Raw genomic sequence first — 57,671 nt, 5'->3', positions numbered from 1 at the left:
TGCACGCAGGCGGCGACCTTAAATGATGCAACATCCTGTATAGCCGCTGGCAAATGGTTTTGCTGGATCAAGTCTAAGTTAGGCCAAGCTGGTGGATTGTGTTTCAACCAGTGATAATCTCCCTTTTCAAGATCGAAAAAGTGCAAATGTGGGTCGATAATCTTCATTAGCGTGCCGTGTAACCACCGTCAATTGTTTGCAAGCTGCCTGTAATAAACGCGGCATCGTTACTGAGTAAAAAAGCCACGAGTGCAGCGACTTCATTAGGCTGTCCTAGTCTACCTAAAGGCTGTAGGGCCGCTTCTTCAGCGACTATCTCAGTTTTGTCAGCCCCACTTTTTGCACAATACTTATCAATGGCATTGTGAAACAGAGGTGTTTCTATGGTGCCTGGACATACAGCATTGGCGCGTATGTTGTACTGTGCGTAGTCTAAAGCTGTGGTTTTCGCCATAGAAGCGAGGGCGTGTTTTGTAAGATTGTAAGCAAAAGAGTTGGGTTTCCCTATATGCGCCTGATCTGATGATATCAGCACAATTTTACCGTCATTTTGCTTTTTCATGACAGGCAACACTGCCTGTATCGCGGCGTAAGCCCCTTTAACATTGAGTGAGAACAAAGCATCCAAAGTTGCTTCATCGGTGTGCTCGATAGTCGCACTAAGGTGCTTTCCTGCATTTGAAACCAAGGCGTCTACACGTCCTGTTTCTGCTACGATAGTCGTTATTGTCTCTTTGACTTGGTCAACTTGGCTGACATCACAGTGACGGTACTCACCAAGGTCGCTGTGGGCGATGTCGAGGTTAAAAACACGATAATTTTGGTTTAGCAGCTTTTCAACAATGGCTTTACCAATGCCAAAGCTGCCACCAGTGATGATGGCAACAGGTTGCATAATTGATCCTTAGTGGTCGTGACCGCAGCCGCCAGCACCATGCACATGGCCATGAGACAGCTCTTCTGCTGTAGCGGCTCTTACATTGATAACTTCCACGTCAAAAGTCAGTGTTTTACCTGCGAATGGGTGGTTTAAATCACAATCTGCATTAAAGCGGCCTACTTTTACGATGGTCACTTGATGACGACCTTGGTTAGAGTCAACAATCGCACTCATACCTGGTTTCCAAACTTTGTTGTTTCCTAGGCCTTGCAAATGTTTGATTGGAATACGTTGCACTAGACCTTCTTGGTATTCACCATAGCTGTCTTTTGGCTCTAATGTCACTGAAAATTTGTCCCCAGCAGTTTTGCCATCTAAGGCGGCTTCTAAGCCCGGAAGCATGCCTTCTTGACCATGCAAGTAGCTCAGCGGTTCGCCATTTGTGCTGGTTTCAATTTGCTCTGAACCTTCAGTTAGCGTGTAATGGAACTCAACCGCTGTGTCTTTTGTAATTTGCATATGTATTCTTCTGTCTCTTGAATGTGGCCTTCTATTCTACGTCAGGGCCTAGTCTAGGGGCAAGTTTGGTTCGGTAGTACTTGGTGCCTCTTTAAGTTGAGTCGCCCCCTCTAGCACATCTAGGTAACTGGGGACGTTCTGCTGTTCATTAGGTTGTGTTTGTTTTGTTGTGGGGAGATGTAAAATCAATACTTTGCCGGGAGATAAAATACTGGCCGATTGTAGATTATTCCAATCCAGTAAGTCTTTTACAGGCACTTGATAGTGCTGGCTTAAATCCCATAAGGAATCACCAGAGACGATTGTGTGATGGTGTTCAATCGTGGCTAGCTTTGGCGTGGCCTGCTGCTCCAAATAGGGGCTGATCTGATAGTCTACGGTTAATGCTCTATTGATATTAGCTTGATTTATCAAAAGCTTTTCACCAACTCGGATCAGGTTATTTTGCTTATTATTAAGCTGTTTGATTTTCTTCACTGAGGTACCAAATTGACGCGCGATACCATAGAGGGTGTCATTGAGCTTGACCTGATAACTACGACTAAACTGCTCGCGATAAAATGGGCTTTGCATTAATGCTTGCTCAGTGAGTGGTACTAATAATTTATACGGGCCTTGCTCTGGACTTTGATGTCTTAAATAGCCAGTGTTGAGATTGTGCAACTGTTGCTTATCGATATCGAGTAGCTGTGCTAAAACGCCAAAGTTAAAAGCTTGTCCAACATCTAATATGGTTGTTGTGGCTTGGTTGGCAAGTGCTGGCCGTTTAAACCCTGTTTCAGGATGCTTGAGTAGATAACTTAATGCCAGTAATTTAGGAATATAATCGGCGGTTTCTTTTGGTAGCTTAAGGTGCCAATAGTGTGTACTTTTACCTGCCTTTTTGTTGCGCTTTATCGCTGCTTTTACACGTCCTTCACCTGTATTGTAGGCTGCTATGGCATGAAGCCAGTCACCATTAAAGGTCTTATGCAAATATGACAGGTAGGAGAGTGCGGCATCAGTGGATGCCAATACATCGCGCCTGCCATCGTACCAGTCGTTGCTTTGCAAGCCAAAATGATAAGCGGTTGCATCTACTAGCTGCCATACACCCACTGCACTTTGCTTTGACACGGCATGAGGGCGAAAATCGCTTTCTACAAAAGGCAACAGAGCTAAGTCTAGGGGCAAGCCGCGCTGCTCTATTTTTTTGACGATATGGTACAAGTAAGCAGAGGAGCGTTGATTGACTGTGAGTAAGTATTCGGGTTGTGATAAATACCAATCTACTCGTGTTTTTACACGTGAATGCGGCGTTTGCTCAAAGCGCAAATTATGGGCAATATGTTCCCATATATCAGATGTTTTATAGGGCTTTGGCTCGGGCCCTGGTTGTATTGGGATTGTCACAGCCTGGGGGGCTGGTGTGGGTTCTTTTTGTGTTAGTAAGTCCTTAAGTACATCTTGAAGATCTGCACTTTGAGTGGGTGTTTGCTTACATCCTAAGGTGCTTAAAAAGGCAATACAACAACAAAAGATGGCATAAAATTTTTTACGATTCATAGGCGCTTAGTACTGGGCAACACTATTGGCTATCGACAGGCGAATTAGCGTAGTTCATGTTAGCTACTATACCTTCTGATGGTTATTTGTTCAAAAGCTAGCGTGCTTTTTTTGTTTTTCAGCTTGCTCAAAGTATGCATCAAACTGCTCGGCTGAGATGCCATTTTGCAGATAGTCTTGACGCAATCTTGCAATCTGCAATTGCTTATCTGGGGCATTTAATAATGATAAAAAGCGCAAAGGCAAATGCAGTTGCGCTCGCTTGTAGGGTTTGCCAAAGCCTGGAAGTATCCATTTAATTTGCGAATCTTTTTCAAGGGTATATAAAGTTTGCTGCCACATTGAGCTGTTGGTTTGTGCAACATAGGGCAAGAGATTCACTGTGTGTCCGCCAAATAGTGCTTGGTTACTTTGGTTGTACACTTGAAGTGCAGGTCCTTTAAAACCTTGGGCCGGGCTTAATAAGAGCGGGTACTTACCTAGGTCGATTGACGTCACTTTGGTTATTTGCTCAATGTTTGGAATAGGCATTGATTGCCAACGAGATAGGCGTTGTTTGGCTTGTTGTAGTTTAGCGCTCCACATGAGCTGATCTGACTCGGGCGCTTTGGCAATGCGTTGTTCGCTGAGTAAAACGCTTTGCTGAAATCCAGTTAATTTTTGCGTTACCTCGTCTTTAATAATGTGACTTAATGGGCGCACACTCGATGAGGTATCTTTAGCGGCATAAATCGTCGATTCTGGAAATGCACTTTTTAATAGCATTATGCCAGACAATTGTTTGGGGTCTAAGTTTGTGACCACAATATAGCAAAGAGGGACGGTTAATTTAGAACGTATTTGTGCAATTAATAATTCCAGAGCAACAAAGTCACCATGGCTATCAATCAGTGCTGCACATTTTTGTCCTTGGATAAGTACTTGGTTAGGCAGAAGGTAACGGGCTTCTTTTACTGGTTCAATAATCGTCGTGTGTTGATCTACTGTGTGCCAATTCGCAGCGTGAGTGAGTGGGGAGAGTAAACTTAAGAGAAAAAGGCCAACAGCGAGCCGAATGGACATGCTATTTAGCCTCAAGGTGTTCGCTAATACGTGCAATGAGCTGCTCCCCTTTAGTCGTCGCAACTTGGTGGTCCTGCTCTAATGCTTGGAAATCATGACATAAATGTAAAGCGGCCATGAGTAAAGCATTTTGGTCAGTGCGAACCGTATCTCTGCGCTTCATTTCATCAACACGAGAATTGAGCAACTCAACTGCATTTATGAGGGCCTGTTCTTGTCCTTCAGCACATGAAAACTGGTGGCTTTTACCGAGTAAGGTAACCGCCACCTGGCTTACTTTATCTGTCATTAGCTCGCCTGATGAGCGCTCTGCAGTTTATCAAGCAAGCTGCTTAGTGTTGTACTTGTCTCTTTTTGCTTTTCTTCACGTTCTAGAAGTTCAAGCTGTAAAGTTTCATTTTCGTCAACTAATTTACCATTTTGCTCTTTAAGTTGAACAATTTGCTGCTCTAGCTGCTCATTTTTACCAATTAGCTGATCGATCAGTTGTTCGAGTTGTGGAAGAATATCGTTCATTTTAAATGCGCTCTTATCACTGTGTTTTGTCATGCAAATGTAAAGCAAAGTGGGCTTTATTACCAGTATTTGCGCAGCTTTATACTGATTTTTGCGCCGTTTTAAGAGATAATTCTGATAACTTCTTATTTTGTTCATTTGTTATTCATTAAAGCGGTCGGATTTTGGCCGTTTTGAATTGAGACGAATTCGCAAAAAGTCACTATAGTCAGCGAATAAGGGCCAATATGCTCAGTTATAGACATTCTTTCCATGCTGGTAATCCAGCGGACGTTATCAAGCACTTAGTTTTAGCAGAGGTGCTGTCCTACATGACGCGTAAAGATAAGCCGTTCGACTATATAGATACGCATTCGGGAGCAGGGCTGTTTGAGCTGGCGTCGAGTGATGCACAAAAGACGCAAGAATTTGAAGACGGTATCGGTCGCCTTATGCAATATGCTGGTGACAACGACGCGATCATGCGTTACATCGAGATGGTGAAAGGGTTTAATGATAAAAAATTGGCTTTCTATCCAGGCTCGCCAAAGGTAGCTGAACAATATTTGCGTAAGCAAGATAAAGGTTGGTTCTTTGAATTGCACCCGCAAGATTTACCGTTACTGCAAAAAAACACGGCACATAAGCGCTCTTTAAGAGTAAAAGGTGAAGATGGCTTCAAGGGATTACTTGGATTAGTGCCGCCTTTATCTCGTCGAGCTGTGGTGCTGATGGATCCGCCTTACGAAATTAAAACTGATTATCAAAAAGCGGTAAAAACAATTTTAAAAGCGCATAAAAGCTTTACTTCCGGTACCTATATGATTTGGTATCCTGTTGTTGATAGAGCACGCATTGACCAAATGGAAGCTGAATTAATCGCGTCTGGTGTGCGCAATATTCAATTATTTGAATTAGCGACCTCAGCGGATACTGAGGAGCGTGGTATGACAGCGTCAGGCATGATAGTGATCAACCCACCGTACGTGCTGAAAAACATCATGGATGCTGTTTTACCAGAGCTGGTCAAAGAGCTCGCCGCTGAAGATGGCTTTTTCCGCAGTATTGAGCTTGTTGCTGAATAATCAAATCTAGACATCAACCTGATCTTCGTTAAGTTCAGGTTGGATTTTATTTGCTCCGCTGGCGAAGTTCTCATATGCTGAAGCTATGGATGCCAGTAATGCGTGCAAGAGTGAAGGATGTTAATGAGTAGTGAAACTGCCAAGGTCAAAAAAAGCGCCGTTCAGTATATCGCCCGCCAAGCTATCTTTAATAGCGAACTGCAAGTACATGCCTATGAGTTGCTATATCGTGACTCACACAATAATGTGTTCCCAAGTGGGGTAAGTGATGGTTTGGCAACCGGGCGTTTGTTCTTTAATTCACTGCTTTTTATTGGTCTCGACAGATTGGCCGCTGGTGCACTGGCATTTGTAAACTTTTCAGATGAAACACTTATTCAAGAACTTCCCAAACTATTAAGCCCGCAGGGGTTAGTGGTTGAAATTGTTGAGCGCTCACAAGACATTGAAAGTCTGACCGCAACAGTTAATAAGCTGCAAAAAGTTGGATATCGATTTGCATTGGATGATTATGACGGTGACTCTAGATGGCAGCCATTGTTAGAGCTGGTTGACTTCGTCAAACTAGAAGTAGAGCGACCCATAATCAAAACGACGATGATGGTGAAAAAGCTTAAACGCCAGTATCCGCACTTACAAATCGTTGTCGAGCGCATAGAAACTCAAGAAGAGTATAATTTCATTCGTGCTGCGGGGGCGGACTATTTTCAGGGCTTTTTCTTTGCAAGACCTGAGATGCTTAATCATGGCAATGTAGAGCCCTCAAAACTTGCTGTCTTCGATTTACTGCGCTGTACGGCAAAGAAATCGCTTTGCTTTAAGGAAGTGCAAGCACGGGTGTCAAAGGATTTAAGTTTGACTGCGCGGGTTCTCAGGCTAGCCAATGCTAAAGCGGGTGAAGATCGCATAGAGATCCGCTCTATTTCACAAGCAGTGGTGTATTTGGGTGAAGACGCGATCCGTCAATTTGTTAAAGTGCTGGCGCTGAGTGAACTTGGGGCTGATAAGCCGACAGAGTTAACTAAACTAGGGCTCAATCGAGCCAAATTTTTAGAGCTATTTTTAGCTCCTGGTGGCGAGGAAATGGCAGAGCAAGGTTATTTAATCGGGTTAATGTCGGTCCTAGATGCCATCTTGGATGTTGAGCTTTCTGTGGTGGTCGATGAGTTCTCACTTGACCCCGATTTAAGTAGCGCATTGTTAAGTTACAAAGGCTTAATTGGCGGCGCCCTGCGTCTGGCGATAGAGGTAGAACGCAACAACTTAACTGAGGCCGAACTGATTTTGAATGCCATTCGCCCAGCTTCCGAAATACAGGTGCTATTTGATTTGATCATCCAAAGCCGAGCCTATGGAGATGAAATGTTTGCGGTGGCACGGGATGACTTCGACGACTAGCACCACCTTTTCATTGTTGTGACATATGGCGTTGCTTGCTCACATACACTCAATATGTTGCGATCTTGAGAGATAATACTAAGTTTTTCCAGTAGGTTTGCTCTTGTTCTAGATCTGCAGCAAACAATGAATGCTGCTCAAACCAAGTTTGCTCAAACATCAGTTCAACGGTTTGGTTGGTCACCACCATGGTATATTCGGGCACAAGGCTTTTTTGTCGCTTTTGGTGGAACAAAATTGCTAAGCGCAATAGTGTGAGTAATTTAGCAAATTGTGGCTGTGATTCAATGTCTATTAGGGCTGTGAGGTCGACTGTTTTGATCTTTTTGCGATGAAAACGGATCAGCGCGCCAAGTAGTGTTTGTTGCTCTTGGGTAAAGCCAGGTAACTGACTATGGCTGACAACATAAGCACTGTGTTTGTGTATGCCTGAGGAGTTAATCGCGATACCCACTTCATGCAATTGCACGGCCCAGCGCAGTATTTCTAGGTCTAGGTTTTCTAGTTGCCAAGGTGCTTTTGCCGCATTAAACAGCCGCTTAACGGTTTGGCATATATTGGCGGCATGTTCGGTATCGACAGCATACTGATCTGCAAATGACGCTATGGTGCGGGCACGAATATCAAACTCATCGTTTTGCGCCAGTTCATGCAACAAGCCTTCTCGTAACGAGTGGTCACAATATGCCATTTCGGTCATATTAAGCTGATTAAACGCACCAATCAGTACAGCTAGTCCACCAGCAATGCTGGACTTTCTCTCCGGTGGCAGTGATTTTAGGTCTATGTGTTCTAACTTTTGTGCAGCAATAAAATGGGCTTGGATCTGCAATAACGTGGACAGCGTGAGTGTTTTACTGGCAAATAATTCTTCATTGATTGCGACTAAGGTTTTAATGGTTCCCGATGTGCCAAGGCAAGTTTGCCAGCCTTCTTTTTGATAGCTTGCGGTGATGGCTTCAATATTTTGCTCAGCTTCAATCGTCGCTTTTTGAAACCGTTTTTCTGTCACTTTACCATCATCAAAGTAGCGTTTGCTCATGGTGACACAGCCAATATCTCGGCTGGTAAGCAGCTTATGGTGATGGTGTTTGCCGATGATCATTTCTGTACTGCCACCGCCGATATCAATCACCAGTCGATTGCCGTCATCATGTATATAATTCGCAACGCCTTGGTATATCAACCTGGCTTCTTCTTGACCAGAAATCACGTTGATTTTATAAGGAAAAACCTGTTTAGCTTGCTTTAAGAAGTGACGCAAATTTTGACATTTTCTGAGAGTATATGTTGCAGCGACTTCGACGTGCTTTTTTTCATAGCCTTTGAGTGTCGCCGCAAATTGGGCAAGTACATGCAGCGCCCGTTCAATGGCGTCATCATCAAGATGGTTATCTTGATCGAGCCCCGCCGCCAAATAAACTCGTTGCTTTTCTTTGTGCAGTATTTGTAATCGACCATCTACCTCCCTTGCAACCACTAAATGAAAACTGTTTGAGCCTAAATCAACGGCTGCAAAAGAAGGGTATGTTGTCATATTAAGTCCTACTGCTTTCCCATTTTTTAATGTGATCATAGATGGCGATTTGTGAGCGGATCTTCTTTTTATTACCGCGATTCACATAGTTATTTTTTTGCTCACTATCAATTAATCGCGCTTTTACACGGTCTCGAAATTGTAGCTCTAACGTGTCAATGATCAACTGTTTCAACGATTCATCATAGATGGGCACGCCGACTTCAACGCGATGATCTAGATTACGGGTCATCCAATCTGCTGATGAAATATACACCTGTGGATTACCGTCATTTTCAAATACCATGACTCGCGGGTGTTCTAAGAATCTATCGACAATGCTGATCACGCGAATGTTGTCACTGAACCCTGCAAGGCCGGGAACCAGAGCACACATACCGCGAATGATCATGCGGATTTTAACGCCTTCCATTGCCGCACTGTAAAGCTTTTCAATTAGCTCTTTATCGACCAGATTATTTACCTTAACGGTGATACGTGCGACCTTGCCTTCACGTACATTTTTGACTTCTTGATCTATGAGCGAATATATTTTTTCCCGCGCATTGAGCGGCGAGATCATGAGATGCTTGAAGGTAAATGGGCGATAGCTCGTTTCGATGAACTTAAAGACATCATCGCATTCATTGCAGATATCGGGGTGCTTTGTAAACAAGCTGAAATCAGTATAGATCCGCGCTGTTTTTTCGTGGAAATTGCCTGTGCCTATGTGCGCATATTTGACAATTTGCCCCTTTTCTTTGCGGTGGATCACACACAGCTTACTATGCACTTTAAGGGCCGGTAACCCGACCATCACTTTGATGCCATACTCGCTGAGCATTTTCGCCCACTCAATGTTGTTTTGCTCGTCAAAGCGTGCTTTGAGTTCAACCATCACAGTGACTTTTTTGCCATTTTTCGCAGCGTTGATAAGTGATGCGATTAGCTGAGAACGACTGGCTACTCGGTAAATATTGATCTTAATCTGAGTGACTTTGGGATCAAATGCGGCTTGGCGAACATACTCCAGCATATGATTGAAAGTGTGGTACGGATAATAAAGCAATATATCTTGATCAGAAATTGCTTTGAAAGCGCTGTCATGTTTATCAAATGCGCTGCTTTTTAAGGGCGGTAAAGGCTTGTTTTCTAAATATCCTCTACCGACATTGGGGAAGGCGATAAAATCTCTAAAGTTACGATAGCTGCCTCCAGGAATAAGTGCGTCTTGATGTGTTACGCCCAAACGTTTTTTCATCACTTTCATGATGGAGTCCGGCATGGCTTCGTCATAGGTAAGACGAACAGGCTCCGCATATAAGCGCTGTTTGAGTCCTTTCGACATTTTGTCCAGCAGACCTTCTTCTAATTCATCGTCTAAGTTGTACTCGGCGTCGCGAGTGAGCTTTATTTCGTACCCCTCGATGTGATCAAACGATAAAAAGTTACTAAACACCTCACGTAAATGATGCCTGACGACATCATCAAGCAACATCAGGGTTTTTTGTCTGCGGGTTTTTTCTGGAGGTAAGATCACAAAGCGATCTAACCTATCTGTTGGCAACTCTAGTAAGGCATGATGATGTTTGTCGTTGTCGTTACGCATTTCTACAAATAAGTAGGTCATGGTATCGTTGATTAAGTCTGAGTAATCTCTATTTTCAGTCAGTAAAATTGGCGAGAGGTGCTGTAAAACCTGATCATTAAAATAATCTCGAAGCCACTGCTTGTGGAATTCTGAGAGCGCTTCAGGCTGCTTGACATGAATGTTATGGGCATTCAAATCATTGAATATTTGCTTATGGATATGATTAAACTTTTTCCCTAAAGAGAGTACTTTTTTTTGTATTTGATTGAGCAGCGCTTCGTTTTCTTCGAAGTGGGCATCAGGTAAGTTACTCAGCAGGATACGGCGTTTCACATCGGCAACACGCACGCGAAAAAACTCATCAAGGTTATTTGAAAAGATCCCTAAAAAACGGATGCGTTCAATGATGGGGTTGTTTTTATCTTTGGCCTCTTGCAAGACTCGCTCATTGAATGACAGCCAGCTAAGCTCTTTTGCAAAAAAGCTGATTGCTTTGGGGTCGCTAGATAGTGCGTGCATTTTACATTCCATAGTAACGATAGCTTATTCTAGAGTATGTCCAGAATGTGACACTTATATGACAGCGGGTACAACCGAGCAAAGAAGAGAAGATATGGCAGTGGTCAAACCTGTCTGCCATATGAGTGTAGAATATATTTGATTTGTTGGTATGTTTAAAATCAAAAATTAGTCGGGTTCAACATCCACAATGAGGTCACTGGTGATGGCTTCTAAAGCGTCCACAACATGCTCTTTATCCATACCTGGAGGTAGGCTGACAGTGGCAAATGCACTGAAAATTGGTAGCCCCCAGTTAGGTGCGCTTTGCTGTCTAGAATTCAGGTGCGTAATGTTTGCGCCTTTGTGACGAATGACGGTAGAAAGCTCTTGGATAATGCCTGGACGATCATTGCCCGTGATAACCAAGTTGAGTTTTTCTATTTGAGTTTCAGGCTTGCTGTGCACGCCGTGTTCAATGCGGACCTCAAGCTCTGGTAATGTATGAAGTGCATCTTGTAATGCTTGTAAATGCTCTTCTGCAACTTCTACGAGTACGATACCTGCGAATTGACCAGCTAAATGGCTTAAGTTACTGGTTGCCCAGTTACCATGGTGCTGTAAAATTGTGGCAGATATTTCTTCTACGAGACCAGGTCGGTCCTTACCTATAAGTGTTAATACTAACTGCTTCATATCACATGTCTCTTATTATTAAATGCCTTTATGGCGGTGGTGGAAAAGCGATTAATCGCCCTTTAAGGCTAGTAAAAGTCAGAGATATTTCCAATCAGATACAGCTTGCTTTGTAAACAAATGCAAATGAAAACGCAATGCATTCAAAAGAGGATTTGCGTGGGCGTAATAAAAGTTAAAAAAAGGAACAAATTCATCATGGCTGATGTAACATAACTGTCATCTTGATGAAATATAATGCGCCGCAACTTGATAATAAAAAGGTGTTTTGATGACTTCCAATCCGCAAAAACCGTCCTTCAAAACGGATAGAAGCCGTCTCTTTAAAGACCGCTTTGCCCAATTTGGCATTACCTCGGGTGGGGTGATGGTATTGGTTGCTTTGCTTCTGATCTTCTTTTATTTACTTTATGTCGTACAGCCGATATTTGAATCGGCAAGTGTGACTAAACGCACGGAATTAGCTCTTCAAAGTAATAAAACGTATTACGGATTAGGCATGGAAGAGCAAACTGAAATTGCTTACTTACTTGATAGTGCAGGGCAAGTTGATTTTTATCAAATCAAAGGCGATAAGTCTGGTGAACAGCTGAGCTCTCTAACTGTTGAGTTAGACGGGCAAGTTAACAGCTTTGCACAGAGCGCACCTTTTTTAGGTATATATGCCTATGGCTTAGATAATGGTCAAGTCCAGTTAGTTAAACCGAGTTTTCTGATCTCATTCCCCGGTAATGAGCGTGTGATGAAGCCGCGCTTGAGTTATCCGCTAGATGGCGTTCAGCTGGTCGTTGATGAGCAAGGTCAAGCTATCAAGCAATTTGCTTTCAGTCATTATGAAGATAAAACCGCCGTGATCGCGCAAACTGAAGATAAGCGCGTTATCTTTGCCTCGTTTAGTGCAGAGGAGAATATGTTCTCTGGCGAAATAGAGTGGGCGGTTGAGCGCAGCTTATTGCCGATTGAAGGGCGTATTGATGAAATGTTGATATCGCCAGACACCACCCGTGTATTAATTCGCTCGGCAAACCAGATTTACGTATTTGATACGCGTTTTGCCGATGAGGTAGAGCAGATTCAGTTGCTTGCAGCGAACGAAGAAAACGCCAATCTGGTTAATATGAGCTTATTGGCTGGTGCCAACTCATTGATGATCAGTAATGACAATGGTGAAGTATCGCAGTGGTTTGAAGTCAATACGGATGACGGGCGTCAGTTTGCCAAGATCCGCGCATTTGAAAGTATCGCAGGTGCACAAGTCGATATCTTCAGTGAGTTTTATCGCCGTACTTTCTTTACCACGACCAATACTGGTGAGTTAGGGCTTTATTATACAACAAGTGAAGCGCACCTTTGGCAAGGTAAAGTCACTGATGGGGCGATTGAGCATTTCGCAGTATCACCTCGTTCCAATGCAGCGTTGTTGTTATCTGACAAGACTTTGAGCGTAGTTGAGCTTCACAATGAGCACCCAGAAGTAACTTGGTCCGCACTGTGGCAAGAAGTGTGGTACGAAGGTTACCCTGAGCCTGCATATACTTGGCAGTCAACCTCAGCAAGTGATGACTTTGAGTCTAAATTCTCCTTGGTGCCAATCTCATTTGGTACGATCAAAGCGGCTATGTATGCGATGTTATTTGCAGTACCAATTGCGCTGTCAGCAGCCATTTATACCGCTTATTTCATGTCGCCGGAGCTGCGTCGAGTGGTCAAGCCTACAGTAGAGATCATGGAAGCTTTACCAACCGTGATCTTGGGTTTCTTAGCTGGCCTTTGGTTAGCGCCATTGATTGAAGCGCATTTACCGGCCATCGTTGCATTGTTGATATTGTTGCCGATTTCTATCCTTGCGACGGCATTTGGCTGGACTAAATTGCCGAAGAAAATCCGTCACTTACTGCCAGATGGCTGGCATTCAATATTACTTATCCCTGTTGTGCTTTTCATCGGTTGGTTGTCTTTTGCAATCAGTGACAGCATTGAAGTTTGGATGTTTGGCGGCAATGTTCGTCAGTATCTAACCAATGAATTAGGCCTCACGTTCGACCAACGTAACTCTTTGGTTGTGGGTATTGCGATGGGTTTTGCGGTGATTCCAACTATTTTCTCTATTGCTGAAGACGCAGTATTCAGTGTGCCAAAGCATTTATCAAACGGTTCCTTGGCATTGGGCGCAACACAGTGGCAGACATTGGTTCGCGTGGTTCTATTGACAGCGAGCCCTGGTATTTTCTCAGCAGTCATGATGGGTTTAGGTCGTGCCGTGGGTGAGACCATGATTGTACTGATGGCAACGGGTAATACGCCAATTATGGATTGGAGTATCTTCCAAGGTATGCGTACGCTTGCCGCAAACATTGCTGTGGAAATGCCGGAGTCAGAAGTGGGTAGTTCTCACTACCGAATTCTATTCTTAGCCGCTTTTGTACTGTTTATTTTTACATTTATCTTTAACACGGTTGCTGAATTTGTTCGCCAGCAGTTACGTGATAAATACAGCTCGATGTAATGGAGTAATGACATGGTAAGACAATGGTTTAAGTCAGGATCTCCGTGGATCTGGATGACAGGTGGTGCAGTCAGCATCAGTTTAATCTCGGTGATTGGCCTATTGGCAATGATCGCGTGGAAAGGGTTGAGCTTCTTTTGGCCAACAGAAGTTGTGCAGTTTGAGCTTGAAGGTTCTGTTGCGAAGCAAACAGTTATCGGTGAAATCTACGACCGTGAAATGGTGCCTAAAGAGCGCTTAGTCGCTGCTGGGTATGATTTATCGGATTATAAAGACGAGTATGTAGAGCGTCTTCTAGTTAAAACCGGTAACCGTGAATTTGTTGAGCTAGATTTTCGTTGGATTTTAACAACGGATATTCAAAGTCAATCAGTGCCTGAAGAGATGGCGGTTTTTGAACGTAGTAAAAACGGTAACTTTTATGGTTATGTCGTTCGCGTCATCGAAGATGGTCAGGTGGTCTCGCAAAACCCAGTTGCGCGTTTAGCAGAGTTAGTCGAGCGCGCCGTAGATTTAAATGAAGAAGCATTAGATCTTCAAAATGGCGATATTGGCCATATTAACTATGAGCTTGAAAGATTGCGCCTAAAGGAGCGTGGTTATCAGCTTGATAATGAATTAACAGCAGAAATTAAAGCGGACCTAGAAGCGCAGCGTGCACAGCTTCGTGAAGACTACAAAGTGTTTGAAATGCGTTTGTTTGAACTGCGTGGTGATGCAAAGCGTGACTATGTCGTCGTACGTGATATGCGCGGCGAAGAAGTGACTTTACCACTTTATCAAGTTCTGGATGTGTGGTTCCCAAACAATATGGGCTTCTTTGCTAAAGTTGGTCATTACTTCTCACAAACGGGTAAATTCATCAGTGATGACCCACGTGAAGCGAATACCGAGGGCGGTGTCTTCCCAGCGATCTTCGGTACTGTTTTCATGGTGATGTTGATGGCAGTGATTGTTACGCCATTTGGTGTGGTAGCAGCAATTTACTTACACGAGTATGCAGCGAAAAACGCCGTGACTAAAATGATCCGTATTGCCGTGATTAACTTGGCAGGTGTCCCCTCTATTGTTTACGGTGTATTTGGCTTAGGTTTCTTTGTATATATGCTTGGTGGCTCTCTTGACCAATTGTTTTACCCAGAAGCTGCGCCAAGTCCAGTATTTGGTACGCCAGGGGTAATTTGGTCAGCGCTGACACTGGCTATTTTGACATTACCTGTTGTAATTGTGTCAACTGAGGAAGGTTTGTCACGTATTCCAAGTTCAGTTCGTCATGGTTCATTAGCACTGGGAGCAACAAAAGCGGAGACGCTATGGCGTATTATCGTGCCAATGGCCAGTCCAGCTATCATGACCGGTTTAATTTTAGCAGTTGCGCGCGCAGCGGGTGAGGTTGCACCTCTGATGTTAGTGGGCGTGGTAAAAATGGCACCAACCTTACCACTTGACGGCAACTTCCCTTATATTCACTTAGATCGTAAGTTTATGCACTTAGGTTTCCATATCTATGATGTTGGTTTCCAAAGTCCAAATGTTGAGGCGGCACGCCCATTGGTCTATGCAACAGCCTTCTTACTTGTTACGGTGATCATTGCGCTAAATATTACAGCAATTGGTATTCGTAACCACTTACGCGAAAAATTCAGAGCTCTAGAGCACTAATAGTACAGATTTGAAATAGGTATCCTTTTATGATTACAGTAGCGCCACAAGTAAATAACGCAGATGCTAATACGAAATTAGATCTTGCCAACTTGAGCCCAGAGCAAACCGCTTTAGAGATCAAAGACCTTGACCTTTACTATGGTGATAAGCAAGCTCTGAGTAAAATCAACATGTTGATCCCAAAGGGTCAAGTAACCGCGTTTATCGGCCCATCAGGTTGTGGTAAGTCAACGTTATTGCGTTGTATCAACCGTATGAATGACTTAGTCGATACATGTCGCATTGAAGGTGAAATTAACCTTCAAGGGCAAAATATCTATGATAAAAGCGTTGATGTTGCAGCACTGCGACGCAACGTGGGTATGGTATTCCAAAGACCAAACCCTTTCCCTAAGTCTATTTATGAAAATGTCGTTTACGGCCTTCGCCTGCAAGGTATTAAAGACAAGCGTAAACTTGATGAAGTTGTAGAGCGTTCATTGCGCGGTGCGGCACTTTGGGATGAAGTGAAAGATCGTTTACATGACAGTGCATTTGGTCTTTCTGGTGGTCAGCAGCAGCGTCTTGTGATTGCGCGCTCTATCGCTATTGAGCCTGAAGTATTACTACTGGACGAGCCAACCTCGGCACTAGACCCGATTTCAACACTGGTTATCGAAGAACTCATCAATGATTTAAAAGATAAGTATACTGTTGTTATTGTTACGCATAACATGCAACAAGCTGCACGTGTATCTGATCAAACTGCTTTCATGTATATGGGCGAGCTCATTGAGTATTCAGATACCAATACACTATTTACAACACCAACGAAGAAGAAGACCGAAGACTACATCACAGGTCGTTACGGTTAATTTATGACAGTGTGGTTGCCCACATACTGGGCAACTTGTTGGAGTTGTTATCAAAGGTAGGGTTTTAGATGGAACATAATATTAATAAGCATATCTCTGGCCGCTTTAATGAAGAGCTAGAAAACGTAAGAAATCATGTATTAAGTATGGGCGGACTGGTTGAGCAGCAACTTAACCTTGCACTGGATGCCGTTAGCACTAGTAATGCGGACAAAGCGCGTAAAGTGAGTGAGAATGACTATCAAGTTAATGCAATGGAAGTGAACATTGATGAAGAGTGTACGCGTATTATTGCTAAAAGACAGCCAGCAGCCAGTGACTTAAGATTAGTTGTCGCCATTGCTAAAACGATTGCGGACTTGGAGCGTATTGGTGACGAAGCGGAACGTATCGCCAAAGTTGCACTTGATTCATTCACCAAAGATCAGCAGCACCTGCTGGTAAATGTAGAAAACATGGGTCGCCTAGTATCTAAAATGTTGCATGATGTGCTGGACTCTTTTGCTCGAATGGATGCACAGCGTGCATTTGAAGTGCATAAAGAAGATGCCAAAGTAGATAGAGAATATGAAGCGCTTACCCGCCAAATTATGACTTATATGATGGAAGACCCGCGTTCTATCCCAAAAATTATGGACTTGGTTTGGTCGGTACGTTCACTTGAGCGTATTGGCGATCGCTGTCAAAACATCGCTGAATATGTCATTTATTTTGTCAACGGTAAAGATATTCGCCATACCTCTCAAGAAGATATCGAAAAGACTTTATAGGTTTACAAGGGATTAGTCGGAATAAATTGGACGATTAATCCCAAGTTCACGATAAAAATCGTTCACAATTTCGGTTAATGCTGTAAACTTGGCCTTTGCACATGCATATAATTATGATTTAAGGGTCAGTTATGCCTAGTAATGCGTTTTTAGGAGTCTTTGCAAAATCTCCTATAAAGCCGATTGAAGAGCACATCAAGATAGTGCATCAAGCCAGTGAAAGCTTGATCCCGTTCTTTGAACATGTCTTCAAAGGGGAGTGGACTGAAGCGGATGCACTTCGCGTTAATATTCGTAACCTAGAACGTGAAGCAGATTCGCTTAAGCGAGAAGTACGTCTTCAGCTGCCTCGCGGCCTATTTATGCCAGTTGAACGGACTGATTTACTGGAACTTATTACCCATCAAGATAAAATTGCCAATAAAGCCAAAGACATCGCTGGTCGAGTCGTTGGTCGTGAAATGGTGATCCCCGAATCGATTCAAAAAGAGTTTGTTGCATACCTATCTCGTTGTGTAGATGCAACCAAACAAGCCTCTAAAGCGATTAACGAGCTGGATGAGCTGTTAGAAACAGGCTTCAGAGGCCGTGAAGTTGTATTAGTCGAGAAAATGTTGAGTGAGCTTGATGCCATTGAACAAGATACCGATGACATGCAAATTAGAATTCGCCAAGAACTTCGTCAAGTTGAAGCTGATCTTAACCCGGTAGATGTGATGTTTTTATACAAGATCATCGAGTGGGTAGGGGAATTAGCCGATATCGCGGAGCGTGTTGGTGCTCGCCTCGAGGTAATGTTAGCACGCTGATTTATCAGCGATAGTTTATAAAGAAGTACACCGTTGTTACTCTCAAAGCCTAGACTAGAGAGCGGCGGTGTTGTGTTTGTTTAATAACTATTTATATGTGTTCTCATAATCAAGAGTGTGACGAGATAAGCGTATAAATACATAATCAGTGTTTAAAAAACACTAAAGGTTTTTCAATGGATATCATTGCTTCTCATGGCTCGATGTTAGTACTCATCGCAGCGGCAGTTGGTTTCTTTATGGCTTATGGTATTGGTGCAAACGATGTTGCAAACGCCATGGGTACTTCAGTGGGGTCAAAAGCCCTTACAATCAAGCAGGCAATCATCATTGCGATGATTTTTGAATTTGCTGGTGCCTACCTAGCAGGTGGTGAAGTAACGTCGACGATCCGTAAAGGGATCATAGATGCAGCCCCGTTTGCTGACATCCCTGAACTAATGGTGTTAGGTATGATCTCGGCACTATTCGCTGCAGGTACTTGGCTGTTATTAGCGTCAGCACTGGGCTGGCCGGTATCAACGACGCATTCAATCATTGGTGCAATCATCGGTTTTGCTTTAGTTGCCGTAGGCAGTGAAGCTATCCAGTGGGGCAAAGTAGCTGGTATCGTAGGTAGCTGGGTTGTAACGCCTGCAATCTCAGGCTTCATTGCTTACCTTATCTTTATGAGTGCGCAAAAGCTGATCTTCGATACAGACAAACCGCTTACTAATGCAAAGCGTTTTGTGCCTTTCTACATGGGTCTAGCTGGCTTCGTAATGTCTTTGGTTACGATCAAAAAGGGTTTAAAGCACATCGGTATTAACCTAGGTACTGTTGAAGGCTATGCGCTTGCGATTGGTATTGCAGTATTGATTGGTCTAATTGGTAAAGTGTTTATTGCACGTATGAAGATGGATCCAAATGCAGATAAGCAGATGCAGTTCAATAATGTTGAGAAAGTATTTGCTGTATTAATGGTTCTAACAGCGTGTTGTATGGCTTTTGCACACGGTTCAAACGATGTAGCAAACGCGATTGGCCCACTAGCAGCGGTTGTAAATATTGTAGAAAACAACGGTGAAATGGCGAAAAAAGCTGAGCTTGCTTGGTGGATCTTACCACTAGGTGGTTTAGGCATCGTAGTTGGTCTTGCTGTATTAGGTAAAAAAGTAATTAAAACCATTGGTGAAGGTATTACTCACCTGACACCAAGTCGTGGCTTTGCAGCTGAACTTGCAGCGGCATCGACGGTTGTTATCGCTTCAGGTACTGGTTTGCCGATTTCGACGACACAAACATTGGTAGGTGCCGTTTTAGGTGTTGGTATGGCACGCGGAATCGCAGCACTTAATATGGGTGTGATCAGAAACATTGTGGTTTCTTGGGTTATCACATTGCCAGTCGGTGCAGCCCTTGCTATTGTTATATTCTATATTTTGAGAAGCGCGTTCGGCGTTTAACAAAAAAACAGACTTTTAGCTTGAAAAGATCTCAGCGCCATTGGTGTTGGGGTCTTTTTATTTATGGGTATACCAGTGAATAACTTACCAAGTATAAAACAATTACAATATCTGATTGCTGTGCATCAGCAGCAGCACTTCGGTCGTGCTGCAGAGGCATGTTTTGTCGGTCAATCTACACTCAGTAGTGCGATTCAAAACCTGGAAGAAACGCTTGGCTGTCAATTGATTGAGCGTGAAAATCGTAGCTTGATGTTTACGGACGTGGGTGAAGAAGTTGTTGCGCGAGCGAAGAAAATCATTGATGATTCAATTAGCGTTGTTGAGTTAACTAAAAGTTTTAAAAATCCATTGTCTGGCAAGCTTGTATTGGGGTTAATCCCGACGATTGCTAGCTTTATTGCTGCGCCTTTGTACCAGTATTGCCAAGAGGTTTTCCCAAATCTTCAACTCGTATTGGTAGAGGACACCAGTGATAGGCTACTAGATAAGTTGGAGCACGGTCAAATTGATATGGGCATATTAGCTCTGCCGTACAGAACCGATAAATTCCATACGCAGATTTTGACTAAGGACCATTTCTCTTTGGTCCATCACCAAGACTATGCGATCCCTGAAGTGCTAGAGGATTTTAATTTGCTGCCTAAAGACAGTGTGTTCTTACTAGAGCGTGAGCACTGTATGACAGGACACGCATTGAGCGCGTGCAATCTGACTCGCAGTGAGTGTATTAACCCATTTGAGGCTGCGAATTTGCATACGTTATTGAGCATGGTTGAATACCAAAATGGCGTGACTTTTCTACCTCAAATGGCGCTCAACGCCGGCATTTTAGAGGGGAAGCCTATGGTAACGCTATCGCCTCAAGCGGATGCATATCGTGAGATAGGTCTTTTGTGGCGCAAGACTACAGGCAGAATTCGTGATTTTAGATTATTCAGTAATGAAGTGGGTGAGTTTATTAAAAAGCAGTGCCAATAGCACTGCTTTTGAATAGCATGAAATCATTGCTTAAGTCGAACTGAGCTTGCTCTGTGACATAATATTGGGTAAAAATAATAAGTATACCCATACAACTAGGTTAAAATACGGCACGAATCCTAATACCGTGAATAGCTTAGTTGGATACCCTTTTTGTTTGGCGCAGCGGTAACATTGTAGTGTGATCAAACAATGCACCAGTGATAGAAACAGAATAAACTGAAACATACTTATCTCCCCGAATTCCATTACGAGATGTGCTCAAATCCATTGCATGTCTTCTACTTATATGTATATAAGTTAAAAAAGAAGACATTCATTGCGAGCTTTTATTATAGTTGAGTTTTTAATCGACTGCAGCGACTTTTTTCCCCGTTTTGATTAGCATGCTGTTTTTAGGGATAAAATAGTTTCTAATTGATGCTTAAGTTGCTCGATAGGGAGTGGCTTTGAAATGAAGTAACCTTGACCATAGTCGACCCCAATTTTGTTTAACTCATCAAAAATTTCTTTAGTTTCAACATATTCTGCAACTGAGCACTTATCTAGCGAATGACTAATATCATTTACAGCTTTGACTAAAGCGAGATCAATGGGGTCGTTTAACATGTCACGCACGAATGAACCATCTATTTTGACGTGCTGTGCTGGCAGTTGTTTTAAGTAACTGAAGGTACTGAAACCGGTACCAAAATCATCAATTGAAAAGTGACATCCGAGTTGGTTAAGTTGCTTGATCATTGACTGAGTTGCACTGAGGTTATTGATACTCGCAGACTCAGTGATCTCGAAAATAATGCAGTGTGCAGGCACCTGAAAGTCGCGCAGGCAAGCCTGTATATGTGGCATGAGTCGTTCATCGAGAAACGATTGCGCAGAGAGGTTGACTGACAGCTGATGTAGTTCAGGGTAATTGGCAACCGCGCGAATACTCTCTCTAATCACAGACTGATCCATTAAAAATGTATCATTGAGTAGCTCAAGTGCGGGTATAAATTGATTTGGATAAACCAAATTACCATCAATCTCAAGGCGAAGTAGTGCCTCGAAATACGCGATCTGATTGTTTTTAAAATCCCAGATAGGCTGATAGTGAAGTTCAAACTGATTGTTTTTAAGTGCCTCTCGAACACTATGTCCCCACTCTAAGCCTGTTTGTAGGGTACTATTTTTAGCATCTTCTTTGGTATAGCAGTGAACCAGATTTCGCCCAAGATTTTTCGCGATATAAAGAGCGATGTCAGATTGCTTTAGGCATTCGCTTGGATCGCAATTGCTTGGTGAAATTAAAGTTAAACCAATTGAGCAACTGATTGTGTAGCTGGCTTCTTCAGAGTGAAATTGGTGACTTTCAATGGCGCTACAAATACCCTCTGCGATCATATGGGCATCAAGTAAGCGGGTATTTTTGAGCAGAATCGCAAACTCATCGCCGCCTATACGGAAAATAAGATGCTCTTGGGCAATATGAGCGCGAAATAGTTGAGCCACCTCTTGGAGCACAATATCACCTTGCTGGTGGCCTTTACTGTCATTAATGATCTTAAAGTGGTCTAAATCAATGTAGATTAATGCATGTTCTGTATTGAGATTTTGCGCGGCCTCTTTGCAGAAATGGTTCAGCTGTTGGTCAAAGTAATAACGGTTATGAAGGCCTGTGAGCGTATCGTGTAATGCTAAGTGGCGTAACTGTAATTCAGCTTCCTTTCGTTCATGTATGTTATCAATTGTTGCCGTGATCGATGCGCTATTTGTCTGATTTTTAATGAGTTGAAAACGACACTCTACCCAAATTGCAGCGCCTGATTGGTGTGTTAATTGTAATTCGACGTTGGATGCGTGTGGACCGTTGAGTACATCTGTTATGGCCGTATTTAAAGCAAGAAGATGATCTGGGTGCACATATTCTCTCAGCTTTGTGGCCAAAGTCGATTTAAGTTTGTGCCCAGTGAGGTGCTCCCAAGCCGGATTAATAAAGCGTATGCAGCCAGTGGCGTCTAATTCAAGCACAACGGTATTTAGATGTAAAAGAATGCGTTGGTGCGCAGAGAAGAGTTCTTTATAGCTTTGCTCTCTGCGACTGAGTTGTTCTACTTTATTGGCAAACTCAGCATAGCTCACCATAAAGTCTTCACGTCTTGCGGCATGATCACAGACTTTGCTTAACAAAGATAAATTATAGGGGGCCCTAATAAAATCAGTTACGCCTAGCAGCAGCAGTTGCTCTGCATAATCGGCATTTCGACTATCTATGATAGTTACGATTGCTTGGCTAGGCTTATGTTGGAGAATATTGGCCACCAGCTCTTTGGTGCTTTCTGCCCGGGTAGATGTTGCATCGAGTAACACAATGGAGTAATCGTTTTGTAAAAACTCGGAGAGTGCAGCATTTTCGGTTGATACCGTATTACAGCTAAAACTTAAAGCAAGATGATCGCTGATACTCGCAGCTTTTTTACTATTAGGTTCTAACAGAAGTAAATTCAGTCTGCTGCTTTTTTCGAGATGAGTCGACAGAACATTGGCCAGAACTTGCGGCAGTACGTCATGCCTTTCTAAAGGCAGCACGGCATCGATGCTGTAACTTCTAGCCGTGGTCTCAGCTATGCGTTCACAATAGGTAGGTGGGATCAGAACAATAGGTGTGTTTTTTGGGGTCTTGAGTAGCCCTGAACGGATCATACGCGAGAACCGCCAGCCATCAATTTTACCTACGTTCAGTCCACTGATGACCAGATCAACAGCTTGCTTTTTTAATAGCTGTAGAGCGGCTTGTGTGTCGCTTTGCTCTATTATTTGAAATACATTGAGCTTTTGTAACGTTCTTATTACGGTTTGACGCTCACCATGTTCGGCATTGACAAGTAGTAGAGTAAGCTGTTTAGCCATGGCGTTACGACCCCAAACCCATGTTTTAAGTTTTTAAATGTTGCCCATTAATACTTATTTGCATGTTTTATATTGCTTTTTTAGCAACATAAAAAGCGGACACCGGATATCTTGAAAAGAACTAATACATGCAAAACAGTCAGTAGAGTAAAGCTATTTATCACAACTGACAAGAGGTGAAAAAGTATGAATAGATCATGCTTGTTGCTTGATTTCATCATCTCGCAGCACTAGACTTGCCGCCTAATTGCACGATATGAGGTTTTATATGCGCGTTGCTGACTTTAACTTTGAACTTCCTGATGAATTAATTGCCCGTCACCCTAAGGCGGAGCGTACCAGTAGTCGCCTGCTAGCACTTAATGGAAATAACGGCGAATTAGAACATAAGATCTTTAAAGATATTATTGATCTGTTTGAGCCTGAAGACTTAATTATTTTCAATAATACCAAGGTGATCCCTGCTCGTATGTTTGGGCAAAAGTCCACAGGTGGCAAGGTAGAAGTTTTGGTTGAGCGCATTGTAGATGAACATCGAGTACTTGCGCATGTTCGTTCAAGTAAATCGCCCAAGCCAGGCGCAGAGTTGATTTTAGAAGGCAAAGCGCATGCAACTATGGTTGCACGCCATGGTGAGCTTTTTGAATTAGAGTTTAAAGGCGAGCACTCAGTACTGACAATTCTAGATGAAATTGGCCACATGCCATTACCGCCTTATATCGACCGTCCAGATGAAGAAGGTGACAAAGAGCGCTATCAGACCGTGTATGGAGAAAAGCCAGGCGCGGTTGCTGCTCCAACAGCGGGTTTGCACTTTGACGATAACTTAATGGCGCAGCTTAAAGACAAAGGTGTTGAAATGGCCTTTGTGACCTTGCATGTTGGTGCCGGTACTTTCCAGCCTGTCCGTGTTGATGACGTCAATGATCACCACATGCACTCTGAATATATTGAAGTACCTGATGAAGTTGTGGATGCCGTGGCTAAGTGTAAAAGCCGTGGTGGCCGTGTTATCGCCGTTGGTACAACGTCGGTACGTTCTTTAGAGTCGGCAGCAAAGGTACACGGTGGAGAGTTAAAGACTTTCTATGGCGACACGGACATTTTTATTTATCCTGGCTACCAGTTCAATGTGGTCGATGTGATGATCACTAACTTTCACCTGCCAGAATCGACCTTGATTATGCTGGTGAGTGCCTTTTCAGGGCAAGAGCATATCATGAATGCGTATCATGAGGCGATTGCACAAAAATATCGCTTCTTTAGTTATGGCGATGCTATGTTTTTGACTAAAAAACAGTAATATAGAATTTACAAACCGGCCAAGTGCCGGTTTTTTTATATTTACAACCAACGCTTTTTGATTTGTGACTTTATTTATCCCTTTTTAGCCCCAATATTAGAATTGCTCGGGCTTTATTGGTAGAATCTGACAGTTTACATGGCCTGTTTATTAGTAGGGGCCATTGGTTGAGTTTTGTTGGACTGTTTTTCCGACGCGAGGTAGTTATGAAATTTGAATTAGATTGTACGCATGGCAAGGCACGTCGCGGACGCTTAGTATTTGATCGTGGTGTAGTTGAAACACCTGCATTTATGCCTGTAGGCACTTACGGCACAGTAAAAGGTATGACACCAGACGAGCTAAAAGACACTGGTGCACATATTTGTTTAGGTAACACTTTTCACTTGATGCTGCGCCCTGGTACTGAAATCATTAAGCAGCACGGTGATTTGCATGATTTCATGAATTGGGATAAGCCAATTTTGACTGATTCAGGTGGTTTCCAGGTATTCAGCCTAGGTGCAATGCGTAAGATTTCTGAAGAAGGCGTGCTGTTTAAGTCTCCTGTGAACGGTGAGAAGATCATGTTGTCTCCAGAAAAAGCAATGGAAGTACAGCGTGACTTGGGCTCAGATATCGTCATGATTTTTGACGAGTGTACCCCATACCCTGCAACGGAAAAAGAAGCGAAAGATTCAATGGAGCTATCACTTCGTTGGGCAAAACGTTCTAAAGAAGCGCATGGTGATAACCCATCTGCTTTGTTTGGTATTATTCAAGGTGGTATGTACCCTGAATTGCGTGCTGAATCGCAAAAAGGGCTAGAAGACATCGGCTTTGATGGCTATGCCTTAGGTGGTTTATCAGTGGGTGAGCCAAAAGAAGAGATGGTTAAGATCCTTGACCACTGTGCATATAAAATGCCAGAACAGAAGCCACGTTACTTAATGGGCGTGGGTAAACCAGAAGACTTAGTTGAAGCTGTTCGTCGTGGTATTGATATGTTTGACTGTGTTATGCCAACGCGTAACGCGCGAAATGGACACTTGTTTGTTACCGATGGTGTGATTAAAATCCGTAACGCTGTTCATAAAACAGATACAAGCCCGCTTGATGCGGAGTGTGATTGCCACACATGTAAAAATTACTCACGTGCGTACCTGCATCATTTAGATAAGTGTAATGAAATTTTAGGTGCGCGTTTAAATACTATCCACAACTTGCGTTACTATCAGCGTTTGATGGAAGGTATGAGAAATGCCCTGACTGAAGGGACATTTGATGAGTTTGTCGCTGACTTTTATGAGCGTAGAGGGCTGCCAGTGCCGCCACTTGCTGATGTAGAAGCAGAATAAAGTTTTATATAAAAATTAAATGAGGAAGAGCAATGAGCTTATTTATTTCTAGCGCCCACGCAAGCACAGCGGCAGCCGCGCCAGCTGGTGGCGGTATGGAAATGCTTATCATGTTGGCTATTTTCGGTTTGGTATTTTATTTCTTAATTTACCGTCCGCAGGCCAAACGTGTTAAAGAGCACAAAGATCTAATGGGTGCACTTGGTAAAGGCGATGAAGTCTTAACGTCAGGTGGTCTAGTTGGTAAAGTTTCGAAGGTTGCAGAAGACAAAGATTTCGTGGTAATTGCCCTGAATGATCAAGTTGAAGTAACTGTACAGAAGTCAGCAGTGGCAGCCGTTTTACCTAAGGGTACAATGAAGTCGCTATAACAATAACAAAGGGATAATCCAGTGCTAAACAAGTATCCAATGTGGAAATACTTGCTTGTGCTCGCTGTTTTGGCCGTTGGCATTCTTTATGCCACCCCTAATATGTATGGTCGGGATCCGGCCATACAGATTTCAGGTAAGAAAGGGGCCAGCGCCGATTTAAGCGTACTTGATCAAGCAAATAAAACACTTCAAGACAATAATCTACCTATCAAATCTGCTGTCCTAGAAGAAGGGCAAGTTCTCATTCGCTTCAAGAATGTAGAAGATCAGCTTAAAGCACAGGATATCCTGCGTGGCGCACTGAGCGAAGACTACATTTCGGCTATTAACATGTCTCCAGCACAACCAGACTGGCTCAAGAGCATTGGTGCAAATCCAATGAAGTTGGGTTTGGATCTCAGTGGTGGTGTTCACTTCACAATGGAAGTAGACATGGCAACGGCATTAGGCAAAGCCCGAGAGCAAATGGAGCAAGATTATAAGAGCGATTTGCGCGGCGAAAAACTTCGTTATCGTACTATCCGTGAAGTTGCAAATAGCGACCGCGTTCAGGTTGTTATGCGCTCTGTGGAAGACAAAAAGGCCGCTGAACGCTTTTTGAAAAAGCGCTACCCCGGCAATGTTTTTGTTAACGACAGCAGTAACGAACTGGCGTTTTTCTCTAGTTTAAGTGATTTGAAAGTTCGTGAGCTTCGCGACTATGCTATCAAGCAAAATGAAACCATTATTCGTAACCGTATTAACCAGCTAGGTGTAGCTGAGCCAAACGTACAAAGGCAGGGGTCTGAGCGTATTATCGTGCAACTACCTGGTGTACAAGATACGGCGCGCGCTAAAGAGATCCTAGGTGCAACCGCGACACTCGAGTTCCGTGAAGTCGATGACAGAGCAGATACACGTACTGCTGCACAGGGCCGAGTGCCGGCTGGCAGTGAAGTGCTATATCACAAAGACGGTTACCCTGTTGTACTGAAAAAGCGAGTGGTCCTTGAAGGTGTTCACATTACCGGTGCGCAGTCAGGTATGGATGAATATCAACGTCCTCAGGTAAGTATTAACCTTGATAGCAAAGGTGGCGCGAAGATGAATGCCTTTACCAAACGTGCGATTGGTAAGAGCATGGCCACGGTATTTATCGAATATAAGCCGTCTGGCAAAAAAGATGAGAATGGTAAAGCGCTACCGCCTATTAAGGTGGAAGAAGTCATTAACGTCGCGACGATCCAATCTCGTTTAAACAACTCATTCCGTATTACTGGTATTGATAATCCAGCTGAAGCCCACAATTTGAGCCTACTACTCAGAGCGGGTGCATTGGTTGCGCCAATTCAAATCGTAGAAGAGCGTACTGTTGGACCAAGTTTAGGCCAAGAGAACATTGAGGCGGGTATGACAGCTGTGGTATTAGGCTTTGCGTTTGTGCTTGGCTTCATGCTGATGTATTACAAAGGCTTCGGTATCGTTGCGAATTTAGCACTTGCGGCTAACTTGGTGATGATCGTCGGTGTGATGTCTATGATCAGTGGTGCAACCCTAACCTTACCTGGTATTGCAGGTATCGTATTAACCGTCGGTATGGCCGTTGATGCGAACGTACTCATCTTTGAACGTATTCGCGAAGAGCTAGCGGATGGCAGAAGTCCACAGCAGGCTGTTCATTATGGCTATGACAGCGCATTTAGCACGATTTTTGATGCCAATATTACCACGTTAATTGCAGCCGTTATCTTGTTCTCAGTGGGTACAGGTCCGATTGCTGGTTTCGCAGTGACACTTGCGATTGGTATTTTGACGTCAATGTTTACAGCGATCATTGGTACTCGTGCCGTGATCAATGCCTTCATCGGCGGTAAACGCATCACGAAACTGTCGATATAGGAGCGAGCATGCAATTATTAAAATTATCGAGCACAATTCGCTTTATGTCGGCAAGAAAGTTGTCGATGGCATTTTCAGCGGTGTTGATTTTGGCTTCTATCGCGTCATTTATGGTGAAAGGTCTAAACTTTGGTTTGGACTTTACTGGCGGTACAGCGGTTGAAGTGGGCTTCTCACAACCAGCAGACTTACCTAAAATCCGTAAAGTGTTGGCTGAAAATGGCTTTGCAGATGCGGCTGTGACCTTATTTGGCTCGAGCCAAGAGGTATTGGTTCGCATTGCACCACGTGAAGATGTCAAAGCAGAAACCATTGGTAACGAACTTATCGATGCACTCAAGCTGGCAGATAGCAGTGTTGAAATGCGCCGAATTGAGTTTGTTGGCCCAAGTGTTGGTGAAGACTTAAAAGAGCAGGGCGGTCTTGCGATGCTGACGGCACTTTTATGTATCTTGGTGTATGTGGCATTTCGATTTGAATGGCGCTTTGCTGTGGGCGCGGTTGCGGCACTTTTCCACGATGTGATCTTAACAATGGGCTTGTTCTCGCTACTTGGACTTGAGTTTGACTTAACGATTTTAGCGGCGATCTTAGCGGTAATAGGTTACTCACTGAATGACACCATTGTTGTATCTGATAGGATCCGTGAAAACTTCCGTAAAGTGCGTATTGATGACACCTTAGAAATTATCAATATCTCATTGACGCAAACGATGAACCGTACACTTGTTACCTCAATTACAACCATACTTGTATTGATCGCTCTGTTTGTATGGGGTGGCCAAACAATTCATGGCTTTGCGACGGCGTTGTTATTTGGTGTATTCATTGGTACCTATTCATCAGTGTATGTTGCGAGCTCTGTTGCGGTGGCAATGGGTGTGAGCAAAGAAGATCTGATCCCAGTTGAAGTTGAAAAAGAAGGTGCGGATTTAGACGCAATGCCTTAATAAATGCCTATGCAGTGACGCTTGTTAGCTGACTGTTAGGCTAAAATTCAATTTTCGATCTGAATCAAGAAGGCCACATTTATTGTGGCCTTTTCTGTTTCAAAATGATGACAAGACTGTATAATGAGAATTGTTATCAATAATAATGAATTTGAGGATTATATGTATAAACAGCTAGGAATTGCATGCGCAGCTTTAGCGCTATTTGCATGTTCAGAACAACCAAGCACACAAGCGGCCAAGACTGAAGTACAAGCACCTGCAAGCGACAATGCACTAGGCCAATATAAAACTCAGGCAACTTCACTGTTAGCAAACATCAGAGAGCACAAATCTGCGACAGATCTTGAACAGGAGTCTGCAAATTTAGTCGCTACCTCGCGCGATTTATTAGCTGATTTTGTGACTAAGTATCCTCAGTGTAAAGATTATCTTGATGCGCTTGATAAAGCTGCTGATATTATTCCTACGCTGCCTCTAGAAGAGATAGAATCTGGTTACCATGAAGATGGTAAATTACCTGAGTACAGCGAGCCTGTTTGTTATCATGCGAAAGACCTATTAGTGCACCCAGCAACAGTGCAGGCGATTGCCAAACTTGGTTTCACTGAGAAAACGCACTATGAAGATGCCGAACTTGAAATTGTTGAAGTTATTGCGCATTTTGGCCAAGTTGAGATGGCATTAAAATAACCTCATCAGGAGATGAAAACGTTGTTTTCATCTCACTCTTCTTATTTTTGGTCTACTTACTCTCTTCATATTTATCCCCAATATTGGTAAATTCCATTGGATTGCAATCTAACTGTCATAAATCTTTGATATTTTGCTCGATTATTAAACACTTGAATTGAGTTTGGTTGTTTCAGTGGACCCTTTAAACGTCATATTGGATGACATTTTGCGAAATGAAGCTGTATATCCAATGTTTCAACCCATTTTTGATATTGCAAAAGAGCAGATACTTGGCTTTGAAGCATTGAGTCGCGGTAGTGTAAACAATGAGTTAGCACAACCTGATAAGATGTTTGCGGCGGCCAGTAAGTATGACCGACTATCTGAACTTGAGCTGCTTTGTCGTAAAAAAGCCATCGCCCAGTTTGCTGCATTAAACTTGCCGGGCAAACTATTTTTAAATGTGAGCCCTAAAGCCTTGCTCGACCCGCATCACCCAAAAGGGGAGACATTGCACCTGATTGAAGAAGCAGGCTTAAATAGCAGCCGTGTGGTAATTGAGGTGACAGAGCAAGATAAAGTGGGTGACGGTTTTCTGTTGCTAAAAACCATATCGCATTATCGCCAGTTGGGCTTTCAAATTGCGATTGATGATTTAGGCGCGGGTTACTCTGGGCTAAAGCAATGGTCGGAACTTTGCCCTGATTTTGTCAAAGTAGATCGTTACTTTATCGATTATTGCGACCAAAGCATCGTGAAAAGAGAGTTTCTCAAATCCATCATTGAGCTTGCTAAAGCAACCAATACAGCCGTCATTGCTGAAGGCATTGAGCGTGATGAAGAATTAAAATTGCTCAAAAAAATGGGGATAGTGAATGCACAAGGGTTTTTATTGGCAAGACCTAGTGCGGAGTCTAACGATTTAGCGATTGACCCCCGTGATGTTCTCAATGCGCAGATTCAATCAGAACCAGCAACGAGTCAATTCGAGCAATCCATGGCTATTGGCTGGCTTGCTCACGATGTGCCAGCCATTCATATGAGTACGCAGTGCATAGATGCTCATCGTCGTTTTGAACAGAATAAAGGCCTGACAAGTCTTGCTGTGCTCAATGATGCGCGGCAGCCTGTCGGGCTATTGCACAGAGATCAGCTTACAGAGGTATTTGCTGCTCCTTATGGTCATGCATTATTTGATAAAAAGCCAGTCGTTAAATTGATGGATAAACAGCCTTTGATCGTTGATGAGCAACAGCAGTTAGATTTTGTCAGTCAGCTCATTACTGAAAATGAATTTGATATTAGGCGACATATTGTTATCACTAAAGAAGGTCAGTATATAGGTTTGGCGCCTCTACGGGATATTTTAAAGCATATTACTGAAGATAAAATCCGCCATGCGCAGCATGCAAACCCGCTCACTATGCTACCGGGTAATGTCGCCATTAATGAAGCCATTGAACAGCGCCTTCGTGCTAAGCACAGTTTTTCATTGGCTTATATTGATTTAAACCATTTTAAGCAGTTTAACGACTTGTATGGCTATGCCAGTGGAGACAGTGTCATTAAATTGTTAGCGGATGTTACTCTGCAGGTATGTCAGCATAGTCAGTGCTTTGTCGGGCACATTGGTGGGGATGATTTTATGGTGGTGTTTGATCAAGCTGATGCGGAATCGCTTTGCCATCAGATCATTGAACAGTTTGAAGCACGCTCTAAATCCCTATTTACACCTGAACATGTTGCAGCTGGCGGCTACTGGGCTACTAATCGTGAAGGTCAAAAGCAATTTGTTCCGTTACTTACTCTATCTATTGGGCTCGTAAGCCCTGATGTAGAGTCCTGTAAAAATAGTCATCAGGTAGCTGCTTTGGCGACTGATGCTAAAAAAGAAGCGAAACGCTATCGTAATAGCTATTTGTTTGTGTGTAATCGAAGAAAACCGAGTGCACCTATGGTGAGGCTTGAAACGGCGGTTAATCATCTTTAACGCAATTACGCATTACTATATTTTTGAGATTCTAATAAAGGAGTGGAATAATCTGTGCGTATGGTACGGTGAATTTTGTTTTTTTGAACAAACTTATTGCTTCGAGACGATATATTATGAAATATATATACTTAAGGCGAAGGGAAATTCTCGCGCAGTTTATATATAGTAAATTATACCGTCGTAGTTACCGAGTAGCTTAATAGGTTTGGGGAACATGATGATCAGACAGTTTATTGGTTTTTGCTTACTATCTTTAGCGTTTACGAGTACGGCACAGGATATAAAGGAAACAATTTACGTCGCCAAAGAGCAGCGTCCACTTTACGACCGAGACCTATTTCTGTATGAGTTGTTGCAAAAGGCTTTAAAAGCGGCTGAATACGATGTCAATATTGAGCATGTCAAAGTACACCCTCATCAACAGCGTACTCTGATGGCGTTAAGTAAAGGGCAAGTTGATTTGCACTGGAGCATGACAAGCCCGGCAAGAGAAAAGCTGGCCATAGCAGTCAAGTTTCCTTTATTTGATGGTTTGATCGGCAAGCGCGTTCTTATTATTCATAAAGCGCAATACGAGCGTTTTAAACGCATTACAGAGTTAGCGCAGCTGGGTCGGTTCACTGCGGTACAAGGGCATGATTGGCCAGATACAAAAATCCTTTCAAGCAATGGCTTGAGTGTTAAGCCCATTGTAAATTATCAAGCCATGTTTGATATGGTATTACACAAGAAGGCGGATTATTTCCCTCGCTCTATCGTAGAGGCACAATCTGAGTTACTGAATCAAAACAACCCCGCACTCATGATAGTACCAGACTACTACCTGTCTTATCCTGCTCGTTTTTACTTTTTTGTAAATAAGGACAAAGCAGTGCTTGCTCAAAAGCTTGAAATAGGTTTGAAAAAGTTGAAGCACAGTGGTGCTTACAATGTATTGCTGCAGCGTTACTTTGACTTAAACATGCTATCTAACAGTCATATGCTGCCTTTAACAAACCCTTTTCATTAATATATCAACGCCTAATAGAAGGCACTTTAAAGTCATAGGCCTCTTTGTAGGTCAAAAACGTGAGTACCACGAGTACACCGCAAAATATTGAATAATTTAGGTAACCTGTTACATCAAACGCATAGTAAAAGAAAGTCATATCGTAGCCTTTACCATTGCGTATATAATTTTCAATTAATGCGAAAAAGCTAATTGCAGCGCTGATCAAGCATAACCAAGGTAAAATGCTATCAGCAAAGGTATAGCGTATTTTGTGCTTTGGAAATAATCGCTTCGAAATCTCAACTCGGTATGTTAAAGGGACTAAAATAATGAGCTCCTTAAACAAATGCACACCATAGATAAGGCTATTTTGTATTAGCCTGTCACCAGGTGTAGATACTAAGCTAATTAACCCAGTTGTAAAAATAATGTTCTCGAATAACACTGGGATCATCGCGATGAATGAAATTGAACATATGTTAACATCTCTTAGTCTATGTCCTATCAAAAACACTAAAGAAATAATCGATATATAGGCCAAGAAGAAGAAGTAGGTCGCGTCTTGAATAATAAAGATCACTACTACCATAACCACATAAGGCAGTAGTAGATCTTTGAATGCAAACTGTTTTGCCATAAATAATGCTTAACTTAAAACTAATTAAGAGTTTTTGGCGGGCGATGCTGCCCTATGGTTTGAATGCACAACAAGCTTCTCTTGTCGAGTCTTTCGCCCTTCTGAAAAAGGGTCCGCTGGACCTAATAAACCTGAACCGCCCGCAATTAAACGGCATTGTTTGTTAGCAATCATCTTCATAGTGATTATCCTTATTTCATTATCGTCTAGTCAGCTAAATGAATGTTAAACATTCTTTAGTTTCCAATGGCAACAGGCACAACGCAAGCCTTACTGCTTTACCAGAAGAAGCATCACCGGAACTAGTAAAAAAGAATTGTTTTATGGCCATTCTTTCGTACTTAATGTTCGATTAAATATGGGTGACTCATTGAATTTAACACCAAATAATTTGGAGTTAAACATTTTTTTACAAAAAAATAAGATGCTAAATTCAGGCCAGTTTGTGTAAAAAATTACCCAAAATAGAGAAGGTAGAATGTACCTATTCTATTTTGCAAAATTGATTAATGATAATCTTGTGATATTACAGCTTAAATTTTGCCATTTCGCTTTCTAACTGCGTAGCTTGCGCTTTAATACTGTCGGTTGCGGTATGTGCTTGTTGCGAGACGCTGGCTGTTTGAGACGCAGTATCAGAGATGATCACGACTCTTTTGGCTGTATCTTCACCTGCGGTTAGCTGTTCTTTTGCTGCTAATGCTATTTGATCACTCATTTGAGAAATGGCGCTTAAAGAAGATGCGACGCTGCGTAATGCTTCGCTTGCTTCCGATGACATGGTCACGGTTTTTTCACTGGTGGCGATACTCAGCGCTACGGATGACTTAGCTTCTTGAGTGGCTGATTGTAAATTACCTATCATGGTATGAATTTCTTCGGTGCTCGACTGAGTTCTTTGTGCCAGTTGGCGCACTTCATCAGCTACGACGGCAAAACCTCGACCTTGTTCTCCTGCTCGAGCGGCTTCAATGGCGGCGTTTAGAGCAAGTAGATTGGTTTGCTCTGCAATACTTTGTATCACACTCAGTACGTTTGCAATGTTGTTGACCTCTTCATCGAGCGCTTGAATATTGTTTCCAGCACTGTCTATCTGTTGCTCTAAAAGGGCGATTGCTTCAGTGGCATTGGAAGTCAGTCTATCAGCATTTTGTCCTTGGCTTTCGGCTTCCTGAACTGAGAATGCGGCTTGTTCGGCATGTTCTACGACAGTTTGGGCTGACGCGGTGAGCTCGGTAATAGCCGAAGCGACCATCTGTGTTTCTTCACTGAGACTTAAAGTTAAGCTTTCTAAATCATTGGAGCGTGCCTCACCATCAAAGCTCTGCTCTTTCAGTTTGTCACTGACAACCATTAGCCCGCTAACCACGCCTTTTAAGCCATCTTGCATATAGTGCATGGCTGCCATGATGCTGTAATCTTTGGCATTTGAGGTGTCAATACGAGAAGTTAGATTGCCGTGAGATACCTGTCTTACAATATCGAGCACATCATTGAGTTCTGCGCCAAGTTTGTTAGATAGAGATAGGCCATAACGTGCGACGGTGAAGGTGAGCGCAACAGCAATGATCAACGAGAGGGTTAGCAACCAGCTTGCTGTTTCCCAATATCTTTCATCTACTTCTTTGTAGCTGATCCCAGTGCCAACGTACCAGCCAAATAAAGACGTTTTCTGTACAACAGAGGTAAGATCCACAACTTCGCCATTTCGCTCAGAGTTCCAGTGGTATGTAATGATTCTATTGGTATTATTTCCTACTTTGCGCTCTACCAGTCTGCCAATGCTATTACCGCTGGCGTCTTTAAAATCATTGAAGCTTGTGCCATGTAATTGAGGGTCATGCGGTGCGGCAACAAAGTTAAGCTGCTCATCAACAACATAGACATATTCAGAGTCGTGATACTTGTTTTCTCTTAATATTTGAGCTGCAAGTTTTTTTGCTTCTTTCTCGGTTAAGTCACCCGACCTGACAAAGCTCTCAAATTGCTCAACGATGTTAACTGTACTTTTCATCAATTGATTAATACGTGCAATGTTATCTGTTTCGCTAGCATGGCGAAGTGATTGAAGCCCGAGCACAGCAACGGTAATTAAGGCGATAAAAATTGCTGCTGCAAAAAAGATTATTTTTAGTCGTAAAGTCAGGGTCGAAAACACAATATGCACCTTAGCAGAGTCAGTTAAAAAGTTGATGGCACTCTATACCTTTATGATTTATCATGTTTGAGCGCGCTATGTAAGTAGGACTTAACCGTATATAAGTAAAAATTAGATGATTTTTACTCATATGACGACTTTATTGCGCTCTACTTTGCATTGATTATGTCAACTTCTTGCTGAGTCAATGGGCGATATTCACCCTGTGCTAGGTTGCCGTCTAGTGTGATATCACTTATTTTTTCTCTATGTAATTCAACTACATGGTTTTCAACAGCTGCGAGCATACGCTTAACTTGGTGGTATTTTCCTTCACAGATCGACAGCCTCAACGCGTATTTATCAATCGCTTCTGCCTGTGCTGGGCGGGTCAGTTGCTTTTCATTATGTAAAGCGACACCTTGGCGTAAATTCTCTAAAGACTCTTCAGTAATTATTTCTTTTGTTTCAACAAGGTATGTCTTAAATTTTTGTTTTTTTGGGGAAGTGATTTGATGTGACCAGTCGCCATCATTGGTGATTAATACTAGCCCCGTTGTATCTATGTCTAGCCTCCCCGCGACATGAAAATCTTTTAAGTTCGGCTCATCAAGCAAGTCAAAAACAGTGGGGTGCAATTCATCGTGATTAGCACACACATAACCTTGAGGTTTATTGAGCATGAAATATCTTTTACCTAGATACTTCAGTTGCTTACCACTTACTTCGATTAGGTCATCAGCACTTATTTGCACGTCACTTTTTTTTGTCACAATGCCATTTATTGTTACTTCTCCTTTTTTAATGAGTATTTTTACTTTGCTGCGAGGAAGTTCATTTATGTGACTGACAAATTTATCTATACGGCATGGAAATTTCATTTATTTACTCTTACTAGACGGGACCAGATACTTACGTATTATGAATGATTTAATTTTTGCGATAAATAGCAGGATCTAAATCATACGGATGAACGCTTAAACTGACCGATTCAGGTAATAAACTTTCTAGTGTGCTAAGTAACTTTTCACTGAGTATTTGTTTTTGCGCTTGTGTTCTACCGACCAATAAGTGGACTTGAATGTGAACAAAGTCCAGCTTGCCACTGCCAAGAATACATTCAGCAAATGCAATTCGACGTGTCTTTATGGTTTGCTCATCAAACAAGTTAGTTTCTATGGTGCTTTGATGTATAGATTGGGTTAAATGTGTAAGGTCACACTGCAGCGAAGCTGAGTGTTCGATAATGATATGTGGCATAGTCTGTTTTAATCGCTTATGGAGGGTGACTATAATAAGTGGCTTCTACAGCTTATCCAAGTCAGAAATGAAATCTAAACAAAGCTTATGGTTAAAGTCAGACAAGGTTTAATGCTATTTAATCATCTGCTTACCTTGCCTTAACTTAATGTGACTTGGTATGGTGTTGGGTAATCATTATCTGGTCGTGTCGATTGAATATATGTTATCAATTTTTAAATCTAAACTATTATTAGAGTCTGAAGAGTCACAATCTTTGGTCGAGCTGTTTCTATGGGCGGCTGAGCATTTTGATAGTGAGTATTTTTTAAAAAATACTCAGATTGTGCAGCCAACAGAGCAGTATTTTCCCGATCGTGTCACAAGTGTAGAAGAAATGGCCCAGTCTGTTTTTCAGCGAGTCAGAAGCTACGCAGGTTTAACGCAGTGGCCGATAGCGTTAACGTCACCGCAAATGATGTCAATGCAGCAGACATTTCCTCATTTTTCGTTGTCCGATGGGTTGCGAGGAGAAGATGTGGTATTAACCAATAAACCAAGTTTACCGGTGCATGTCTCATATAATCCAAACCAAATCAATCAACCGCAAGATCTGGTGGCAAGCATGGCGGGGAGTATGGCATTAATGCTCATTCATCATGTTGGTAAATTACCACCGGGCGGTCAGCAAAATTTACCGGTAGCAGCGGATGTACTGGCGATATTTATGGGATTTGGCACCATGATATGTAATACCGCCTATCATTTTAGAGGCGGTTGTGGGTCGTGTTATAACCCGTATGCCAACCGTCAGGCAGCGCTCAATGAACAAGAGAGTATATTTTTGCATGCGTTAGTGTGCCACTTTAAAGGCGACGAACAGGGTGGAAAGCACCTGAAGCCTCATTTAAAGGGCATGTACAAAAAAGCGCAAAAACAACTAAAAAAAATATTACAGACCTCTGCGGATCCTATGCTGTTAGCCCTAGAGGATCGCAGTCGTGCTTGAGTATCTAGATGAGTTTTTAATTATTGCCGTCGCACACTTTTTTGCAGTGGCAAGTCCTGGGCCTGATTTTGCGATAGTATTAAAGCAGAGTGTACAGCAAGGGCGAAGAAATGCGCTTTATACCAGTGCTGGCGTCGGTTTAGGGATTTTTGTGCATGTTTCATACTGCTTGTTGGGCGTGGCACTTGTGCTGTCAAAATCTCCAGACTTATTTAATTTATTCAAGTATGCTGCGGGTGCCTATTTAGCGTACATGGGAGTGCAAGCCCTTAGAGCACAAAAAAACCTTGAGCCAATGGAGTCTATTCAAGGAGCGAAAGATAGTGAGTCTGATTTTAAAGCTCTCAGACGAGGCTTTTTAGTGAACGCGCTTAACCCAAAAGCAACACTATTCTTCCTTTCATTATTTACACTCATGATTGATCCAGAAACACCGCAGGCTGTACAAATTTTTTACGGTTTATATATGGCTTTGGCAACTTGGGTTTGGTTTTCGTTATTGTCCGTGTTTTTATCCAAATCTCGAGTAAGAAGTTTCTTCCATCGTGCTGGACACTGGTTTGATCGTGGGATTGGTGTTGTTTTAATCTTGCTGGCTATGCGTGTTGTTTTATAGGGGGAGTAATGGGTAGTGACGAGTATTTATATTTTGCATACGGCTCAAATTTGTCGTCTCTAAGACTCAAGCAGAGGCTACCTCACGTTAAGCTAAAAGGAATTGCCACACTACAAGGGTATCAGCTTACCTTTGATATGCTCAGTACTGATGGTTCCGCGAAGTGTAATATCATCAAAAGCACTGAGCAGAGCGTGGTTTATGGCGCTGTATATGTCTTGAGCCATGCGCAAATATCTCACTTAGATGATATTGAAGGGACGCGTTATGACCGTGTTCAATTCAACGTATTGATGGGAGAGGGTAGCCATGCCCGCGTGCATTGTTACGTTGCCAATACATTCATAAATAAAGAACTTCCTTTCGATTGGTATATGCATCACGTCGTTGTCGGGGCGAATGAACACGGGTTTCCAACCGACTATATTGAAATGATTAAAACGCAAAAAATCACCGCAGATGCGGATAAAAAGAAACAAGCATTAGAATTAAATATATATAAATAAGGCAATACGGATATGAGAAAAGCTCTTTGGCGCACATTATGCTGTGCAACGACCTTGATAATGAGTAGCAACGTCGTTGCTTTGACGGCGCCTCAGTTGTCTGAGATTGAAAAATCAGTTCAACAGGCTATGGATAGTTTTGAAATTCCTGGGCTTGCAATTGGGATAGTGCACAACGGCAAAGTGGTATTAGCAAAGGGATATGGGATCAGACAGTACGGTAAAAGTGACAGCGTTGATGAACATACCCTTTTTGGGATTGCATCCAACAGTAAAGCGTTCACGGCCACCGCACTTGGGATGCTGGTCGAGGAAGGTAAATTGAATTGGGACGACCCAGTAAAAAAGCATTTGCCGGAATTTCAGCTTTACAGTCAAGAGTTGACAGAGCAAATGACGATCCGTGATTTATTGAGTCATCGCAGCGGTCTTGCTTTGGGAGCTGGTGATCTAATGATCTGGCCCGACACAGATAAGTCAACAAAAGAAATTCTTGCAGGGCTAAAACATATTAAACCTGTCGCGCCTTTGCGCACTGAGTATCACTATAACAATTTGATGTTTGTGGTCGCCGGAGAAGTTGTTGCCAGAGTCAGTGGTGTCAGCTGGCAAGCATTTATTGAAACACGGATTTTCCCACAAGTGGGCATTAAAAACTCTTATGCGTCTTTCTCTCGCATTGATAAAGGCAATACAAACTTTGCAACTGGAACAATTAAGTATGATGGACAGTTAGAAGAGTTTGTCGGTGACTATCTGGAGGATTTTCGCGGTGCAGGCGCCATCGCTTCTAATGTCACAGACATGACAAAATGGTTGCAAACACAGGTAAACAAAGGAAAAACCCCGACGGGTAAGCAATTAATAACCCCTGAAACACACCAGTACTTGTGGCATCCGCAGATTATGAGAATACCTAAAGAAGCGGACCGTGTTGCCTTTAAGCAAGATTTTAAAGGATATGCTCTAGGCTGGGCGGTGGAAAGCTATTTTGGTTATAAGCGCGTTGGTCATATGGGTGGAATTTTAGGTATGGGCTCGCAAGTTGCTATGATCCCAGAAAAAGGCTTGGGTGTGGTTATACTTTCTAACCAGCATGCTTACCCTGCAATTAGAGCTATCACGAATGAAGTGTTTGAACAGGCACTTGATTTGGAGCCCAGAGAGTGGGTTTTAGATAGTTATCAGGAATTTAAGCAAAAGCGAGCATCATTATACGCTAATATGGGCCCGAAAAAGGTGGCGACGAAAACAGCGAGCCTGCCACTTAGCGACTACACAGGTACTCTTCGTAGTCCGTGGTATGGTGATGTGATTGTGGAGGAAATTGCAGGTCAGCTTCATATCGATTTTACCCATACAAAACTTTTGAAAGGGACACTGTATCATCACGATGGCAATACATTTGTGGTTAAGTGGCATGAGAAGCTACTTGAGGCAGATGCCTATATCCATTTTAAGTTGAATGACAAGCAGCAGGTACAAAGTGTAGAAATGGAGTGGGTGAACCCAAAAATTACTGACTTTAGCTTTGATTTTCATAATTTAGACTTAAGTGCGGTTGCGCAACCGTATTAAGATAAATTAGAGGCGTTAAATATCACACCAAAGTATCAAGGCACGCTAATGCGTGCTTTGATACACTGTCAATTCAAGATTTTTAAGGACAGCGATATGCGTACAGCGATTATATCTCACCCACTTTGCCGCAGACATAAAATGACGGCAGAACACCCTGAGTGCGCAGAGCGTTTAGATGCCATTGCTGATCGCATTTTAGCGTCTGGGTTGGATATTGCTGTCACGCATTTAATGGCCCCTAAAGCAGAGCTGTCTCATTATGCTTTAGCACATAATGAAGAACATGTTGAGCGTGTTTTGAATTCTATCCCAGAGCAAGGACTGGTGGATTTAGATGGTGATACTTGGCTATGCAAAGACTCGTTAAAAGCCATAGAGCGAGCTGTAGGGGCAGGAATAATGGCTGTTGATGAAGTACTTGGTGGCCGCCATGATGCAGCTTTTTGCTCAGTGAGACCGCCAGGCCATCATGCATATGAAGATCAGTCTGCGGGGTTTTGTGTCTTTAATAATGTCGCGATAGCCACTAAATATGCACAAAGTAAAGGTGTTAAACGCATCGCTATTTTGGACATTGATGTACATCATGGAGATGGCACTCAGGCAATCGTTAAATCAGATCCCAATGTGCTCTTTTGTTCGCTATTTCAATATCCGTTTTACCCTAATACTGAAATAGAAAATACGGATACAGTTGTCAACTCTCCTCTACCAGTTGCCAGCGATGGTACCGATCTGCGTGCGTTATACACTCAGCAGTGGCAGCCTAAACTGCGTGACTTTCAACCTGAGCTCATTATTATAAGCGCAGGCTTTGATGCGCATTTAGAAGATGATATGGGCGGGCTTAAATTTGTTGAAAACGATTATGCTTGGCTTACTTTGCAGATTGCGCAATTGAGTAAAGAGCTTGACTGCCTCGGTATCATCTCTTATTTAGAAGGGGGATATGAGCTGTCCTCACTCGGTCGCAGTGTTGAAACACATGTGAGAACCCTTGCCGAATACTAGCGGTCTACACAGTTTCTCTCATTAAACTAAATACCTGTTCTAGCTCTGTAATTTGTATTTTTGCAGTGCAGCACTGTCCTTCCTCAGCCAATTTTTGTTGCACTAATAGCGTTAAAAACTCATAACTAAGCGAGGCTTTTTCCTGTCCATTTAACCCTGTAAAACGGCCCTCGGAATCTATACATGTTGCTGTTTTAGTTTGGGTTTCAGACAGGTAAAAGAGGCTTTCTTGTAAATCTTCTTCGCACTCAATGTACTCTATACTTTGGTCGAATATCAGCACTAATGGGTATGATTTAATCGTCATTATTTGTTCTCAGTCAAAGTTAGCGAAAGACAGCTTAGTATACTCAAGATGGTAGTTAGAATGCGAGGAAAGTGCTTATGATAGGTGACTCACGTCAGCTGAAAATTAAAGACGTGTTTTCGACTAGCTTATTATCATGTGATGAATCAACCAGTTTATATGATGCATTAGTAAAAATGCGTCAGTACAATGTCAGCTCGATCTTTGTTACGCATCAGGGTTGCATTGTGGGCATATGGACTGAGTCTGATTGCGTGAAACTAGATCTAAAGCATATTCATCTTTCTCAGCTGCCAATTAGGCAGGTCATGACCTCTCCCGTGCATGATATTTTGCTTGATATGACACTTAGCGAAGCAACCATCAAATTACATCAACTTGGGATCAGACATTTACTGGTTAAAGACTACAATAATGAGCCTTCGGGCGTTGTCTCTTTATCCGATATTGTTCGTAACCAAGGCTTAGATCATTATCTGCATTTTCGTCCTATAGAAGATCACTTTGACAATGATGTGAGTGTGCTAGACAGTCGTCAGTGTGTTAGTGAGGCGATTGAAGTCATGCGACATAAACGAGCAACAGCAGTATTGGTTTATCACGAACAATTGAAAGAGTATGGCATTATTACCCAACGTGATATTGCGTACGCGATTCTAGAGCCACAATGGCAAAAGCCATGTTGGGAGTTAGCAAGCTATCCTATGTTGTCTATGACGCCGGACGAAAGTCTATTTGATGCATATCGAAAGATGACTGCCAAATCGATACGCCACCTTGTTGTACGTGACAAATCTACCACCCAAGTTGTTGGTTTATTGGCATTAAAAAATGTCCTCACTGAAATAGAAACAGCTTACTGTAGCGAGTTAGAGAATGTGTTGGCGCAGCGAGACATTGCCCTTCGTAAATCTGAGAAAAACCTCTACCTTGCCAATAGAATAATCGATGCTTCATTGGATGGTATCATGATCACCCGCAGTAGTGGTGAAATCATTCAAATCAACCCCGCATTTAGTGCATTAACCGGCTATCAGGATTACGAGGTGATAGGTAAAAAGCCCAGTATTCTGAGTTCAGGTATGCATGATGAGGACTACTACAACACAATGTGGGCGGCCTTAAAAGAAAAAGGGGTTTGGCAAGGCGAGATCTGCAATAAGAAAAAAACAGGTGATATTTATGTTGAGTGGCTCACAATTATAGAAATTAACGACCCCTATAGTGATGAAATTCTTTATGCAGCAATATTCAGTGATATTACGGAGCGCAAAAATGCAGAAGAAAAAATTGCGCGTTTAGCCTACTTTGATGAACTAACTGGACTACCAAATCGTCGATTATTTTATGACAGGCTATCCATGGCATTGGCATCGGCACATCGCGATCAGCATAAGATCAGTGTTATGTTTATTGATTTAGACCGCTTCAAAGAAGTGAATGATACGCTAGGACACAGTGCTGGAGATAAACTGCTAATGCAAGTCAGTGAGCGGATCAAAAGTATTTTAAAAGAGGGAGATACCCTTGCTCGACTCGGTGGGGATGAGTTTGTCGTACTTCTGACTGAAGTGGCTGATATGGACTCTGTGGTATCCTTTGCAGATAAGTTATTACTGCAATTTAATAAGTCTTTTAATCTGGGCAATATTTCAGTTGCTGCGACAGCATCACTGGGGGCATCTATGTATCCAGACGATGGCTCAGACAGTGAAAGCTTACTGAAGCACGCTGATGTAGCCATGTATCGTTCTAAAGAGTTGGGGCGGAATTCATTTCAAATGTATAAAGCGTCTATGAATGCACGTTCGCTTGAGCGCTTATCCATGCAGAGCCGCTTTCAAAGTGCACTCGAAAACGGTGAATTTGAGCTCTATTTTCAACCGTTAAAGTGTCTTGTTAGCGGCCGTGTAACGAGCTTGGAGTGCTTATTGAGATGGCATGATCCTAACCTTGGCATGATTTCCCCTGCACAGTTCATCCCATTGGCAGAGGAGCTGGGTTTAATTGTTAAGTTAGATGAGTGGGTTATCGATAGGGCGTGTGCTCAGCTGGCTCATTGGCGAAAGATGAATATTGATGTTAGGCATTTAGCGATTAATGTCTCTGCGCAGCATTTAACACAGGGCGATCTTGTTACTACATTGCACAATGCCTTGAGTAAATATGAGTTAGAGGGTAATCAAATTGAGCTGGAGCTCACTGAAGGCTGCTTTATTAGTAATTTCCAATGTGCCAAGGACGTGCTTAGCAGTGTAAAAAAAATGGGAGTGAGCATTGCTCTGGATGATTTTGGCACGGGTTATTCGGCGTTAAGTTATCTTACTAAGTTACCGATAGATATCTTGAAAATAGATCCCAGCTTTATCGCAAAAATACCTGACGAGTATGGCAATAGTGAAATTGTCAGTGCGATTGTGGCAATGGCCAAAGCATTGAAGTTACATGTGGTGGCAGAAGGGGTCGAGAAGCAAGAGCAAATGCGCTTTTTACAAAAGTTAGGCTGCCATGCTATGCAGGGATATTTGTATTGTAAGCCGCTTTCGCAAGCGGCTTGGTGTGAGTTCTATCAAGCAGAGAAATTGATTTCGTAAGAAGTAAACTTACGAATATTAATAACGCCTTTTTCAAAAATGAGATATTGCCCTTTAATGCCTTTTAATACACCACTTACGGTCGGCTCTTTATCAAAGTTGAAGGAACTAATTTTTGTCGGGTAGTCTTCAACAGGGAAGGTTAGGTCTACAACCTCTTCATCTAGACGTTCAATGGCCGTTGCGCCAAATAGCTCAGCCAGCTCGTCGAGCTTTTCTTGGATCTGAGGAATTAATTCTTGTGCACTTTGCTTTAGGTCTAATTCAGGATTAATGCCTTTTAGCATGTTTCGCCAATTAGTTTTATCTGCAATGAAGTTGGCCAGTGCAACCTCTACCAGTCCAGATTGGAGGCGTGTTTGTACTTTAAAAATGGGTAATGCTTGGGTCGCGCCTTGATCGATCCAGCGAGTTGGGATCTGTGTATGGCGTGTGATACCGACTTTGAGACCTGATGTATTGGCTAAATAAACATAGTGCGGGATCATACAATTGGCTTCTCCCCACTCTGGCTCTCGGCATGTGCCTTGATCATAGTGACACGTTTCTGGCTTCATGATGCACATATCGCAGCTAGCAAGCTTTTTCATACACACAAAGCAGTGGCCCTGAGAGTAGCTTTTTTTGGTTTTTTTACCGCAACTGCAGCAATAAATATTACCCGTAAAAGTTAAGGTAATTTCTTTGTCAAAATAGTCATTGAGATTAACCAGCTCGTCGCCAATTGGCAGCTGATATTGAATTGGATTGGTAAGGCTGGCTTTTAGTTTACTTAACGTGCCCTGCATCTTTACGCCCCTAAAGATGATACAAAAGGAGATCCTAGCAAGTCAGTTGGAAAATACCAATGCTAAATTGGAAAAAATTAGATATTTCAAAGGTTTGAAATTGATATTGGTTTTTGTTTTTATTTGCGTTTTGGTATCGTAAATAAAAAAACGGCTCATACAGAGCCGTTTTAGCATATTTATCTAATTAAAGATCACTGCTCACGAGCAATAGCACGATAAGCGATGTCTGTGCGGTACTCAACACCGTCCCAGTTAATGTCTTTAACCAGTGCATAAGCTCGTTTTTGTGCTTCTGTCACAGTATGCCCTAGCGCTGTAGCACATAAAACACGTCCACCCGCTGTCACGACGTCATCCCCTTGCTGCTTAGTGCCTGCATGGAATACTTTTTCACCTTCAGAGTAATTAACCTGAAGACCTGAAATTGCATCGCCTTTTGGATAGCTTGCAGGGTAGCCTTTTGCTGCTAATACAACACCAACAGCAGCTCTAGGATCAAATTGAATTTCAGTTTGATCTAGCTCTTGACGGTTTGCCGCCTCAATCAATGACACAAGGTCTGATTGTAGACGCAGCATGATTGGCTGTGTTTCAGGATCACCAAAACGGCAGTTATATTCAATAACCTTAGGTGTACCGTCTGCTGTGATCATCAAGCCCGCATACAAGAAGCCAGTGTAAGGGTGGCCTTCAGCTGCCATACCTTCTACTGTTGGATAAATCACTTCATTCATAATGCGGTCGTGAATGTCTTTTGTCACAACTGGAGCAGGAGAGTATGCACCCATACCGCCTGTATTTGGACCTTGGTCGCCATTATATGCACGTTTGTGGTCTTGGCTGGTGGCAAAAGGTAACACGTTTTTACCGTCAACCATGACGATAAATGACGCTTCTTCACCTTCTAAAAACTCTTCGATCACCACACGGCTGCCTGCCTCGCCAAATGCGTTACCTGCAAGCATGTCACGGATTGCTTCTTCCGCTTCAGCTTCGGTCATTGCGACGATAACGCCTTTACCCGCTGCTAACCCATCGGCTTTAACAACAATCGGTGCGCCTTGCTCTTTGACATAAGCAATCGCAGGCTCAATCTCAGTAAACGTTTGGTAAGCCGCTGTTGGGATCTGATGTCTTGCTAAAAAATCTTTGGTAAATGACTTTGAGCCTTCTAGCTGCGCAGCAGCTTGAGTCGGGCCAAAAATAGCCAAACCTTCAGAGCGAAAGCGATCCACAACGCCTATCACTAGCGGTGCTTCAGGGCCAACGATAGTGAGCTCAACTTTGTTTTCTTTAGCAAATGCAACTAATGCATCTAAATCTTCAACGCCAATTGAAACGTTTTCTAACTTTGGTTCTAAAGCCGTACCAGCGTTACCTGGGGCTACAAATACTGTTTTTACTGATGGGTTTTGAGCGGCTTTGAACGCAAGCGCGTGTTCACGGCCGCCGCTGCCAATGACAAGTACATTCATGGCAAAGTATCCTATTAAATCTTTTTAAACTTTAAAGTCATACGGTCGCTTTCCCCAATCGCCTTGTACTGCGCTGACTTTTCGTCACCTAGCGCAAGTCTTGGCGGCAGTGTCCACACACCGCGCGGGTGGTTTGCACTGTCTAATGGGTTAGCGTTGATTTCACTACTTGCTACCAATTCAAAGCCAGCTTTTTTTGCCATTTCGATGACATAGCTTTGCTTCATATAACCTGAACGTTTCTGATCTTCAGTATCGCGGTGCTCTGGCAAACGGTGCTCTACTATACCTAAAATGCCACCAGGCTTAAGTGCGGTATGGAATGCTTTGAAAGATTTAAGCACGCCTTCATCACCTGGGCGCATATACCAGTTATGAACATTACGGAACGTTAATACCATATCTGCAGAGCCTGCAGGTGCGATATCATGATGCGTTAATGCTGAAAACTCAGTCATTTTAATTTCGCTATAACGTGCGTCATTTGAAATTTTGTCTTTAAACGCAGCTAAAGATCTTTTGTAATATTCAACGTCAGAATCTGCTGGAAAGTGTGCTGCATACAAAGTACCTTGGCCCTTTACTGCTGGTGCTAGGATTTCAGTATACCAACCGCCACCAGGTGCGATTTCAACAACGGTCATATTTGGTTTTAGACCAAAAAACTCCAATGTCTGGACTGGATTACGGTATTTATCACGGGCACGATTACTCTCTGCGCGTTCGCTGCTTTGCGCCGCTTTGGCAATGTTTGCATTTGAGCTGCTAGCGCCTGTTGTGCTGCTACACCCTGCGATTGCAGTGACGATACCTGCTGTGATTAATGCTTTAATACCTAGTTTCATTATTCAGTTCCTTCAAGGTTATTGTGATTGTCTTTTGGTCAGAATACTTGAATTTGGTGCAAACAAAAAGCGCGAAACGTTAAACGTTTCGCGCTAATCGATTAGTGACGGAAATGGCGCATTCCGGTAAAGACCATTGCCATGCCTGCTTCATCAGCAGCGGCAATGACTTCTTCATCGCGCATTGAGCCACCTGGCTGAATAACCGCTGTGATACCAGCTTCAGCGGCCGCGTCGATACCGTCACGGAACGGGAAGAATGCATCAGAGGCCATGACAGAGCCTTTAACTTCAAGGTTTTCGTCTGCAGCTTTGATACCGGCGATTTTCGCTGAGTATACGCGGCTCATTTGGCCTGCGCCTACACCAATAGTCATGCCATCACGAGCATACACAATCGCATTTGATTTAACGAACTTAGCGACTTTCCAGCAGAACAATAGGTCTTTTAGCTCTTGTTCAGTAGGCTGGCGCTTAGAGACAACCGTTAAGTCGCCAAGTGTGACCATACCTTGGTCGCGGTCTTGGATAAGCACGCCACCATTTACACGTTTAATATCAACGCCAGTAGATTTCGTTTCCCACTGACCACACTCAAGAAGACGTACGTTTTTCTTTTCAGAGACAATGTCAGCCGCTTCTGCTGAAATGCTTGGCGCAATGATGACTTCCACAAATTGACGTTCAATGATAGCTTTTGCCGTTTCAACATCTAGTTCGCGGTTGAAAGCAATGATGCCACCAAACGCAGAAGTTGGGTCCGTTTTAAATGCTCTGTCATAAGCGCTTAAAATGTCTTTGTCTTCTGCCACACCACACGGGTTTGCATGTTTAACGATAACACATGCCGGTGCTTCAAAGCTTTTCACACACTCAAGGGCTGCATCAGTATCAGCGATATTGTTGTATGAAAGTGCTTTACCTTGTAATTGCTTCGCAGTTGCAACAGAGGCTTCTTCAATGTCGTTTTCTACATAAAAAGCGGCGTCTTGGTGTGAATTTTCACCGTAGCGCATATCTTGCTTTTTCGTAAACTGCATATTAATTGTGCGTGGGAACTTAGTTTCTTCCGCCGCTTCTTCGGTGTAATCAGCGACTAACTTACCGAAGTAGTTTGCGATCATGCCGTCATATTGTGCTGTGTGCTCATAGGCTGCAATCGCAAGATCAAAACGTGTTTTATACGTTGTTGAACCATCGTTGTCTTTAATCTCTGAAAGTACGCGGTTATAGTCACTGGCATTAACTACAATAGTGACGTCTTTGTGGTTTTTAGCCGCTGCGCGAACCATAGTTGGGCCACCGATGTCGATATTTTCAATCGCATCTTCTAGGCTGCAGTCAGCTTTTGCAACAGTTTGTGCAAAGGGGTATAAGTTAACTACAACCATATCAATAGCAGAGATGTTGTTGTCTGCCATAACGTTTTCATCTTGGCCACGACGCCCCAAGATCCCACCGTGTACTTTCGGGTGGAGAGTTTTCACGCGACCATCCATGATCTCTGGGTGGCCTGTGTAGTCAGATACTTCCGTTACCTGAATGCCGTTGTCGGCTAGGAGTTTACAAGTACCGCCTGTAGAAAGAAGTTCAACGCCTGACTCAGCAAGAGCACGGGCAAACTCAACGATACCAGTTTTATCTGACACGCTTAAAAGTGCGCGACGAATAGGACGATGTATATCCATGATGGTTTTGATTTCCTCAATGATTAGTTAAGGGCTAGCTTAGAAAGGCTGTATTTTAGCTCAACTAGGATGAGAAAACGATGGAAATGATGTTAACGAGATTGAGAAATACTGAACTTTATGCGCCAATTTGGCTTTTAGAGGACATTATGCCTTAATTTGTGTGTTTAGATGGGGTAGGTGATTGGTTACTGAGAAAGTGAAGGTGGATGAAAACGTCCTAAAAAAGGACGCTTTCAAAATCAGTACAGATTAGTTCATGCCGTACTTTTTAAGCTTCTTACGAAGAGTACCACGGTTGATACCTAGTAAGATCGCAGCGCGAGTCTGGTTGCCGCGTGTGTACGTCATTACTTCTTCTAGTAAAGGTGCTTCAAGCTCTGATAATACTAGCTCATATACATCTTGCACGTCTTGACCATTTAACTGCTTTAAGTAGTGGTGGACAGCTTTTTTAACTGCATCGCGTAGTGGTTGCGGTTTCTCTTGTGACTGAACATGAGCGTTAGTGATAAAAGGAGAAGTCACATTTTGTTCAAACATCTTTATGTCTCTTTCTTAGTTAGCTGCTAGTGTTTCAAAATAGTTTTCTAATGCCTCGATTTGCGCCTCTGGCTCCTCAAGTGCATTGAATACTCGCCTAAATTGACCTTCTTGGTCGTGGGACTGCAAATACCAAGATACATGTTTGCGTGCGATGCGCGCACCCATTGGTTCACCGTAAAACTGATGAAGGTTCACAAGGTGTTCCATCAAAATACCACGCACTTCAGAAACCTCTGGTGCTGGTAAGTGTTTTCCAGTTCGCAAATAATAGTCTATCTCTCGGAAAATCCAAGGACGACCTTGGGCGGCTCGACCAATCATGATGGCATCTGCGCCCGTATAATCCAAAACCTGCTTTGCTTTCTCTGGTGATGTAATGTCACCATTCGCTACAACAGGAATAGAAACCGATTGCTTTATCGCTTTGATAGTGTCGTATTCTGCTTCACCTTTATACATGCATGCACGCGTTCTCCCGTGCACAGCCAGTGATGCAATACGATTGCGCTCGGCTATTTTCGCAATTTCAACACCATTGCGGTTATCAGGATCCCATCCTGTCCGGATTTTTAAGGTAACAGGTACATCTACCGCGCCAACCACAGCTTGTACTATTTCCTCAACTAAATCCGGGTACTGCAAAAGTGCAGAACCTGCGAGTTTCTTGTTCACTTTTTTGGCTGGGCAACCCATATTGATATCTATGATTTGCGCGCCATTTTTGACATTGAATTGTGCAGCGTGTGCCATAAGTTCAGGATCAGCTCCTGCAATTTGCACTGAACGTATACCTGATTCACCAGAGTGATCCATGCGGTTCATTGATTTATCAGTTTTCCAAACCTTTGGATTTGATGACAACATTTCTGAAACCGCCAGCCCTGCGCCAAGGCGTCGACATAACTGTCTAAATGGTCGGTCGGTTATACCAGCCATTGGAGCTACGATTACATTGTTATCAAGTTGGTAAGGACCAATACGCACTACTATTCATCTGCCTCATTTCAAGGGGCGCTAAGTTTACGGTTTTTTTCGCAAAAATCAAAGGCTATAAATTGAACATAAGTGTTTTTTTTTTGAACTTTTTGGGTTGACTTTTGGTAACAATATGAAGGGCTACATAAATTGCTGTAATTTTACTCAAAAAAAATTTATAAGGTAGGTTTGGGCTTGATTATCGAGCTGTAAAAAAAGCGTAAAGCCTGTTAAGTACAGGCTTTACGCGTAATAGAATACTAACTCAGAAGATAGTCGTTACACTTGTTATGGTTTTGTAATGCCGCTCACTCGTGTCCATTCACCCTCTTGTTTTATTGCATCTAACTCAACATGAGGTGCGTACACATCAGCAACCGATTGAGCTTGTTCTTCTAAGATCCCAGACATGGCAATTGCACCCTGCGGTTTTAAGAATCCAAGGATAATTTCATGCAATTCTCTAAGTGGTTGAGCGAGGATATTTGCGACAACGATATCGGCTTTAAATTCAGGTTGGTTCTCTGGTAAATACACTTCTAGCTGATCAGCGACGCCATTACGCTCAGCATTATCTCTGCTCGCAATAAGGGCTTGAGGGTCGATGTCGATACCGATTACACGCTCAGCACCTAGCTTTATGGCTGCTATGCCCAAAATGCCAGAGCCACAACCAAAGTCGACCACAGTTTTACCGCTTAAGTCTTGTGCTTCTAACCATTGCAAGCACAGTGAAGTGGTTGCGTGTGTACCTGTGCCAAATGCAAGACCAGGATCCAGTAGTACGTTCACTGCATCCGGATCTGGGATATCGCGCCAACTTGGACAGATCCACAAGCGCTCACCAAACTTAATCGGGTGGAAGTTATCCATCCATTCTCTTTCCCAGTCTTTGTCTTCCAACTGTTCGACTTTGTATTTAGGCGCCTCAGGCATCTGCTCTGTGAGGTAATCAACAACTGATTGCATATCATGGGTTGCTTCAAATAGGCCTATCACGGTTGTCTCTGGCCACAAAATGACTTCACCTGGCTTAGGTTCATATACAGGCGTATTTTGGCCATCAATAAATGTCACCGAAGGACAGCCAATATCCATTAATAAATCACTGATCAGGTCGGCTGTTTCTTTGTTAGCATCAATGCGGATTTGGATCCAAGCCATAATGTTGTTCCTATTAAATATCTTTTTGTCTTCATTGCGCGATAAGTGACACATCAGCTTAGAGTGGCTACAACTGCTGCTGACTGTGCTCACCTACTTGATTATGTATACAATCCGCACATATTTAATTGCAAATAAAAAGGCCGCATGATGCGGCCTTTTTTGGTATTTTTTACTCTTAGCCTTTGACGTCTAAGAAGCTCTTCAGTAGATCAGAGCGAGAAGGGTGACGTAGTTTACGCAGTGCCTTCGCTTCAATCTGACGTATACGTTCACGTGTTACGTCAAACTGCTTACCAACTTCTTCTAGTGTATGGTCCGTATTCATATCGATACCAAAACGCATACGCAGTACTTTAGCTTCTCTGGCTGTTAGGCCTGCAAGTACTTCGTTGGTTGCACCGCGCAAGCTTTCCATAGTTGCTGAGTCAATCGGAGATTCAATCGTTGTATCCTCGATGAAATCACCAAGATGTGAATCTTCATCATCACCAATCGGTGTCTCCATAGAGATTGGCTCTTTAGCAATTTTAAGCACCTTACGGATCTTGTCTTCAGGCATCATCATGCGCTCAGCCAACTCTTCGGGGCTAGGCTCACGACCCATTTCCTGTAGCATCTGACGAGAAATACGATTAAGTTTATTAATCGTTTCAATCATATGTACTGGAATACGGATTGTTCTTGCTTGGTCAGCAATTGAACGTGTGATTGCTTGTCGGATCCACCAAGTTGCATAAGTTGAGAACTTATAACCACGGCGATATTCGAATTTATCAACTGCTTTCATTAGACCAATGTTACCTTCTTGGATCAGATCCAAGAACTGCAGACCACGGTTGGTATATTTTTTAGCGATTGAAATTACAAGACGTAAGTTTGCTTCAACCATTTCTTTCTTCGCGCGGCGTGCTTTTGCTTCACCGATGCTCATACGACGGTTGATGTCTTTAATACGCTCTACACTTAGGCCTGTGCTTTCTTCAATTGCTTTGAGTTTGTTAATACAACGCTCTATTTCAGGCTTAACTTCACGAAGTTTGTCTGAATGTTTGTCGCCAGATGCGATTTCAGCGTCGATCCAAGCAACGTCTGTTTCATTGTTAGCAAAATGCTTAACGAATGTTTTCTTTGGTAATTTTGCAATCTGAACAGCTTGCTTCATGATGATACGTTCTTGAACACGAACTTTATCCATCATTTCGCGCATGTTATTTACCATGCGGTCAAACTGCTTAGGAACTAGTTTAAACTTGCGGAACAACTCACCAATTTCTTTGATTGCGGCTTGTGCATCAGGATGGCTGCGGCCTTTATCTTCAAAGCATTTGCGTGCATTGGTGTATAGTGTACGAAGCTCTTCGAAGTGTTCACGAGCAACTTCAGGATCTGGACCTGACTCGCCTTCTTCAGAATCGTCGTCATCATCGCCATCATCGTCTTCATCATCTAAGTCTTCTTCACTTAGTTCTGAACCAATGTGCGTTGCAGAGATAGTCGCTTCATCGTCTTCTAATGAGTCGAAGAAACCAGTGACGATGTCACTTAAACGCATCTCTTCGGCTTCGTATTTGTCCCACTGTTCTAGCAAATACGTGATTGCTTCTGGGTATTCAGCAACAGAAATCTGTACCTGATTGATACCTTCTTCAATACGTTTTGCAATAAGAATCTCGCCTTCCCGAGTCAGTAGCTCAACGGTGCCCATTTCACGCATATACATGCGCACTGGATCTGTTGTTCTGCCAATTTCTTTTTCTACCGTTGCTAGCGCAGCTGCTGCTGCTTCTGCCGCATCCTCGTCGGTGGTTGTTTCTTGCATCATCAACTCATCGGCATCTGGGGCAGCTTCAGAAACCTGAATGCCCATATCATTGATCATGCTAATGATATCTTCGACTTGATCTGAATCTATGATGTCTTGTGGAAGGTGATCGTTAACTTCTGCAAAAGTTAAGTAACCTTGCTCTTTACCTTTCTGAATCAGAAGTTTGAGTTGTGACTGAGGAGATTGATCCATAGAGATTATTGCTTCCACTCTGATAAAGTTTATACAACGGGCGCCAGCTAAAAACAGCGTTATTTTGGTTGACGCAGTGAATAGAACATTATAACACCAAAAATTAATTTTGACCAGTTCTACGAGAGCCTAAAGCTTGTGTTAATAACGCACACTCCAGTCGTTCGTCGCTATTTAAGCCCTCTGTTTTGTCCTTAATAAGTAAGGTCTCTAATCGCAGATTTAAACACTGGTCTTCAATAAACTTGAAAGTGTGTTTAAATTCCTCTTCTAAAGCCTCTTCATGGATATTGTGTTGCCAAGTTGCGAGCTTTTTTAAAGGCTCATAATCTTGAGTATCTCTAAACGACTCTAAGATATGTGCGGTGGTGTACTGTGCGTTTTCTAAGCATGTATACTGCAACCTTAAAAATAACGCCATGCCGGGTAATTGCATGTGAGCGAGATCGGGCAGATAGTCAACACAGTGAGCTAACTGTGGGTGCTGTAACAATAAGCCTATTGCGCGGCGCATTGGGGTGACTTTAAACTTTCTTTCTATATTATGCTGTTTTTTCGGACTTGAGAGTTTAGCTGTCAACTGCTCCCGAGTTCTGCCAATGAGTCTTGCCAATGTCGTCAGTAGGGATTCTTGATAAAATTCGCTGGGAATTTTACTGATCAGTGGCACCGCTTCCGCCAGTAACTTTGCTTTTCCTGCATCGGTGGTAAGATCACACTGCTCAGAAAGTCGGCTGAATAGTACTTTACTGTAGTCATCTGCCGTAGCAAGCCTTTTTTCAAAGCGCTCTTTTCCCTCTTTTTGTACCAAAGAATCAGGATCTTCACCGTCCGGTAAAAATACAAATCCGAGTGATTTACCATCTTTTAGATTTGGTAATGCATGTTCCAGTGCACGCCAAGCAGCATCGCGACCGGCTCGGTCTCCATCATAGCAACATATTACCTTATCTGTATTTCGAAACAGGGTTTGCATATGCTCTAGTGTGGTTGCGGTACCCAGGGCAGCAACGGCATAATCAATACCATACTCAGATAAGGCAACGACATCCATATAGCCTTCAACAATCAGCACTTGTTCTAATTTTTTATGTGCCTGCTTGGCTTCGTAGAAACCATAGAGTTCAAAGCTTTTGTGGAAAATACGTGTTTCCGGGGAATTTAAATACTTTGGACCTTGATCTTGGCCCATCACGCGACCACCAAAGGCGATAACCCGTCCGCGTTTGTCGCGAATAGGGAACATTAATCGGTCACGGAAAAAGTCAAACTGCCTACCAGGTGTTTTTTCACTGGCGAGTTTTAATTCTACTAATTGTTGCTTTTGTGCTGGGTTTCGAGCAAGTTTACCAAGTAATGCGTCCCATTCAGGCGGAGCATATCCAATTTGAAATTTACTGACTGTTTGCTCTGACAGTCCACGCCCTTTTACATAAGCCTGTACTTGCGTAGCATTATTATGCGTATTTAATTGCTGTTGGTAAAAACGTGCGGTATGCATCATTAAGTCATAATCTGACTTTTTTTCTTCAAAGCTTCGTTGCGGGCCACCTAGACCTTGCTCTCTTGGGATCTCAAGGTTAAACATACCGGCAAGTTCTTCAATGGCGTCGACAAACTCAAGTTTGTCATATTCCATTAAAAAGGAGATGGCATTACCGTTGGCACCACAACCGAAGCAATGATAAAACTGTTTATCTCTAGAAACCGTAAAAGAAGGAGACTTTTCATTGTGAAAAGGACAGCAGGCTTGATAGTCTTTTCCTGCTTTTTTTAGACCAACACGGCCATCAATAAGCTCGACGATGTCAGTTCTTGCTAATAAATCATCGATAAACTGTCTTGGAATTTTGCCAGCCATAGTTTTCCTAACGCTTATACGAAGAAACCGAGCGCAAGGCTCGGTTTACTAATTTCATACATTTGTATGTGGGTAGTTATGCGCTTAATCTTTGCTTAATTAAACCAGAGATTTTGCCCATGTCAGCGCGACCTTCAGCTTGTGCTTTAATCACACCCATTACTTTACCCATGTCTTGCATACCAGCTGCGCCTGTGTCAGCGATAGCAGCATCGATCATCTCAAGAACTTCTTCCTCAGATAAAGGCTGAGGTAAGAAAGACTCAAGTACTGATATTTCACCAGCCTCGATCTGTGCTAAGTCTTCTCTTCCTGCATCAGTATACTGAGTGAAAGAGTCTTTACGCTGTTTAACCAGTTTAACCAACACTGAGGTGATACCAGCATCGTCTAGCGTTGTCTGGTTATCAATTTCACGTTGCTTGACTTCAGCTAGAGCTGCTCTGATTGCCGTAAGACGTGGTTTGTCTTTGGCTTTCATTGCTTCCTTTTGGGCGTCTTTTAGCGTCGCTAATAAGCTCATATGTACAAGACCAAATGTTAATTAGTATAGTTTAACGCGACGTGCGTTTTCACGAGAAAGCTTTTTCATGTGACGCTTTACAGCTGCTGCTTTCTTACGCTTACGCTCTGCAGTTGGCTTTTCATAGTGCTCGCGACGACGAACTTCAGAAAGGATACCTGCTTTTTCACATGAACGCTTGAAACGACGAAGTGCTACGTCAAACGGTTCGTTTTCTCTTACTTTAATTACTGGCATTAAAAATTCACCTACCTAAATAATGAGCTTGGCTCAAATTGACCGTTAAATGGTCAATTGGTTCAAAAATGGTGCGGTATTGTAAGCCGAAGCGAGACCGCGTGTAAAGATCAAATTATAGCGGATCTGAATAATTGTGTCATGCGTTAATCTCGGTGTGCTTTTTATACGCTTTCTACTGGGCCTCGATTAAAAAGCATGCAAATCACTTGGCCTGCTTTTTTCTCTTTTAACAACTGCCAGTTAGCAGGGAAATTAGGCTGTGCTTCTTTTTCAAATTCAACATAAATTAATGAATCATCATGAAGCCATCCTGCGCTTTCAAGTAGTTCACAGCAAGGAAAAAGTAAGTCTTTTCTAAATGGGGGATCTAGATAAACAATGTCAAAAGTGTGTTGTTCATCATTATTACGCAAGTAATCTAGTGCACTTGTATGGATCACTCGTGCATTATCGAGCGCGAGTGTTTGTATATTTTGTGTAATTTGCGTCGCAGCTGTTTTATCTAATTCTATGAATGTTGCATGCTTAGCAAAACGAGATAATGACTCTAGTCCCAAGCTACCGGAGCCGGCAAAGCAATCTAGTACATTGGCGTCTCGTGTATCAGCCATCAGCCAATTAAATACTGTTTCTTTTACACGATCCGTTGTCGGTCTAAGGCCTTCAACATCTTTTACTGGTAGCTTACGACCTTTAAATTTACCACTGATAATTCGAATATGACCGTCAGTTCGGGCTTGAGGCTTTCTTTTTTTCATATATTTTCGCTATCGAGTATGTTGCACTCGATTATAAATTTTTCATCTACTTGGAACATGATACACTAAGCGCATATTATGGCGTTAACTTAGTGATTATAACAATTATCACAAAGTCTTTTGTGTGATTATTAAGGTCTTTGTACTAACCCCAAAGTTTTGGCATGCACAGCTCAATGACGATGCGCGCGATCGCAACGTGGGAAGCTTTGCGCTTAATGGTGGTGATCATAGATACGGTTATGGCTACTAAATCACAATACAAACTTTAATGGTATTAGTTGGTTATGGGAAAGAAAAACAAATTTTTATCTTGGTTGGGGTTTGGTAAATCCGACAAAGAACAGGCAGAACGCGAGGAAGCAGAGCGTTTAGCCAAAGAACAGGCAGAGCGTGAAGAAGCTGAGCGTTTAGCCAAAGAACAGGCAGAACGTGAAGAAGCA

General features: G+C 42.8%; 54 protein-coding genes (1 of these 54 running past the window's edge). 24 read left to right on the top strand and 30 right to left on the bottom strand.

Annotation, left to right across the window (positions count from 1 at the left end):
- From N477_RS22665 to N477_RS22635, 7 genes are all read right to left on the bottom strand, one after another.
- Window positions 1-167 carry the start of an amidohydrolase family protein gene (locus N477_RS22665; protein WP_063361491.1) on the bottom strand. 673 nt of this gene lie to the left of the window's left edge, so only the first 167 of its 840 coding nucleotides appear in the window; its start codon is at window positions 165-167; its stop codon lies beyond the left edge, outside the window.
- The gene (locus N477_RS22660; protein WP_063361492.1) at window positions 167-895 is read right to left on the bottom strand and encodes an SDR family NAD(P)-dependent oxidoreductase; all 729 of its coding nucleotides are present in this window, start codon (window positions 893-895) and stop codon (window positions 167-169) included. Before N477_RS22660 ends, N477_RS22665 begins: the two co-directional genes overlap by 1 nt.
- A 9-nt stretch (window positions 896-904) precedes the next feature.
- Window positions 905-1,399, bottom strand: a complete 495-nt coding sequence (locus N477_RS22655) for an FKBP-type peptidyl-prolyl cis-trans isomerase (protein ID WP_063361493.1) — start codon at window positions 1,397-1,399, stop codon at window positions 905-907.
- A gap of 48 nt (window positions 1,400-1,447) precedes the next feature.
- Window positions 1,448-2,944, bottom strand: a complete 1,497-nt coding sequence (locus N477_RS22650) for a transglycosylase SLT domain-containing protein (RefSeq protein WP_063361494.1) — start codon at window positions 2,942-2,944, stop codon at window positions 1,448-1,450.
- Between the two features lie 90 nt (window positions 2,945-3,034).
- A complete protein-coding gene (locus N477_RS22645) occupies window positions 3,035-4,006 on the bottom strand; it encodes a hypothetical protein (protein ID WP_063361495.1) in 972 nt (323 codons plus the stop codon).
- 1 nt (window position 4,007) lies between these two features.
- Window positions 4,008-4,295 (bottom strand): cell division protein ZapA, encoded by a 288-nt coding sequence (locus N477_RS22640; protein ID WP_063361496.1) that lies wholly within the window; start codon window positions 4,293-4,295, stop codon window positions 4,008-4,010.
- On the bottom strand, window positions 4,295-4,522 hold the full coding sequence (locus tag N477_RS22635) for a hypothetical protein (RefSeq protein ID WP_063361545.1): 228 nt from the start codon (window positions 4,520-4,522) through the stop codon (window positions 4,295-4,297). The genes N477_RS22640 and N477_RS22635 overlap by 1 nt, the downstream gene beginning before the upstream one ends.
- A gap of 227 nt (window positions 4,523-4,749) precedes the next feature.
- Here N477_RS22635 and N477_RS22630 point away from each other — a divergent pair, with 227 nt between their 5' ends.
- Both N477_RS22630 and N477_RS22625 read left to right on the top strand, forming a co-directional pair.
- Window positions 4,750-5,586, top strand: a complete 837-nt coding sequence (locus N477_RS22630) for a 23S rRNA (adenine(2030)-N(6))-methyltransferase RlmJ (RefSeq protein ID WP_063361497.1) — start codon at window positions 4,750-4,752, stop codon at window positions 5,584-5,586.
- 117 nt (window positions 5,587-5,703) lie between these two features.
- Window positions 5,704-6,984, top strand: coding sequence for an EAL and HDOD domain-containing protein (locus N477_RS22625; protein WP_063361498.1), 1,281 nt, complete (start codon window positions 5,704-5,706; stop codon window positions 6,982-6,984).
- Between the two features lie 49 nt (window positions 6,985-7,033).
- Here the strand turns inward: N477_RS22625 and N477_RS22620 are convergent, their stop codons facing one another.
- The 3 genes from N477_RS22620 to N477_RS22610 all read right to left on the bottom strand — a co-directional run bounded on the left by N477_RS22620 (window position 7,034) and on the right by N477_RS22610 (window position 11,285).
- On the bottom strand, window positions 7,034-8,521 hold the full coding sequence (locus N477_RS22620) for a hypothetical protein (RefSeq protein WP_063361499.1): 1,488 nt from the start codon (window positions 8,519-8,521) through the stop codon (window positions 7,034-7,036).
- Window position 8,522: 1 nt separating this feature from the next.
- Window positions 8,523-10,610, bottom strand: a complete 2,088-nt coding sequence (gene ppk1, locus N477_RS22615; RefSeq protein ID WP_063361500.1) for a polyphosphate kinase 1 — start codon at window positions 10,608-10,610, stop codon at window positions 8,523-8,525.
- 168 nt (window positions 10,611-10,778) lie between these two features.
- A complete protein-coding gene (locus N477_RS22610; RefSeq protein WP_063361501.1) occupies window positions 10,779-11,285 on the bottom strand; it encodes a glycine cleavage system protein R in 507 nt (168 codons plus the stop codon).
- Window positions 11,286-11,556: 271 nt separating this feature from the next.
- On the opposite strand from N477_RS22610, the gene N477_RS22605 reads away from it, so the two are divergent.
- The 7 genes from N477_RS22605 (at window position 11,557) to N477_RS22575 (ending at window position 20,315) form a co-directional block, all read left to right on the top strand.
- The gene (locus N477_RS22605) at window positions 11,557-13,791 is read left to right on the top strand and encodes an ABC transporter permease subunit (RefSeq protein ID WP_063361502.1); all 2,235 of its coding nucleotides are present in this window, start codon (window positions 11,557-11,559) and stop codon (window positions 13,789-13,791) included.
- 12 nt (window positions 13,792-13,803) lie between these two features.
- The gene (gene pstA / locus N477_RS22600; protein ID WP_063361503.1) at window positions 13,804-15,453 is read left to right on the top strand and encodes a phosphate ABC transporter permease PstA; all 1,650 of its coding nucleotides are present in this window, start codon (window positions 13,804-13,806) and stop codon (window positions 15,451-15,453) included.
- Window positions 15,454-15,482: 29 nt separating this feature from the next.
- Window positions 15,483-16,310 (top strand): phosphate ABC transporter ATP-binding protein PstB, encoded by an 828-nt coding sequence (pstB, locus tag N477_RS22595; protein WP_039608306.1) that lies wholly within the window; start codon window positions 15,483-15,485, stop codon window positions 16,308-16,310.
- A 68-nt stretch (window positions 16,311-16,378) separates the two neighbouring features.
- Window positions 16,379-17,080, top strand: a complete 702-nt coding sequence (phoU, locus tag N477_RS22590) for a phosphate signaling complex protein PhoU (protein WP_063361504.1) — start codon at window positions 16,379-16,381, stop codon at window positions 17,078-17,080.
- Window positions 17,081-17,211: 131 nt separating this feature from the next.
- Window positions 17,212-17,889 carry a TIGR00153 family protein gene (locus tag N477_RS22585; protein ID WP_063361505.1) on the top strand — a complete coding sequence of 226 codons (678 nt, stop codon included), beginning with the start codon at window positions 17,212-17,214 and terminating at the stop codon, window positions 17,887-17,889.
- Window positions 17,890-18,065: 176 nt separating this feature from the next.
- Window positions 18,066-19,334 (top strand): inorganic phosphate transporter, encoded by a 1,269-nt coding sequence (locus N477_RS22580; protein WP_063361506.1) that lies wholly within the window; start codon window positions 18,066-18,068, stop codon window positions 19,332-19,334.
- 75 nt (window positions 19,335-19,409) lie between these two features.
- On the top strand, window positions 19,410-20,315 hold the full coding sequence (locus tag N477_RS22575; RefSeq protein ID WP_063361546.1) for a hydrogen peroxide-inducible genes activator: 906 nt from the start codon (window positions 19,410-19,412) through the stop codon (window positions 20,313-20,315).
- Between the two features lie 30 nt (window positions 20,316-20,345).
- Here the strand turns inward: N477_RS22575 and N477_RS26525 are convergent, their stop codons facing one another.
- Both N477_RS26525 and N477_RS22570 read right to left on the bottom strand, forming a co-directional pair.
- Window positions 20,346-20,543 carry a hypothetical protein gene (locus N477_RS26525; RefSeq protein ID WP_080928335.1) on the bottom strand — a complete coding sequence of 66 codons (198 nt, stop codon included), beginning with the start codon at window positions 20,541-20,543 and terminating at the stop codon, window positions 20,346-20,348.
- Between the two features lie 153 nt (window positions 20,544-20,696).
- The gene (locus N477_RS22570) at window positions 20,697-23,204 is read right to left on the bottom strand and encodes an EAL domain-containing protein (RefSeq protein WP_063361507.1); all 2,508 of its coding nucleotides are present in this window, start codon (window positions 23,202-23,204) and stop codon (window positions 20,697-20,699) included.
- A gap of 268 nt (window positions 23,205-23,472) precedes the next feature.
- Here N477_RS22570 and queA point away from each other — a divergent pair, with 268 nt between their 5' ends.
- The 8 genes from queA (at window position 23,473) to N477_RS22530 (ending at window position 32,723) form a co-directional block, all read left to right on the top strand.
- On the top strand, window positions 23,473-24,507 hold the full coding sequence (queA, locus tag N477_RS22565; RefSeq protein ID WP_063361508.1) for a tRNA preQ1(34) S-adenosylmethionine ribosyltransferase-isomerase QueA: 1,035 nt from the start codon (window positions 23,473-23,475) through the stop codon (window positions 24,505-24,507).
- 206 nt (window positions 24,508-24,713) lie between these two features.
- Entirely contained in the window at window positions 24,714-25,844 is a 1,131-nt protein-coding gene (gene tgt / locus N477_RS22560; RefSeq protein WP_063361509.1) for a tRNA guanosine(34) transglycosylase Tgt, read from the top strand.
- A gap of 32 nt (window positions 25,845-25,876) precedes the next feature.
- Window positions 25,877-26,215: a preprotein translocase subunit YajC gene (yajC, locus tag N477_RS22555; protein WP_023397444.1), complete on the top strand. Its 339-nt coding sequence runs from the start codon at window positions 25,877-25,879 to the stop codon at window positions 26,213-26,215.
- Between the two features lie 21 nt (window positions 26,216-26,236).
- Complete coding sequence (gene secD, locus N477_RS22550; RefSeq protein ID WP_063361510.1) at window positions 26,237-28,096, top strand: protein translocase subunit SecD; 1,860 nt, start codon at window positions 26,237-26,239, stop codon at window positions 28,094-28,096.
- Between the two features lie 8 nt (window positions 28,097-28,104).
- Window positions 28,105-29,046, top strand: a complete 942-nt coding sequence (gene secF, locus N477_RS22545) for a protein translocase subunit SecF (protein WP_063361511.1) — start codon at window positions 28,105-28,107, stop codon at window positions 29,044-29,046.
- A gap of 162 nt (window positions 29,047-29,208) precedes the next feature.
- Complete coding sequence (locus N477_RS22540) at window positions 29,209-29,739, top strand: hypothetical protein (RefSeq protein WP_063361547.1); 531 nt, start codon at window positions 29,209-29,211, stop codon at window positions 29,737-29,739.
- A 232-nt stretch (window positions 29,740-29,971) separates the two neighbouring features.
- The gene (locus N477_RS22535) at window positions 29,972-31,711 is read left to right on the top strand and encodes a bifunctional diguanylate cyclase/phosphodiesterase (protein WP_231098086.1); all 1,740 of its coding nucleotides are present in this window, start codon (window positions 29,972-29,974) and stop codon (window positions 31,709-31,711) included.
- Window positions 31,712-31,928: 217 nt separating this feature from the next.
- Window positions 31,929-32,723, top strand: coding sequence for a substrate-binding periplasmic protein (locus tag N477_RS22530; RefSeq protein ID WP_063361513.1), 795 nt, complete (start codon window positions 31,929-31,931; stop codon window positions 32,721-32,723).
- Window positions 32,724-32,727: 4 nt separating this feature from the next.
- On the opposite strand, the gene N477_RS22525 is transcribed toward N477_RS22530, so the two are convergent.
- The 5 genes from N477_RS22525 to N477_RS22510 form a co-directional block, all read right to left on the bottom strand.
- Window positions 32,728-33,342: a hypothetical protein gene (locus tag N477_RS22525; protein ID WP_196760683.1), complete on the bottom strand. Its 615-nt coding sequence runs from the start codon at window positions 33,340-33,342 to the stop codon at window positions 32,728-32,730.
- Between the two features lie 24 nt (window positions 33,343-33,366).
- Window positions 33,367-33,522: a hypothetical protein gene (locus tag N477_RS26200; RefSeq protein ID WP_155732004.1), complete on the bottom strand. Its 156-nt coding sequence runs from the start codon at window positions 33,520-33,522 to the stop codon at window positions 33,367-33,369.
- A gap of 346 nt (window positions 33,523-33,868) precedes the next feature.
- A complete protein-coding gene (locus N477_RS22520; RefSeq protein WP_063361514.1) occupies window positions 33,869-35,500 on the bottom strand; it encodes a methyl-accepting chemotaxis protein in 1,632 nt (543 codons plus the stop codon).
- Between the two features lie 149 nt (window positions 35,501-35,649).
- Window positions 35,650-36,360: a 16S rRNA pseudouridine(516) synthase RsuA gene (gene rsuA / locus N477_RS22515; RefSeq protein WP_063361515.1), complete on the bottom strand. Its 711-nt coding sequence runs from the start codon at window positions 36,358-36,360 to the stop codon at window positions 35,650-35,652.
- 49 nt (window positions 36,361-36,409) lie between these two features.
- On the bottom strand, window positions 36,410-36,739 hold the full coding sequence (locus tag N477_RS22510; protein WP_063361516.1) for a 5-carboxymethyl-2-hydroxymuconate Delta-isomerase: 330 nt from the start codon (window positions 36,737-36,739) through the stop codon (window positions 36,410-36,412).
- Window positions 36,740-36,941: 202 nt separating this feature from the next.
- Here N477_RS22510 and N477_RS22505 point away from each other — a divergent pair, with 202 nt between their 5' ends.
- From N477_RS22505 to N477_RS22485, 5 genes are all read left to right on the top strand, one after another.
- On the top strand, window positions 36,942-37,727 hold the full coding sequence (locus N477_RS22505; protein ID WP_063361549.1) for a hypothetical protein: 786 nt from the start codon (window positions 36,942-36,944) through the stop codon (window positions 37,725-37,727).
- Window positions 37,720-38,343, top strand: coding sequence for a LysE family translocator (locus tag N477_RS22500; protein ID WP_063361517.1), 624 nt, complete (start codon window positions 37,720-37,722; stop codon window positions 38,341-38,343). Before N477_RS22505 ends, N477_RS22500 begins: the two co-directional genes overlap by 8 nt.
- Before the next feature lie 8 nt (window positions 38,344-38,351).
- The gene (locus N477_RS22495; protein ID WP_063361518.1) at window positions 38,352-38,849 is read left to right on the top strand and encodes a gamma-glutamylcyclotransferase family protein; all 498 of its coding nucleotides are present in this window, start codon (window positions 38,352-38,354) and stop codon (window positions 38,847-38,849) included.
- A gap of 12 nt (window positions 38,850-38,861) precedes the next feature.
- Window positions 38,862-40,427 carry a serine hydrolase gene (locus N477_RS22490; protein ID WP_063361519.1) on the top strand — a complete coding sequence of 522 codons (1,566 nt, stop codon included), beginning with the start codon at window positions 38,862-38,864 and terminating at the stop codon, window positions 40,425-40,427.
- Window positions 40,428-40,523: 96 nt separating this feature from the next.
- On the top strand, window positions 40,524-41,441 hold the full coding sequence (locus N477_RS22485; RefSeq protein ID WP_063361550.1) for a histone deacetylase family protein: 918 nt from the start codon (window positions 40,524-40,526) through the stop codon (window positions 41,439-41,441).
- A 4-nt stretch (window positions 41,442-41,445) separates the two neighbouring features.
- On the opposite strand, the gene N477_RS22480 is transcribed toward N477_RS22485, so the two are convergent.
- Entirely contained in the window at window positions 41,446-41,748 is a 303-nt protein-coding gene (locus N477_RS22480) for a DUF4144 family protein (protein ID WP_063361520.1), read from the bottom strand.
- Window positions 41,749-41,825: 77 nt separating this feature from the next.
- On the opposite strand from N477_RS22480, the gene N477_RS22475 reads away from it, so the two are divergent.
- Entirely contained in the window at window positions 41,826-44,342 is a 2,517-nt protein-coding gene (locus tag N477_RS22475) for an EAL domain-containing protein (RefSeq protein WP_063361521.1), read from the top strand.
- Here the strand turns inward: N477_RS22475 and N477_RS22470 are convergent.
- The 12 genes from N477_RS22470 to rsmD form a co-directional block, all read right to left on the bottom strand.
- Entirely contained in the window at window positions 44,318-45,130 is an 813-nt protein-coding gene (locus tag N477_RS22470; protein WP_063361522.1) for a DUF2797 domain-containing protein, read from the bottom strand. The two genes, N477_RS22475 and N477_RS22470, sit on opposite strands and share 25 nt — an antisense overlap.
- Before the next feature lie 194 nt (window positions 45,131-45,324).
- Complete coding sequence (gene purD / locus N477_RS22465) at window positions 45,325-46,608, bottom strand: phosphoribosylamine--glycine ligase (RefSeq protein ID WP_063361523.1); 1,284 nt, start codon at window positions 46,606-46,608, stop codon at window positions 45,325-45,327.
- A 14-nt stretch (window positions 46,609-46,622) separates the two neighbouring features.
- Entirely contained in the window at window positions 46,623-47,453 is an 831-nt protein-coding gene (locus N477_RS22460) for a class I SAM-dependent methyltransferase (RefSeq protein ID WP_063361524.1), read from the bottom strand.
- Window positions 47,454-47,554: 101 nt separating this feature from the next.
- Window positions 47,555-49,141, bottom strand: coding sequence for a bifunctional phosphoribosylaminoimidazolecarboxamide formyltransferase/IMP cyclohydrolase (gene purH, locus N477_RS22455; RefSeq protein ID WP_063361525.1), 1,587 nt, complete (start codon window positions 49,139-49,141; stop codon window positions 47,555-47,557).
- 252 nt (window positions 49,142-49,393) lie between these two features.
- Window positions 49,394-49,684, bottom strand: coding sequence for a DNA-binding transcriptional regulator Fis (fis, locus tag N477_RS22450; protein WP_010374122.1), 291 nt, complete (start codon window positions 49,682-49,684; stop codon window positions 49,394-49,396).
- Window positions 49,685-49,699: 15 nt separating this feature from the next.
- Window positions 49,700-50,671, bottom strand: a complete 972-nt coding sequence (dusB, locus tag N477_RS22445; protein WP_063361526.1) for a tRNA dihydrouridine synthase DusB — start codon at window positions 50,669-50,671, stop codon at window positions 49,700-49,702.
- Between the two features lie 279 nt (window positions 50,672-50,950).
- Window positions 50,951-51,826: a 50S ribosomal protein L11 methyltransferase gene (prmA, locus tag N477_RS22440; protein ID WP_063361527.1), complete on the bottom strand. Its 876-nt coding sequence runs from the start codon at window positions 51,824-51,826 to the stop codon at window positions 50,951-50,953.
- A gap of 178 nt (window positions 51,827-52,004) precedes the next feature.
- Window positions 52,005-53,846, bottom strand: a complete 1,842-nt coding sequence (gene rpoD, locus N477_RS22435; protein ID WP_063361528.1) for an RNA polymerase sigma factor RpoD — start codon at window positions 53,844-53,846, stop codon at window positions 52,005-52,007.
- A gap of 103 nt (window positions 53,847-53,949) precedes the next feature.
- Window positions 53,950-55,707, bottom strand: coding sequence for a DNA primase (gene dnaG / locus N477_RS22430; protein WP_063361529.1), 1,758 nt, complete (start codon window positions 55,705-55,707; stop codon window positions 53,950-53,952).
- A gap of 76 nt (window positions 55,708-55,783) precedes the next feature.
- The gene (locus N477_RS22425; protein WP_063361530.1) at window positions 55,784-56,230 is read right to left on the bottom strand and encodes a GatB/YqeY domain-containing protein; all 447 of its coding nucleotides are present in this window, start codon (window positions 56,228-56,230) and stop codon (window positions 55,784-55,786) included.
- A gap of 21 nt (window positions 56,231-56,251) precedes the next feature.
- Window positions 56,252-56,467, bottom strand: a complete 216-nt coding sequence (gene rpsU / locus N477_RS22420) for a 30S ribosomal protein S21 (protein WP_010362466.1) — start codon at window positions 56,465-56,467, stop codon at window positions 56,252-56,254.
- A 164-nt stretch (window positions 56,468-56,631) separates the two neighbouring features.
- Complete coding sequence (rsmD, locus tag N477_RS22415; RefSeq protein ID WP_063361531.1) at window positions 56,632-57,228, bottom strand: 16S rRNA (guanine(966)-N(2))-methyltransferase RsmD; 597 nt, start codon at window positions 57,226-57,228, stop codon at window positions 56,632-56,634.
- 124 nt (window positions 57,229-57,352) lie between these two features.
- Between rsmD and N477_RS26625 the strand changes: the two genes are divergently transcribed.
- A complete protein-coding gene (locus N477_RS26625; RefSeq protein ID WP_269200115.1) occupies window positions 57,353-57,481 on the top strand; it encodes a hypothetical protein in 129 nt (42 codons plus the stop codon).
- Window positions 57,482-57,671: the final 190 nt, after the last annotated feature.

It is taken from the genome of Pseudoalteromonas luteoviolacea H33-S, from assembly GCF_001625695.1.
GTDB lineage: Bacteria > Pseudomonadota > Gammaproteobacteria > Enterobacterales > Alteromonadaceae > Pseudoalteromonas > Pseudoalteromonas luteoviolacea_B.
Note: the sequence above shows the minus strand (reverse complement) of the source record. Positions and strands in the feature narration are given on the sequence as shown.

Coding starts and splice junctions, on each gene's coding strand:
- N477_RS22660 (WP_063361492.1), bottom strand. CDS start 895: ATGCAACCTGTTGCCATCATCACTGGTGGCAGCTTTGGCATTGGTAAA.
- N477_RS22655 (WP_063361493.1), bottom strand. CDS start 1,399: ATGCAAATTACAAAAGACACAGCGGTTGAGTTCCATTACACGCTAACT.
- N477_RS22650 (WP_063361494.1), bottom strand. CDS start 2,944: ATGAATCGTAAAAAATTTTATGCCATCTTTTGTTGTTGTATTGCCTTT.
- N477_RS22645 (WP_063361495.1), bottom strand. CDS start 4,006: ATGTCCATTCGGCTCGCTGTTGGCCTTTTTCTCTTAAGTTTACTCTCC.
- N477_RS22640 (WP_063361496.1), bottom strand. CDS start 4,295: ATGACAGATAAAGTAAGCCAGGTGGCGGTTACCTTACTCGGTAAAAGC.
- N477_RS22635 (WP_063361545.1), bottom strand. CDS start 4,522: ATGAACGATATTCTTCCACAACTCGAACAACTGATCGATCAGCTAATT.
- N477_RS22630 (WP_063361497.1), top strand. CDS start 4,750: ATGCTCAGTTATAGACATTCTTTCCATGCTGGTAATCCAGCGGACGTT.
- N477_RS22625 (WP_063361498.1), top strand. CDS start 5,704: ATGTTAATGAGTAGTGAAACTGCCAAGGTCAAAAAAAGCGCCGTTCAG.
- N477_RS22620 (WP_063361499.1), bottom strand. CDS start 8,521: ATGACAACATACCCTTCTTTTGCAGCCGTTGATTTAGGCTCAAACAGT.
- ppk1 (WP_063361500.1), bottom strand. CDS start 10,610: ATGCACGCACTATCTAGCGACCCCAAAGCAATCAGCTTTTTTGCAAAA.
- N477_RS22610 (WP_063361501.1), bottom strand. CDS start 11,285: ATGAAGCAGTTAGTATTAACACTTATAGGTAAGGACCGACCTGGTCTC.
- N477_RS22605 (WP_063361502.1), top strand. CDS start 11,557: ATGACTTCCAATCCGCAAAAACCGTCCTTCAAAACGGATAGAAGCCGT.
- pstA (WP_063361503.1), top strand. CDS start 13,804: ATGGTAAGACAATGGTTTAAGTCAGGATCTCCGTGGATCTGGATGACA.
- pstB (WP_039608306.1), top strand. CDS start 15,483: ATGATTACAGTAGCGCCACAAGTAAATAACGCAGATGCTAATACGAAA.
- phoU (WP_063361504.1), top strand. CDS start 16,379: ATGGAACATAATATTAATAAGCATATCTCTGGCCGCTTTAATGAAGAG.
- N477_RS22585 (WP_063361505.1), top strand. CDS start 17,212: ATGCCTAGTAATGCGTTTTTAGGAGTCTTTGCAAAATCTCCTATAAAG.
- N477_RS22580 (WP_063361506.1), top strand. CDS start 18,066: ATGGATATCATTGCTTCTCATGGCTCGATGTTAGTACTCATCGCAGCG.
- N477_RS26525 (WP_080928335.1), bottom strand. CDS start 20,543: ATGTTTCAGTTTATTCTGTTTCTATCACTGGTGCATTGTTTGATCACA.
- N477_RS22570 (WP_063361507.1), bottom strand. CDS start 23,204: ATGGCTAAACAGCTTACTCTACTACTTGTCAATGCCGAACATGGTGAG.
- queA (WP_063361508.1), top strand. CDS start 23,473: ATGCGCGTTGCTGACTTTAACTTTGAACTTCCTGATGAATTAATTGCC.
- tgt (WP_063361509.1), top strand. CDS start 24,714: ATGAAATTTGAATTAGATTGTACGCATGGCAAGGCACGTCGCGGACGC.
- yajC (WP_023397444.1), top strand. CDS start 25,877: ATGAGCTTATTTATTTCTAGCGCCCACGCAAGCACAGCGGCAGCCGCG.
- secF (WP_063361511.1), top strand. CDS start 28,105: ATGCAATTATTAAAATTATCGAGCACAATTCGCTTTATGTCGGCAAGA.
- N477_RS22540 (WP_063361547.1), top strand. CDS start 29,209: ATGTATAAACAGCTAGGAATTGCATGCGCAGCTTTAGCGCTATTTGCA.
- N477_RS22535 (WP_231098086.1), top strand. CDS start 29,972: ATGTTTCAACCCATTTTTGATATTGCAAAAGAGCAGATACTTGGCTTT.
- N477_RS22530 (WP_063361513.1), top strand. CDS start 31,929: ATGATGATCAGACAGTTTATTGGTTTTTGCTTACTATCTTTAGCGTTT.
- N477_RS22525 (WP_196760683.1), bottom strand. CDS start 33,342: ATGGCAAAACAGTTTGCATTCAAAGATCTACTACTGCCTTATGTGGTT.
- N477_RS26200 (WP_155732004.1), bottom strand. CDS start 33,522: ATGAAGATGATTGCTAACAAACAATGCCGTTTAATTGCGGGCGGTTCA.
- rsuA (WP_063361515.1), bottom strand. CDS start 36,360: ATGAAATTTCCATGCCGTATAGATAAATTTGTCAGTCACATAAATGAA.
- N477_RS22510 (WP_063361516.1), bottom strand. CDS start 36,739: ATGCCACATATCATTATCGAACACTCAGCTTCGCTGCAGTGTGACCTT.
- N477_RS22505 (WP_063361549.1), top strand. CDS start 36,942: ATGTTATCAATTTTTAAATCTAAACTATTATTAGAGTCTGAAGAGTCA.
- N477_RS22495 (WP_063361518.1), top strand. CDS start 38,352: ATGGGTAGTGACGAGTATTTATATTTTGCATACGGCTCAAATTTGTCG.
- N477_RS22490 (WP_063361519.1), top strand. CDS start 38,862: ATGAGAAAAGCTCTTTGGCGCACATTATGCTGTGCAACGACCTTGATA.
- N477_RS22485 (WP_063361550.1), top strand. CDS start 40,524: ATGCGTACAGCGATTATATCTCACCCACTTTGCCGCAGACATAAAATG.
- N477_RS22480 (WP_063361520.1), bottom strand. CDS start 41,748: ATGACGATTAAATCATACCCATTAGTGCTGATATTCGACCAAAGTATA.
- N477_RS22475 (WP_063361521.1), top strand. CDS start 41,826: ATGATAGGTGACTCACGTCAGCTGAAAATTAAAGACGTGTTTTCGACT.
- N477_RS22470 (WP_063361522.1), bottom strand. CDS start 45,130: ATGCAGGGCACGTTAAGTAAACTAAAAGCCAGCCTTACCAATCCAATT.
- purD (WP_063361523.1), bottom strand. CDS start 46,608: ATGAATGTACTTGTCATTGGCAGCGGCGGCCGTGAACACGCGCTTGCG.
- N477_RS22460 (WP_063361524.1), bottom strand. CDS start 47,453: ATGAAACTAGGTATTAAAGCATTAATCACAGCAGGTATCGTCACTGCA.
- purH (WP_063361525.1), bottom strand. CDS start 49,141: ATGGATATACATCGTCCTATTCGTCGCGCACTTTTAAGCGTGTCAGAT.
- fis (WP_010374122.1), bottom strand. CDS start 49,684: ATGTTTGAACAAAATGTGACTTCTCCTTTTATCACTAACGCTCATGTT.
- prmA (WP_063361527.1), bottom strand. CDS start 51,826: ATGGCTTGGATCCAAATCCGCATTGATGCTAACAAAGAAACAGCCGAC.
- rpoD (WP_063361528.1), bottom strand. CDS start 53,846: ATGGATCAATCTCCTCAGTCACAACTCAAACTTCTGATTCAGAAAGGT.
- dnaG (WP_063361529.1), bottom strand. CDS start 55,707: ATGGCTGGCAAAATTCCAAGACAGTTTATCGATGATTTATTAGCAAGA.
- N477_RS22425 (WP_063361530.1), bottom strand. CDS start 56,230: ATGAGCTTATTAGCGACGCTAAAAGACGCCCAAAAGGAAGCAATGAAA.
- rpsU (WP_010362466.1), bottom strand. CDS start 56,467: ATGCCAGTAATTAAAGTAAGAGAAAACGAACCGTTTGACGTAGCACTT.
- rsmD (WP_063361531.1), bottom strand. CDS start 57,228: ATGAAAAAAAGAAAGCCTCAAGCCCGAACTGACGGTCATATTCGAATT.